Origin of the sequence: Paracoccus sanguinis, assembly GCF_012689545.1 — a bacterium.
Classification (GTDB): domain Bacteria; phylum Pseudomonadota; class Alphaproteobacteria; order Rhodobacterales; family Rhodobacteraceae; genus Paracoccus; species Paracoccus panacisoli.
This window is the reverse complement of the sequence record NZ_CP051542.1, coordinates 2740601-2795740: the sequence shown is the minus strand read 5'-3', so window position 1 is coordinate 2795740 and position 55140 is coordinate 2740601. Positions and strand designations below refer to the sequence as shown.

Here is a 55140-nt window from a genome sequence, read left to right as displayed (position 1 = left end):
GCCTGCGACGGCGCCTACCTGCCCTATGCGGGGGTGCTCGCCGCCCAACTCGCGGCGGTCGCAGGGCGGGGGTTCGACGTGCTGATCGGCTCGCCCGAGCCGCTCGCCCTGCCGCCTACGCTTGCCGCGGCAGGGATCGGCCATGTCGCGGCGCAGGACGCGGGGCTCGCGCAGTCGCTGCCGCTCGACGCCCGCCGCTCGCTCGCCACCTATATGGAGATCTTCCTCGCCCGCGCGCTGGCCGGACGCTGGCGGCGCATCCTCGTGCTGGACGCCGACATCCTGCTCGAGCGCGGCGACCCGACGCCGCTGCTCACAGGCGACCTGCGCGGGCGCGCGGTGGCGGCGGTGCGCGACAACCGCCAGTGGCGCAATCCCGGCAAGCGGACCCCGGACCAGAAACAGCTCGGCCGCCCCGCCGCGCCCTATTTCAACGCGGGCGTCGTGATGATCGACACCGACGCCTGGGCCGCGGCCGATCTGTCAGCGCGCTGCGCCGCCTTTGCCCGCAGCCGCCTCGTGGGGATCGGCCGCGACCAGGCGCTGCTGAACGGGGTGCTGAACGGTGACTGGACCGAGATGAGCCCGCTCTGGAACTGGCAGTTCACCTGGGCCTCGGCGCATCTGACCGCGATGGCGGACCCCTGCCTCGTCCATTTCATCGGCCCGGCGAAGCCGTGGCTCGCCGCCGCGGCCGGCATCGTGCCGATGCGCTACCGCGCCGCCTATGCCGGGCTGCCGCCGGGGCTGGCCGCCCCCGACCTCACCCGCCGCGCCTGGCCCGACCGCCGGGCGCTCGGCCGCGCGCTCTTGCGCCAGTGGCGCGCGGCGGGGCCGATGCTCGACTATCTCGCGGCGTTCCCCGACCCTTACGCGCTCATCGACCCACGCTGAGCGGTCAGCGCCCGCACCTGCGCCGCCAGCGCCGCGATGTCGTCGTCGGGGATGCCCAGCTCGTCCAGATGCGCGGCGGTGTTGAACAGATACTCGGCGTTCGGCCCCCGCCCGCCGTGGGCCGAGGCGATGATCCGCGCCTGTTCGTCGATCCCGAGCCCGCCGCAATACTGCCAGTGCTCGGGGCGCATGACATAGGTCAGCGCCTCGACCCGCCGCCCGTCGGCCAGCGCCAGCGGCACCAGCGCCTCGCGGTAGGCCTCGGTCACCAGCTCGCGGGCGCGCAGCGCGGCGTGGACCTCGGGCCAGAGCGGCGCCTCGACCCTGAGGGCGAGGCCGGTGCAGAGATGCCCCGGCTGCGCCTCGAGCCCGAGGACCAGCCCCGGCGCCTCCGCGGTGCCGCGATGCTGGATCGAGCGCAGGCAGAAGCTGCGCCGCCAGCCGTCGGCCTGCGCGATCACCTGCTCGGCGACGGGGAACTCGGGCGCCCACATCAACGAACCATATCCGAACACCCAGCCGCCGTGATGCATCCCTTGCCCTTTCGCTTGCCGGCAGGTTAGGCCGGGCGGGCAAAGTTGCAAGCGCGCCCCCACGGCACGGGCGACAGGCGGGCGATAGAGGCGGGCGGGGACCGAATGCGCAGGCTGATCCTTCTGGTTCTGGTCGTCGCGGCGGCGCTGGCCGCAGCGTGGCTGGGCGGCGAGACCTGGCTCGCGCGCGAAGCGGCGCGGCGCATCGCCGACGACCCGCAGATCGAGGCCGCCGCTGTCACCCCCCTGCGCCGGATCGACCGCATCGGGCTGCATCTCGCGGACCTCAAGTTCGCAACCGAGGCCGGGCCGGCGACGCTGCCGGCGCTCGACCTCTGGGCCGCGCCGACGGCGCCGACGACGTTCCACGCCACCCTGCCGCCCGCATTGACCCTGCCCGGCGACCGCGCGCTCGCGCTGACGGGGGGCGGGATGAGCCTGCGCGTCTCGCCCGGCAACGGCATGGCGATAGGCGCGGCGGGGGCCAAGGCGAGCGCCGTCACCCTCGACGGGACGCCGCTGGCCGAGGGGGTGGACGTCACCGCCACGCTGACGCCGATGGGCGGCCACGCGCCCAAGGCGGCGCGCGCGAGCTATCGCGTCGCGGGCACGCTCACGCAGCTTGTCCCCGCGGCGCTCGGCCCGGTGCCGCCGGCGCTGGCCGAGGCGGGGCCGATCGGGATCGACGGGGCGGCGCAGCTCTACCTCACCGGGGCGCTGAAACCGGGCGAGGAGACACCGCCCCGCCTCGTCGGCGTGAACTCGGACGGGGTCACGCTTCAGGTGGGCGCGCACCACGCGCGGATCAGCGGCCACGTCACCGCCGATGCCGAGGGGCGCGCCGCGGGCGCAGCCTTCGTCGACACGCCCGACCCGCGCGGCTGGCTCGACCTCGCCGCGGCACTGGGGGCCATCCCGGCGCAGGTGGTGCCGCTCGCCACCACCGCGCTGCGCACGGCCTCGGGCGCCGAGGTCACGCTGCCCGCAGGCATCGTTGAACCGCCCCCGCCGCCCGAGGGCACGCTGCGCATCACCCTGATCTTCCGCGACGGGCGCAGCTTCCTCGGGCCTATGCCCATCGGCCCGGCGCCGCTCTTCGCCCCCTGAGGCCGCGCCTCAACCCGGCCCCGCCCCGCGGCCGAAGTCGGGCGCGGCCGTGTCCTGGCCGGCCTCGATGATCCCGCGGCGGATGTTGCGGGTGCGGGTGAAATAGTCGTGCAGATGCTGCCCGTCGCCCATGCGGATCGCGCGCTGCAGCACGAACAGCTCTTCGGCGAAGCGGCCGAGAATATCCAGCGTCGCCTCGCGGTTGTGCAGGAACACGTCGCGCCACATCGTCGGGTCCGACGCGGCGATCCGGGTGAAGTCGCGGAAACCGGCGGCCGAATAGCGGATCACCTCGGATTCCGTCACCCGCCGCAGGTGGTCCGCGACGCCGACCATCGTATAGGCGATCAGGTGAGGCGCGTGGCTCGTCACCGCCAGCACGAGGTCGTGGTGCGGCGCCTCCATCACCTCGACATTCGCGCCCATCGCCCGGATCAGCGCCTCGAGCCGGGAAAGCGCGTCCGGGTCGGTCCCTTCCAGCGGGGTCAGCAGCCACCAGCGGTTGCGAAAGAGCGAGGCGAACCCCGCCCGCGGGCCGGAGTGCTCGGTCCCCGCCAGCGGGTGGCCGGGGATGAAATGCACCCCCTCGGGCAGGTGCGGGCCGACCGCGTCGATCACCGCCTGCTTGACCGACCCCACGTCGGTCACGATGGCCCCCGGCGCCAGATGCGGGGCGATCTCGGCCGCGACGTCGGCCATCGCCCCCACCGGCACGGCGAGGACCACGAGATCGGCGCCCGCGACGGCCTCGGCGGCGGTCTCGAACACCTCGTCCACCAGCCCGATCTCGGCCGCGGTGGCGCGGGTCTCGGCCGAACGCGCGTGGCCGGTGATCCGCCCGGCGAGCCCCCCCGCCCGCATCGCGTGCGCCATCGAGCCGGCGATCAGCCCCAGCCCGATCAGCGCCACCCGCTCGAACCGGGCGCTCATGGCGCGGTCTCCGCGTTACGGGTGGCCATGAACTGGCCGATGACATGGGCGACGCGGCGGCAGGACGCCTCGTCGCCGACGGTGATCCTGAGGCAGGCGGGCAGGCCGTAGCTGGCCACGCGGCGGACGATGATCCCCTCGTCCCGCAGGCTGGCGTCGCAGGCCTCGGCGGTGGCGGCGTCGGCGAAGCGGGCGAGGATGAAGTTGGCGTGCGAGGGGTCCGAGGGCACCCCCCGCTCGGTCAGCGCCGAGGCGAGCCAGCCGCGCAGCCGGGCGTTCTCGGCCCGCGCGTGCTCGGCGTGGGCGCGGTCGCGCACCGCGGCCTCGGCCCCGTCCAGCGCCACGTTCGACAGGTTGAACGGCCCGCGGATGCGGTTGAGGACGTCGATCACCGCGCGCGGCCCGTAGCCCCAGCCGACCCGCAGCCCGCCCAGGCCGTAGAGCTTCGAGAAGGTGCGCGTCATCACCACGTTGGGCAGCCGCGAGGCGAGCTCGGCCCCGCCGTCATAATCGCCGCCCACATACTCGGCATAGGCCGCGTCGATGACGAGGATCGCCTGCGGCACGGCCGCGGCCAGCCGCTCGAGTTCGGCCAGCTCGATCATCGTGCCGGTCGGGTTGTTGGGGTTGGCGACGAAGATCAGCCGCGTGGCAGGCGTCGCCGCGGCGATCAGCGCGTCGATGTCGGTGACGCGCTCACGCTCGGGCGCGGCCACCGGCGTGGCGCCCGCCGCCATGGCGCTGATGCGGTACATCAGGAACCCGTGCTCGGTGAACAGCACCTCGGTCCCCGGACCGGCATAGGCCTGGCAGAGGAAGTGGATGATCTCGTCCGAGCCCACGCCGCAGATGATCCGGTCGGGGTCGAGCCCATGCACCTCGGCGATGGCGGCGCGCAGCCGGGCGTGGTCGGTCGAGGGGTAGCGGTGCATCTGGTGCGCCGCCCGCGCCACCGCCTCGCGCGCCTTTTCGGACGGGCCGAAGGGGTTTTCGTTCGAGCTGAGCTTCAGCACGTCGCTGCGCCCCGAGAGGGTGGCGGTCCCGGCCTCGTAAAGCGCGATCTCCATGATCCCCGGCTGCGGTTCGATCGCGGCGCCGATCTGCGGTTCGACCGGGGGCGGAAGCGGCTGGCTCATCGGAGGTCCTCTGGCTCGGGTGAGCCGTCTTTAGACAGGCGGCGCGCGGTTGGGAAGGGCGCGGGGTGTGCGGGGGGTGGGCGGCGTGTGTGCGGGAGTCGTCACGCGGTCACGGGCGCGGCGCTGGGGATGCGCATCAGTCCCCGGCACCGCGCGCCGAAGCGGTACGGGCCCCTCGCCCGCCCCGGCCCACGGCGCGAAGCACCGCCCGCCCCCGCCGAAACCGTCCGCCGTCTGACGTTCCCGCGACCCCGCCCTGCCCCCGCTTGACCCGGGGCGGCGGCGGGCCGACAAGACCGCCATGCAGCCCGCCGATCCGCCCCCTCTCCGCCTGTCGGACTTCGACTTCGATCTGCCCGAGGGGCTGATCGCCACACGCCCCGCGCGCCCGCGCAGCGCCGCCCGTCTGCTGGTTGCGCAGGGCGACCGGATCACCGATGCGACGGTCGCGGACCTGCCCGGGTTCCTGCGCCCCGGCGATCTGCTGGTCCTGAACGACACCAAGGTGATCCCGGCGCGGCTGAGCGGCACCCGCACCCGCCCGACGCCCCAGGGCGACGCCGTGGCCCGGATCGAGGTCACGCTGACCGAGCCCACCCCCGAGGGCGGCTGGAAGGCGCTGGTCAAGCCGCTGCGCAAGCTCAAGCCCGGCGAAGTGATCCGCTTCGGCGACCACCTCTCGGCCCGCGTCGCCGCCATCGCCGAGGGCGAGGCGACGCTCGCCTTCGACGCCACGGGCGCGGCCTTCGACGCGGCGCTGGCCGAGGTCGGCGCGATGCCCCTGCCCCCCTACATCGCGGCGCTCAGGGCGCCCGACGCGCAGGACCGCACCGACTATCAGACCGTCTGGGCCCGCGCCGCGGGCGCCGTCGCCGCCCCGACCGCGAGCCTGCACTTCGACGCCCCCCTGCTCGCGCAGCTCGCCCGGGAGGGGGTCGAGTTCGTCCACGTCACGCTGCACGTCGGCGCCGGCACCTTCCTGCCGGTCAAGACCGACGACGTCTCGCAGCACCGGATGCACGCCGAGCGCGGCATCGTCACGCCCGAGGCCGCCGCCGCCATCGCCCGCGCCCGGGCCGAGGGGCGGCGCGTGATCGCCGTCGGCACCACTGCCCTGCGCCTGATCGAGAGCGCTGCGGACGCCGACGGCACCATCCGGCCCTTCGACGGCGCGACCGACATCTTCATCCGCCCCGGCTACCGCTTCCGCGTCACGGACGGGCTGATGACCAACTTCCACCTGCCGAAGTCGACGCTGCTCATGCTCGTCTCGGCGCTGATGGGGCAGGACCGCATCCGCGCGATCTACGCCCACGCCATCGCGGCGCGCTATCGCTTCTTCAGCTATGGTGACGCCTCGCTGCTTCTGCCCGAGGCGTCATGCTGAGCGTCCTGCGATCCACCTGGCCGCTGCTGGCCGGGGTCATGCTGCTCATGGTCGGCAACGGGATGCAGGGCACGCTGCTCGGCATCCGCGGCGCGCACGAGGGCATCCCCACCAACCTCATGTCGGTGGTCATGTCGGCCTATTTCGGCGGCTTCGTGCTGGGCAGCCTGATCGTGCCGGGGATGATCCAGCGGGTCGGCCACGTCCGGGTGTTCGCCGCCCTCGGCTCGCTCATCTCGGCGGTGCTGATCCTCTATGCGGTCGACACCAACTGGATCGCCTGGGTGCTCTTGCGGCTGGTGATCGGGTTCAGCTTCTGCGGCGTCTACATCACCGCCGAAAGCTGGATGAACGCCAGCGCCGGCAACGAGACGCGCGGCCGGGCGATGTCGGTCTATTTCATCGTCCAGATGTTCGGCCTCGTCATCAGCCAGATCCTGATGAACGTCCCCGACCCGGGCGGCTGGCTGCTCTTCGTCATCCCCTCGGTGCTGGTGTCGCTGGCCTTCACCCCGATCCTGCTGTCGCAGGTCGAGGCGCCGCGGTTCGAGAGCATCGCGCCGATGAGCATCGCCCGGCTGTACCGCACCTCGCCCCTGGGCTGCGTCGGCATCTTTCTCGTCGGCGGGGTGTTCTCGGCGCTGCTGGGGATGGGCGCGGTCTGGGGCGCGGTCGCGGGGCTGAAGGTGCGCGAGATCTCGGCCTTCGTGGCGGCGATCTGGGTCGGCGGGCTGCTGGCCCAGTATCCGGTCGGCTGGCTTTCGGACCGGATGGACCGGCGGGTGCTGATCGCGGGCCTCGCCATCCTCGGGACGCTCGCCACCGCGGCGGTGGTACTGTCCGAGCCGTCGATCTGGGGCTACCTCGCGGCCTCGGCGCTCTTGGGCGGGGTGGCCAACCCGATCTATGCGCTGCTCATCGCCTATACCAACGACTCGCTCGACAGCCGCGACATGGCGGCGGCCTCGGCGGGGCTGTTGCTCATCAACGGCGGCGGGTCGGTGTTCGGGCCGATCGTCACCGGCTGGCTGATGTCGGCGATCGGGCCGGTCGGGTTCTGGGTCTATATCCTGGTGCTGCTGGCGATCCTGTCGGGCTATGCCGGCTGGCGGATGACGCGCCGCGCGACGCCCGCGCAGGATCAGGCCTTCGCCATCCTCTCGCCCGCGGCGACCCCCTTCGGGGTCGAGACCGCGCTGGCCGAGGCCGGCGATTCCACCGGGCCGCTGCCCACCCAGCCGCCCGCCGACTCGGCGGCCGCGCGGCCCCACCCGCTCGACGAGGACTGACCCGCCATGCTCGACCCCCGGCCCGACTCCCGACCCGAGCCGCCCGCCCCTGACGTGTCGCCCGCCGAGGTGGTCGGCTTCTGGGTCGACGAGGTCGGCGCCGACGGCTGGTATGCGCGCAGCACCTCGCTGGACCAGACGATCCGCGACCGCTTCCGCCCCGCGTGGGAGGCCGCGGCGACCCTCGCCCCCGACTGGGCCGCCCGCGGCCCCGAGGGCGCGCTCGCCGCGCTAATCCTGACCGACCAGTTCCCGCGCAACATGTTCCGCGGCGACCCGCGCGCCTTCGCCACCGACGCGCTGGCGCTGCGTCTCGCCGATGCGGCGATCGCCGCCGGTCACGACATGGCCACGCCCGAGCCGGCGCGGCAGTTCTTCTACCTGCCCTTCGAGCACAGCGAGTCGCTGGCCGATCAGGACCGCGCCATCGCGCTGTTCGCCGAACGGATGCCGGGCGAGAACCTGCGCCACGCGCGGCTGCACCGCGACGCCATCGCGGCCTTCGGGCGCTTCCCGTGGCGGAACGCGGCGCTCGGCCGCACCTCGACCGCTGCCGAGAAGGCGCTTCTCGACGCGGGCGGATACGGGGCGCTCGTCTCGGGCAAGGTGGTCCTTGCCGACCTCGGGTGAGCCTGCGATTGTGACCCGACGTCACACGGTTACGGCCACAGGTTAACGGGGGACATGGGATGGCGCAGCAATTCGACGTGGTGGTGATCGGCGCCGGACCCGGCGGCTATGTGGCGGCAATCCGCGCCGCGCAGCTCGGGCTGTCGGTCGCCTGCGTCGAACGCGAGCATCTGGGCGGCATCTGCCTCAACTGGGGCTGCATCCCGACCAAGGCACTGCTGCGCTCGGCCGAAGTGTTCCACATGATGGAACGCGCCAAGGACTACGGGCTGAAGGCCGGCGACGTGGGCTTCGACCTCGACGCGGTGGTGGCGCGCTCGCGCGGGGTGGCCAAGCAGCTTTCGGGCGGCGTGGGCCACCTGCTCAAGAAGAACAAGGTCACCGTGATCATGGGCGAGGCGACGCTGACCGCCCCCGGCAAGCTCAGCGTCAAGACCGAGAAGGGCACGGACGAGATCACCGGCAAGGCGATCATCCTCGCCACCGGGGCGCGGGCGCGCGAGCTGCCCGGGCTCGAGGCGGACGGCGATCTGGTCTGGACCTACAAGCACGCGCTGGTGCCGAAGCGGATGCCCAGGAAGCTGCTGGTCATCGGCTCGGGCGCGATCGGGATCGAGTTCGCGTCGTTCTTCAACACGCTCGGGGCCGAGACCACGGTGGTCGAGGTGATGGACCGCGTCCTGCCGGTCGAGGACGCCGAGATCAGCGGCATCGCCAAAAAGCAGTTCGTCAAACAGGGCATGACGATCCTGGAGAAGGCGACGGTCAAGAAGCTCGACCGCAAGGGCGGGACCGTCACCGCCCACATCGAGACCGGCGGCAAGACCGAGACGCGGGACTTCGACACAGTCATTTCGGCCGTGGGGATCGTCGGCAACGTCGAGGGGCTGGGGCTGGAAAAGCTGGGCGTCAAGATCGACCGCACCCATGTCGTGACCGACGACTACTGCCGCACGGGGGTCGAGGGGCTTTACGCCATCGGCGACGTGGCGGGCGCGCCGTGGCTCGCCCACAAGGCCAGCCACGAGGGCGTGATGGTCGCCGAACTCATCGCCGGCCAGCACGCCCACCCGTGCAAGGCCACGAACATTCCCGGCTGCACCTATTGCCAGCCGCAGGTCGCCTCGGTCGGCCTGACCGAGGAAAAGGCCAAGGCCGCCGGGCACGAGGTCAAGGTCGGCCGCTTCCCCTTCATCGGCAACGGCAAGGCCATCGCGCTGGGTGAGCCCGAGGGGCTGGTCAAGACGGTCTTCGACGCCAAGACCGGCGAGCTTCTGGGCGCCCACATGGTCGGCGCCGAGGTCACCGAGCTGATCCAGGGCTACGTCATCGGCAAGACCGCCGAACTGACCGAAGAGGACTTCATGCACACCGTCTTCGCCCATCCGACGCTGAGCGAGATGATGCACGAGTCGGTGCTGAGCGCCTACGGCCGGGCGATCCATTTCTGAGGGAGCGGCGCCGGGGGGGCTCGGACGCCCCGCCTCGGCGGGCCGGGTGGGGAAGGCCGGGGGCCTCAAGGCGCGTGCCCTACGGCTGCGGCCATCACTGGTCGTCGTGCCAACCGTGCCTGATCGTCAGCGCTGACGGAATGGAGGGCACTCTCGGCGCGGACCCTACCTCCCGGCGCCGGAGCCGCGTCCTACCAGAGCGCCGGATCGGCCAGCGGCGCGGCGCAGCGGCTGGTGCCCCGCAAGGGCGGGAGCGCGCCCGACGCCTCGCCCCCGGGCAGGCGACCGAGCCACCCCTGCGGCATCGACAAGGGAAACGGCGGGGCCGTCTCGCGCGGGTCGAGCGGCCGAAACCCCAGCCGGCCGTAGAACGCCGGATCGCCATAGGTCAGCACCGCGTCGACGCCCTCGGCGTCCAGCGAGGCCAGCGCTGCGCCGAGCAGCCGCTGGCCGATCCCTTCGCCCTGCCGCCCCGTCGCCACCGCCATCGGCGACAGCAGCAGGACCCGCCGCGGGTCGTCCGAAAACGCGAGCGGCGAGAACAGCACGGCCCCCACCAGCGCGTCGCCCTCGCGGGCGAGGAACGCCTCGGCCGCGGGTGCCGGTTCCGCCAGAAGCGCGGCGGCAAGCCGGCCGACGCGCGCGCCCTCGGCGGGGCCTTCGGACGCCGCGAAGCTGTCGTGGATCAGCGACGCGATCTCGCCCGCCGGGTCAGCCGCCTGCCGCGTGACCCGCAGCACCGCTACCGCCCCACCACCATGTCATCCCGGTGCACCAGCGCGGTGCGCGGCGCGTAGCCCAGCAGCGCCTCGATTTCGTCGCTGCGGCGCCCGGCGATCAGCGCCGCGTCGGCGGAATCGTAGCGCACGAGACCCTGCGCGAGCGCCGCGCCCTCGGGGCCGCGGATCACCACCGGGTCGCCGCGGTGAAAGGCGCCGCTGACCGCCCGCACCCCGGCCGGCAGAAGCGAGCGCCCCTGCCCCAGCGCCCGCGCGGCACCTTCGTCCACGACCAGCTCGCCCCGCGGCTTCATCGCCGCGATCCAGCGCTTGCGCGCGGCCTGCGGGTCGCCCTCGGGCAGGAACCACGTCACCCGCGCGCCCGAGGCGACCGCCGACAGCGGCCGCAGGACCGAGCCCTCGGCAATCGCCATCGCGCAGCCGCCCGCGACCGCGGTGCGCGCGGCCATCAGCTTGGTCTTCATCCCGCCCTTCGACAGCCCCGAGACGGGATCGCCGCCCATCGCCTCGATCTCGGCCGTCAGATGGGCGACCACCGGCAGGTGCCGCGCCGCCGGGTCGGTCTTGGGGTTGGCGGTGTAGAGCCCGTCGACGTCCGACAGCAGCAGCAACTGGTCCGCCCCGCAGGTCACGGCGATCTGCGCCGCCAGCCGGTCGTTGTCGCCGTAGCGGATCTCGTCGGTCGCCACGGTGTCGTTCTCGTTCACGATCGGCACCACGCCGAGGCTCAAGAGCGTCTGCATCGTCGCCCGGCTGTTGAGATAGCGGCGGCGGTTCTCGGTATCCTCGAGTGTCACAAGCACCTGCGCCGTGGTAACGCCGTGCGGGGCCAGCATCTCCTCGTAGGCGCGGGCAAGGCGGATCTGCCCCACCGCCGCCGAGGCCTGCGCCTGCTCGAGCGTCAGCGCGCCCGCGGGCAGGCCCAGCACCCGGCGGCCGAGTGCGATCGAGCCCGACGAGACCAACACCACGTCCGCGCCGCGCCGCCGCCAGTCGGCCACGTCGTCACAGAGCCCGCGCAGCCAGTCCGTCCGCAGCCCCTCGGCCCCGACCAGCAGCGCCGAGCCGATCTTGACCACCAGCCGCCGCGCGGCGGCGATGTCCGGGGTGGCGGGCATAGGCGAAGCTGGCATCGCAGGCGCGGCCCTCACGGCTGCCACGTCGTCCGCGGGGCGGCGACCGGGGCGCGGGTCGGCTCGATCGCGGTCCAGAGCGCGCGCAGCACCTCGGTCACGCCCTGGCGCGAGACGCCGGACATGACCATGACCGGCCCGCCGATCTCGGCCTCGAGCGCGGCGCGGCGCTCGGCCAGCGTGTCCGCGTCCAAGGCATCGGCCTTGTTCAGCACGGTGATGCGGGGCTTGGCCGCCAGCACCTCGGAATAGGCCTCGAGCTCGGTCAGGATCGTGCGCGCGTCCCCCGCCACGTCCTCGGCGGTGCCGTCGACAAGATGCAGCAGTACCGCGCAGCGCTCGACATGGCCGAGGAACTGGTCGCCCAAGCCCCGGCCCTCGCTCGCGCCCTCGATCAGGCCCGGAATGTCGGCCATGACGAACTCGTGCCCGTCCACGCCGACCACGCCCAGGTTCGGGACCAGCGTCGTGAAGGGATAGTCGGCGATCTTCGGCCGGGCGTTCGACACCGCGGCGAGGAAGGTCGACTTGCCCGCGTTGGGCAGCCCCACCAGCCCCGCGTCGGCGATCAGCTTGAGGCGCAGCCACAGCGTCCGCTCAACCCCCGGCAGGCCGGGGTTGGCGTGCCGCGGCGCGCGGTTGGTCGAGGATTTGAAGTGCAGGTTGCCGAAGCCCCCGTTGCCGCCCTTGGCCAGCAGCACCCGCTGGCCCGGCTCGGTCAGGTCGGCGACCACCGTCTCCTGGTCCTCGTCCAGGATCTCGGTCCCGGCCGGGACCTTCAGCACGATGTCGTCGCCCGAGGCGCCGGTCATCTGGCTGCCCATGCCGTGCTGGCCCGAGCGGGCGAAGAAATGCTGCTGATAGCGGAAGTCGATCAGCGTGTTCAGCCCCTCGACCGCCTCGGCCCAGACATCCCCGCCGCGGCCGCCGTCGCCGCCGTCCGGGCCACCGTATTCGATGAACTTCTCGCGCCGAAACGAGACGCAGCCCGAACCGCCGCCGCCCGAGCGGATATAGACCTTGGCGAGATCGAGGAACTTCATGGCGCGGTCTTTCCTGCGGGCGGATGGGGCGGGTCGAGGGGGCGGGGCAAGCCGCAGGGATACGCCGCCCCGCCCCGCGCCGCAAGCGCGGCGCCCGCCGGCCCGCCGCGCGCCGTCGGCCACGGACCCCGCGCCACCGCGCGGCGCGGCCTTTCAATTCCCGCGGCCCGTGCCCACATCCGCTCCATGAGCACCCCATCCGCACCCCAGTTCGACAACTCCTACGCCCGCCTCGGGCCGGGGTTCTTCAGCCGCACGCCGCCGACGCCGGTGCGCGGCCCCGGGCTCGTCGCCGTCAACCGGCCGCTCGCGGCGCGGATGGGCCTCGACCCCGACTGGCTCGAGAGCGAGGCGGGGCTTGCCATGCTCGCCGGCAACGCCGTCCCGCCGGGGGCCGAGCCGATTGCTCAGGCCTACGCCGGGCACCAGTTCGGCGGCCTCTCACCGCAGCTCGGCGACGGGCGCGCGGTGCTGATGGGCGAGGTCGTGGCCCCCGACGGGCTGCGCTTCGACCTGCAGCTCAAGGGCTCGGGCCCGACGCCCTTCTCGCGCCGCGGCGACGGGCGGGCGTGGCTCGGCCCGGTCCTGCGCGAGTTCCTGCTGTCCGAGTTCATGGCCGCCGTGGGCGTGCCCACCACCCGCGCGCTGGCCGCCGTCACCACCGGCGAGACGGTCTGGCGCGAAAGCCCCCTGCCCGGCGCGGTCCTGACCCGGGTCGCGCAAAGCCACATCCGCGTCGGCACCTTCGAGTTCTTCGCCATCCGCGGCGACCTCGATCGCCTGCGCGCGCTGACCGAGCACGCGATCGCCCGCCATTACCCCGACGCGGGCGACGCGGCGGGGCTGTTGCGCGCCGTGGTCGCGGCGCAGGCCGAGACGGTCGCGCAGTGGATGGCGCTCGGGTTCGTGCACGGGGTGATGAACACCGACAACATGGCCGTCTCGGGCGAGACCATCGACTATGGCCCGGCGGCCTTCCTCGACGGCTATCACCCGGACACGAAGTTCTCGGCCATCGACCGGGGCGGCCGCTATGCCTACGCCGAACAGCCCCATGTCGCGGTCTGGAACCTCGCGCAGCTGGCCAGCTGCCTGATCCCGCTGATGGGCGCGGACACCGACGCGGCCGTGGCCGAGGCGACCGCGATCGTCCACGGCTTCCCGCCGCTCTACGACGCCGCCTGGCTGCGCCGATTCGGCGCCAAGCTCGGCCTCGCCGAAGCGGATGAGGCCGCGCGCCCGCTGATCGAGCGGCTGCTGGGGCTGATGGCGACCAACCGGGCGGATTTCACCCGCGTTTTCCGCGGCCTCGTGGACGGCACAGCGGCCGACGAGTTCCTCGACCCCGCGCCGTTCCGGGACTGGCAGCGCGACTGGCAGGCGCTAAGCCCCGACCTGTCGCTGGCCGCCGCCGCGAACCCGGTCCGCATCCCCCGCAACCACCGGGTCCAGCAGGTGATCGACGCGGGCGTGACGGGTGACTTCGGCCCCTTCCACCGGCTCTGGGCGGCGCTCGACGCGCCGTTCGAGGCGCGGGCCGATTGGGACGACCTGAGCCGTGCCCCGCTCGAGACCGAGGCGGTGCGGACGACCTATTGCGGCACCTGATCCCCCCCGACCTCGCGGGCCCTGGCTCGCGCGAGGCGCCCGGCGCCCCGGCTGCGCGCGGCCTCTGGAACTCTGGCGCGCGGCGTGACACTCAGGCGCCCATGACCCGGACCCTGCGCGTCGCCAGCTACAACCTGCACAAGGGCCGCGGCATGGTCGGGCCGCACGCGCCCGAGCGCAATCTGCAGGTCATCGCCGACCTCGATGCCGACATCGTGGCCCTGCAAGAGGTGGACTTCCGCTTCGGCGGCCGCCCCGAGGCGCTGCCGCGCGGGATGATCCGAGAGGCGACGGGCATGGTCCCCGCCCCCCACGTCGCCACCAGCGGCCAGTCGCTCGGCTGGCACGGCCAGACCATCCTGATGCGCCCCGAACTGGCCGCGGGCGCCAACGTCCGCCGCCTGCCTCTGCCGGGGATCGAGCCGCGCGGCGCGCTGGCCCTGCGGCTGGCGGCGCCGGACGCGCGCGGGCTGACGGTGATCGTGATGCACCTCGGCCTCGCGCGCTCGTCGCGCCGCGCGCAGCTCGCGCGGCTGATCGCCAAGGCGGTGCGGATCAGCGGGCAGGATTTCGTCATGACCGGCGACTTCAACGAATGGCACGACGACCGCGGCCTCGAATCGCTCGCCGGGCTGCAGGTGGTGGCGCCGGGGCCAAGCTGGCCCGCGCCCTGGCCGATGCTGCGTTATGACCGGCTGGCGCTCTCGGCCGGGCTGACGCTGCACGCGAGCGGGGTCCACGACAGCCCGCTGGCGCGGCGTGCCTCGGACCACCTGCCGATCTGGGCGGATATAGCGCTATCAGCGCCCTGACCGGGTTTCCCCGCCCCGCGCCCGGCGCTATGAGACCCGCGACCCAGCACCGGAGCGCGCCATGACCGCCATCATCGACATTTTCGCCCGCGAGATCCTCGACAGCCGCGGCAACCCGACCGTCGAGGTCGACGTGACCCTCGAGGACGGCACCATGGGCCGCGCGGCGGTGCCCTCGGGCGCCTCGACCGGGGCGCATGAGGCGGTCGAAAAGCGCGACGGCGACAAGAGTCGCTATCTCGGCAAGGGCGTGCTCGAGGCGGTGGCCGCCGTCAACGGCGAGCTCAGCGAGGCGCTGATCGGCGAGGACGCGACCGAGCAGCTGGCCATCGACGCGCTGATGATCGAGCTGGACGGCACCCCGAACAAGTCCCGCCTCGGCGCCAACGCCATCCTCGGCGTGTCGCTCGCGGTCGCCAAGGCGGCGGCCGAGGCCTCGGCCCTGCCGCTCTACCGCTATGTCGGCGGCGCGGGGGCGCGGCTGCTGCCGGTGCCGATGATGAACATCATCAACGGCGGCGAGCACGCCGACAACCCGATCGACATCCAGGAATTCATGATCATGCCGGTCAGCGCGGACTCGATCCGCGACGCGATCCGCATGGGCTCGGAAGTGTTCCACACGCTGAAGAAGGAACTCTCGGCGGCGGGCCTCGCCACCGGCGTCGGCGACGAGGGCGGCTTCGCGCCGAACCTCTCCTCGACCCGCGACGCGCTCGACTTCATCCTGCGCTCGGTCGAGAAGGCGGGCTACCAGCCCGGCGAAGACATCATGCTGGCGCTCGACTGCGCCTCGACCGAGTACTTCAAGGGCGGCAAGTACGAGATCAGCGGCGAGGGGCTATCGCTGACCCCGGCCGAGAACGTCGAGTATCTGGCGAAGCTCTGCGCCGACTACCCGATCCTGTCGATCGAGGACGGCTGTTCCGAGGACGACTGGGACGGCTGGAAGCTTCTGACCGAGCGGCTCGGCGGGACGGTGCAGCTGGTTGGCGACGACCTGTTCGTGACCAATCCGGCGCGCCTGGCTGAGGGGATCGCGCGCGGCTGCGGCAACTCGCTGCTCGTCAAGGTGAACCAGATCGGCACGCTCAGCGAGACGCTGGACGCGGTGCGGATGGCCGACCGCGCCGGCTTCACCTCGGTGATGAGCCACCGCTCGGGCGAGACCGAGGATTCGACCATCGCGGACCTCGCCGTGGCGACCAACTGCGGCCAGATCAAGACCGGCAGCCTCGCGCGGTCGGACCGGCTGGCGAAGTACAACCAGCTGATCCGCATCGAGGAAATGCTGGGCGCGACGGCCGAATACGCGGGCCGCTCGATCCTGCGCAGCTGATCGCCCCCCGCGGGGGGCCCGCTGCCCCCCGCGCCACGCCCACGAGAACGGCCGACCGGGCGGCTCGGTCACTCAGCCCGCCTCGGGCTGGACAAAAATATCCCGCGGGGGTGCGGGGGCGCGAAGCCCCCGCGAGCCGCGCGCCGCCACGCGGCACCGCACCCGTCCGCATATTTGTCCCGCCCCCCGGTGGCGCCCGCCGGCGCGAGTGCCTATCTTGGCAGCAACCTCATAGCTGCGAAGGGCACCTGCCGTGACCCAATCCATTGCCACCACCTCCGCCCTCCCCAACCCGCCCCGCTCGGTCGGCGAGGCGATGAAGCGCGGCGCGCTCGGGCGCTGCCCGGCCTGCGGCGAGGCGCGGATGATGCAGGGCTACCTCACGGTCCGCGACACCTGCCCGAACTGCGGCGAGGTCCTGCACCATCACCGCGCCGACGACGGGCCGGCCTATTTCACCATCCTCGTCGTCTCGCATCTGGCGGCGCCCCTGCTGCTGCTGATCTATACCCTCTACCGCCCCTCGACCGAGGTGCTGATCGCGGCCTTCCTCGGCGGCGCGGCGCTGCTGTCGCTGTTGCTGCTGCCGGTGTTCAAGGGCGCCTTCGTCGGGCTGCAATGGGCCAAGCGGATGCACGGCTTCGGCGGCGACGACCCGCATCTCGCCCCCGACCCGCACCACCTGCCCGCGGCGGATGAGGCCGCGCGGTGAGCCTTGCCGACGGCGCGGCACCGGCCGCCGACCTGCCCAAGGACCGGATCCGCGACGCGGCGACGATCATCCTGATCGACCGCGACCGCGCCGATGGACCGGCCGTCCTGATGGGAATGCGCGGATCGGCCGCAGCCTTCATGCCGTCCAAATACGTCTTCCCCGGCGGCGCCGTGGACCCTGAGGATGCCGCCGCCCCCTGCCCCGACGCGCTGTCCGACACCTGCCGCGCCCGGCTTGCCGTCGAGCCGCTGACCGGCGTCGGCGCCGACGCGCTGGCCCGCGCCGCGCTGCGCGAAATGGTCGAGGAGACCGGGCTCAGGGTCTCACCCAGCGCCGACGACCCGCTGCTCTTCGTGTTTCGCGCCATCACCCCGCCGGGCCGCCCGCGACGCTTCGACGCGCGGTTCTTCCTGATCGACGCGCGCAACATCACCGGCGACCCGAACGACTTCTCGGCCGCCTGCGACGAGCTGAGCCACCTGCACTGGGTGCCCCTCGCCCAGGCGCGCGAGCTGGACCTGCCCTTCATCACCGAGGTGGTGCTGGCCGAAGTCGCGGCGCTGGTCGCGCGCACCCAGGGGCCGCTCGCCCAGCCCGAGACGGTGCCGTTCTTCGACAACCGCGGCGACGAGCCGCGCTTCGTTCAGCTGTCCTGATCCCTGAGCAGCCGGTCGAGCTGCGCCCGCTCGTCGGCCGACAGCGCCGGGGGCGGCGCCGCCTCGGTCTGCCGCCGGCGCAGGAACAGCCACGCCCCGAGCGCCGCCAGCAGCGCCATGACCGGCCCCGCCCAGTAGAGCAGCAGGTTCGCCCCCTCGGGCTTCGGCTCGAACAGCACGTATTCGCCGAACCGCTGGGTGACGGCCGCGATCACCTCGGCGTCGCTGTCGCCCTCGGTCAGCCGCTCGCGGACATAGAGCCGCAGGTCGCGGCTGATCGGCGCGTTCGATTCGTCGATGTTCTCGCCCTGGCAGACCGGGCAGCGCAGCACCTGCCCGATCTGGCGGGCGCGATGCTCGAGCGCGGGGTCGGCCAGCACCTCGTCGGGCTGGACCGCCCAGGCGGCCTGCGCCAGCACCACGGCCAGCATGGCGAGCGTGGCCCTCGCCCCCATCCGCACCCCCGTCCGCGCCCTCATTCCGCGGCCACCGCGTTGCGCGGCGCGCGCCGGGCCGCCGCCGCGATCCGCCAGCGGCGGTCGGACAGGCTGACCAGCCCACCCAGCGCCATCAGCCCCGAGCCGAGCCAGATCCAGAAGGCGAAGGGTTTGAGATAGGTTCGCACCGCCCAGCCGCCGCCCTGCTGCGGGTCGCCGATCACCAGGTAGATGTCGCCGGTGAAGGCGCTGCGGATCGCTGCCTCGGTCGTCGGCATCGCCTGCACCGGGTACACGCGCTTCTCGGGCGACAGCACCGCGATCTCGCGCCCGTCGCGGACCACGCGCATGTCGGCCATGGTCGAGACGTAGTTCGGCCCCTGCACCTCGCGCACGTCGATGAGGGTGATGTCGTAGGCGCCGACGCGGAACGTCTCGCCCTCGCGGGCCACGCGGATGTCCTCGACCTGCCAGGCCATGAGCAGGCTGATGCCGACGAAGACGACGCCCAGCCCCGCATGGGCGATGACGCGGCCCCAGTCGGCACGCGGCAGGCGCGTCAGCCGGATCGCCTCGCGCCCGGCGCGTTGCCAGATGTCGATCGCGGCCCCGCCGATCAGCCAGGCGCCGAGCGCCGCGCCGATGACCGCCAGCGCCGAGTGTCCCGTAGAGACCGCAAAGACCAGCCCCGCCACCGCCACGGCGAGGATCGCCGCCGGCGCCATCGTCGCCATCGCCCGGCCCAGACGGCCGCGCTTCCACGGCAGGATCGCCCCGATCGGCAGCGCGATCGCCAGCGCCACCATGAAGGGCGTGAAGGCCTGGTTGAAGAACGGCGCCCCGACCGAAAGCCTGCGGTTCCACGCCATCTCGGCGACCAGCGGCCAGATCGTCCCGATGAAGACCACGAACGCCGCCACCGCGAGCAGCAGGTTGTTCAGAAGCAGCGCCCCCTCACGCGAGACCGGGGCGAAGACGCCCCGCGCGGTCATGGCGCCCGCGCGCGCGGTGAAGAGCGTGAGCGCGCCCCCCACGAAGGCCGCGAGGATCCCGAGGATGAACACCCCCCGCGTCGGGTCGCTCGCGAAGCTGTGGACCGAGGTGATGACGCCCGAGCGGACGATGAACGTCCCGATCAGCGAGAAGCCGAAGGCGATGATGGCGAGCAGGATGGTCCAGCTTTTCAGCGTCTCGCGCTTTTCGACCACGATGGCCGAGTGCAGCAGCGCGGTGGCCAGCAGCCACGGCATGAAGCTCGCGTTCTCGACCGGGTCCCAGAACCAGAAACCGCCCCAGCCGAGCTCGTAATAGGCCCACCACGACCCCAGCGCGATGCCGATGGTCAGGAACACCCAGGCGGCCAGCGTCCACGGCCGCACCCAGCGCGCCCAGGCGGCGTCGACGCGCCCCTCGATCAGCGCGGCCACGGCGAAGCTGAACGACATCGAAAGGCCGACATAGCCGAGATAGAGGAACGGCGGGTGGAAGGCGAGGCCGGGGTCCTGCAGCAGCGGGTTGAGGTCGCGGCCGTCGAAGGCGGGGACCTCCATCCGGGTGAAGGGGTTCGAGGTGAAGATGATGAAGGCGAGGAACGCGGCCCCGATCGCCCCCTGCACCGACAGCACGCGGGCGCGCAGCGCGGGCGGCAGATGCTCGCCGAAGGTCGCGGCCGCCGCCCCGAACAGCGACAGGATGGTGACCCAGAAGAGCATCGAGCCCTCGTGGTTCCCCCACACCCCTGTGACCTTGTAGAGCATCGGCTTGGCCGAGTGGCTGTTCTCGTAGACCAGCGCCACCGAGAAGTCCGAGGTGACGAACGCCACCGTCAGCGCCGCGAAGGCGATGCCGATCAGCCCGAACTGGGCCAGCGCGGCGGGGCGGGCGGCCTCGATCCAGGCGGGCCAGCCGCGGGTCGCCCCGACCATCGGCACGATGGTCTGGAACAGCGCCACGGCGAGCGACAGGATCAGGGCGAAATGACCCAGCTCGGCAATCATGCGAAAAGCCCCCCGGAGAGATACCGGGGGGCAGAGTAGTCCCTGCGCGCCGCGCCGACCAGCCCCGCGCGGCGCGGCGCGGGGTCACAGAGGCGTCACTGTCCGGGCCGGCCGCGCCCCCGCCGGGCCGCGGCCCAGTCCCGCAACGCGGCGTTGTCGGAAAAGTCGTCCGCCGGGGCCGTCGCCGGGCCGGATGCGGGGGCCGTCGCAGAGGTCGTCGCCGGGGCCGAGGCGACCTCGGGCGTGGCGACCGAGGGCTCGTCCAGCCGCTCCTCGATCTCGGCCTCGACCGTTGCGGCGCCCCCCGCGAGCGCGTCGAAACCCGGCAGGATCGGCGCCCGCCAGTCGTCCTCGGCCGCCTCCGTCCCCGGAATGACCGGCGCCCGCCAGTCCTCGGCCGCCGCGGCCCCCGTCACCCGGGCCCGCACCGTCGCGCGGGGCCAGACCCGGTGGCGAAAGTAATGCGCCTCGCGGGCGCCGAAGTAGAAGCTGACGATCGCCCCCATCAGCCACCAGAGCGGCTCGGGCACCAGCGCCAGCCCCTGCATCCGGGCCGAGAATCCCGCCGGCTCGACCATCGCATAGACGAAGAGCCCGATGGTCCCCAGCGTCAGCAGCGGGCGCGGCAGCCGGTTCAGCCCGTTCATCAGCGCATCGAACCAGTGCGTGCCGGCGCCCGCGAACTCGGCCTGGTGCTCGGCGATGGCGCGGGCATAGGCCTCTTCGTCCAGCTCCATCCGGCGGGTGGCGCTGGGGGTGAGGATCTGGGCCATGCCGCTCGCGGCATTGCCCACGGCGGTGACGGTGGCGCCGGCGCCGAGGAAACGGTCGATCATGCCCATCGGGCGGTCCTTTCGCGGTGCTCTGCGGCGGTGAGGTGGTAGCGCGGGGCGATGAAGGCCTCGGCGCGGGTGATCCAGCCGCCCTTGCCGCCGTCGCGGCGGCGGGCAAACTTGCGGCTGGCCGGGCGCGCGTCGGCCAGCGCGTAGTAATAGTTGCGCCGGGCGATGCCGTAGGCATCAGCCAGATGCGCCGGGGCGGCGGCGGCCGCAGCCGCGGCTGCGGCGATGGTGCGCGGCCCCACCACCCCGTCGTCGGCGCAGGCGAACCCCATCCGCGTCACCAGCCGTTGCAGCAGCCGAACCGCCTGCGCGCCCGCGTTCACCTGCATGTCGAAGACGCTCGCCTGCACCGCCGGCGGCAGCCGGTCGAGGCGCGGGGCGCGGAAATAATGCTCGACGTAGATCCGCGCCGCGTCGCGGGCCGAGAGCGCCCGCACGTCCGCCCGGTCGATCCGCCCGTCGCCGGTCAGGTCGCGCCCCAGCCTGCGCAGCGTGCCGAGCGTCACCCCGTGGTTGGTCGCGCCGCCCGGGTCGTCGGGGTCATCGACATACCCCCCCTCGCGCGCGACGATCTCTGCCGCGATCTCCTCGACCGTCTGCATCCCCGGCCCCCCTTTTCGCCCGATCCGAGGCGGAAAGGTTGCGCGGGGGCGTTAAGGGGTCGTTAACCAGCCGTGCGTTGCCAGCGGCGGATCAGCTGTTCGGCGGCTGATAGACGCCCTGCTCCTTGAGCGAATCGGCGACTTCCTTGGGCATGTAGTTCTCGTCGTGCTTGGCGAGGATCTCGCTCGCGACGAAGGTGCCGTTCTGCATCGAGCCGGTGGCGATCATCCCGGCGTTCTCGGCGAAGAGGTCGGGCAGCACCCCCTCGAACCGCACCGGCACGGTGGCGCCGCCGTCGGTCACGGCGAAGGTGATCACATGGCCGTCGCCGCGCTTCAGCGTGCCCTGCTCGACCAGCCCGCCCAGCCGGAACACCTCGTCGGGGTCGGGGTGGAACTCGGCCAGCTGGCTCGGCGAGCGGTAGAGGTTGATCCCGTCGCGGAACCCGTAGCCGATCAGCGCGACCGCCAGCACCAGCGCCACGGCGGCGGCCGCGAGGATCTGGATGCGGCGCTTTTTCTTGAGGGATTTCATGTCACTCTCCTCGCTTTCTTAGGCCGCTTCGAAGTGGATCGGATGGCGCAGGAACTGCGTCGCCTTGGCCGTCACGCGGGCCGGGTCACCGGTGGTCAGGAACCGCGACCGGGTCCCCTCGCCGCGGAACTCGGGCCTGCGGGCAAGATAATCCTCAAGGCTCTCGGCCACCAGACCGGCCTGCGAATAGACCTGCACCGACGGCCCCAGCGCGGCCTGGAACGCGTGCTCCATCAGCGGGTAGTGGGTGCAGCCGAGCACCGCGGCTTCGGGGTGCGGCATCCGGCGCTTGAGCGCCTCGACGTGGCTCGCGACCAGCGCCTCGGCCAGCATCTCGTCGCCGTCCTCGATCGCGTCGACCACGCCGCCGCAGGGCTGCGCCTCGACGTCGACGCCGATGGCGCGGAACGCCAGCTCGCGCTGAAAGGCCCGGCTCGCCACCGTGGCGGGGGTGGCGAACAGGGCCACGTGCTTGACCGCGACCTCGCGCGGGGGCGAGTTGTCGCCCCACTGCCGCTCGGTCAGCGCCTCGATCATCGGGACGAACACGCCCAGCACGCGCTTGCCGGGCGGCAGCCACGTCTCTTGCATCCGCTTGAGGGCGGCGGCGCTGGCGGTGTTGCAGGCGAGGATCACGAGGTCGCAGCCCTCGGCCCAGAGCCGCTCGACCCCCGCGCAGGTGAGCGCGAAGATGTCGTCGGGGGTGCGGGTGCCATAAGGGGTGTGGGCGTTGTCGCCCAGATAGACCAGCGGCAGGTCCGGCATCCGCCGCGCAATGGCCTGATGGACGGTCAGGCCCCCCAGCCCCGAATCGAACACGCCGACGGCCATTCCACGCTTCTCCGCTGTTGGTCCGAGGGGGTTTCTAGGCCCTGTGGCCCGCAAACGCCATGACTTCGGTCAGAGCGTGGCCGTCACGCTCGCGTGGGCGGCCGGACCGGAAAGACGCCCGCGCGCCGCGCGCGAGGCGTCTCTCCGGCCCAGAGACCCGTCGCGTGACGGCGGGCTACTCCGCCGCCATGGCGAGCGGCGGCCGCGCCGGGCGCCCGCCGGCCCGGAACTCGGCCAGCAACTCGGCCCGCCGTTCGGCGGCCTTGTCGGCGGCGGCGTCCTTGATGAAGCCGTAGCCGCGGATCTGCTGGGGCAGCGCCGCCAGCTCGCGCAGCGTCTCGAGCGTCGCGGGCGTCACCTGCGGCAGAAGCTCGCTCATGTCGCGCTCGTACTGCAGGGCCAGCGCCCGCTCGCGCCGGCGTTCCCCCTGCCAGCCGAACACGTCGAGCGGCGTGCCGCGCAGGCCCCGCATCCCGGAGAGGATGCGGAACATCGGCAGCATCCACTCGCCGAAGTCGCTCTTCTTCGGGCGGTTGTCGGGGTCCTGCCCGCCGAGGAACGGCGGCGCGAGGTGGAAGGTCAGCTTGGTGTCGCCCTCGAACACCCGCGCGACGTTCTCGGCGGTGGTCAGGTGCAGCCGCGCGACCTCGTACTCGTCCTTGATCGCGAGCAGGCGGTAGAAGCTGTCGGCCACCGTCTCGCGCAGCTCGGCAGGCGCCAGATCGACGAGCTTCAGGAAGCGCCGCTTCAGGCGCTCGCCCTGATAGCCGACCAGCCGCTGCGCGCGGTAGGCGACCGGATCGACGCGCTCGGGATGGGCGCCCATCGCCTCGGTCTGGGCGGGGTGCAGCGCGGCCCAGCGGCCGATCTGGAAGGCGCGCTTGTTCTCGTCGGCCTTGGCGCCGTTCAGCTCGATCGCCCGCAGGATCGCGGCCTCGCTGAGCGGGATCAGCCCCTGCTGCCAAGCGGCACCGGTCACCACCATGTTGGAATAGATCGAATCGCCCAGATAGCGCTCGGCGAGGCTCTGGGTGTTCAGGAACTCGACCCGCTCGCCCAGCCGCGCCTGCAGCGACAGCTTCAGCCGGTCGCCGGGGACGTGGAAGTCGCGGTTGCGGGTGAACTCGCCGGTGATGATCTCGTGATCGTTGATGACCGCGCCGGTGCGCCCCTTGGTCATCAGCCCGAGCGTCCGCGCCCCGGCCGAGACGACCAGATCGCCGCCGATCACAGCGTCCGCCTCGCCCACGGCAACGCGGATGGCGCTGATGTCCTCGGGGCGGTTGGCGAGCCGCAGGTGGATGTGGACCGCCCCGCCCTTCTGGGCGAGGCCCGCCATCTCCATCATCCCCGCCCCCTTGCCGTCGAGCTGCGCGGCCTGCGCCAGCACCGCGCCGATGGTCACGACGCCGGTGCCGCCGACGCCGGTGATGACGATGTTGTGGGTGCCCGCGATCTCGGGCAGGCGCGGCTCGGGCAGCGCCGGCAGGTCCAGCGCCTCGGCCGCCGGGCGGCGCAGCTTGCCGCCCTCGACCGAGACGAAGCTCGGGCAGAAGCCTTTGACGCAGCTATAGTCCTTGTTGCAGCTCGACTGGTCGATGGCGCGCTTGCGGCCCAGCTTGGTGTCGAACGGCACCACCGAGACGCAGTTCGACTGCACCGAGCAGTCGCCGCAGCCCTCGCAGACCTCGGGGTTGATCCAGATGCGCCGGTCCGGGTCGGGAAAGGCGCCTTTCTTCCGGCGCCGGCGCTTTTCGGCCGCGCAGGTCTGGATATAGACGATCGCCGTCACGCCCGGCACCGTCTCAAGCTCTTTCTGCACCGCCATCAGGCTCGCGCGTTCCTCGAAGCGGATGCCCGCCGGGAAGGCCGCGCGGTCCACGACCTCCTTCTCGTCGTGAACGACCACCACCGGCACGCCCAGCGCACGCAGCTCGGCCACGATCTGCGGCGCGGTCAGCTCACCCTCGTTGGGCTGGCCGCCGGTCATCGCCACCGCGTCGTTGAACAGGATCTTGTAGGTGATGTTGGTCCCCGCCGCCTTGGCGGCGCGGATCGCCAGCGACCCCGAGTGGTTGTAGGTGCCATCCCCGAGGTTCTGGAACACGTGCGGCCGGGTCGAGAACGGCGCCTCGCCGATCCAGTTGGCGCCCTCGCCGCCCATCTGGGTGAAGCCGGTCGTCTCGCGGTCCATCCACTGGACCATGTAGTGACAGCCGATCCCCGCATAGGCGCGGCTGCCCTCGGGCAGCTTGGTCGAGGAGTTGTGCGGGCAGCCCGAGCAGAACCACGGCGTCCGCACCGCGATCTCGGGGGCGTTGTCGGCGCGGCGCGACTCGACGATGCGGCTCAGCGCCGCCTCGATCCGGTCGGTGCGCCGCCCCTCTTCGATGAGGATGCCGCCCAGCTTGGCCGCGATCATCACCGGGTCGAGCGCGTAGCGGGTCGGGAACAGCTCGACCTGGCGGCCGTTCTCCCACGTGTCGCCCTTGTGCCAGCCATAGACGCGGCGGCCGCGGCGGTCGTCGAAGATCGCCTCCTTGACCTGCACCTCGATCAGCTTGCGCTTTTCCTCGACCACGATGATCAGGTCGAGACCCTCGGCCCACTCGTGGAAGCTGGTCATGTCCAGCGGCCAGGTCTGGCCGATCTTGTAGGTGGTGATCCCGAGCCGCTCGGCCTCGGCTTCGTCGATGCCCAGCAGCCCCAGCGCGTGCACCACGTCGAGCCAGTTCTTGCCCGCCGCGCAGATGCCGATCTTCGCGCCCGGCTTGCCCCACATCCGCCGATCCATGCGGTTGGCGCGGCTGAACGCCTCGGCCGCGAAGCGCTTGTAGTCGATCATCCGCGCCTCTTGCGCGACCGGCGTGTCGCCGAGGCGGATGTTCAGCCCGCCCTCGGGCATGACGAAATCCTGCGGCGTCACGAACTTGAGGCGGAAGGGGTCGCCGTCCACGACCGAGGTCGCCTCGACCGTGTCCTTCATCGTCTTGAGCCCGGTCCAGACCCCGGCAAAGCGGCTCAGCGCCCAGCCGTAGAGCCCGTAGTCGAGGATCTCCTGCACCCCCGCGGGCGAGAGCACCGGGATATAGGCGTCGATCATCGCCCAGTCGGACTGGTGCAGCACCGTCGAGCTTTCGCCGGTGTGGTCGTCGCCCATCGCCATGACCACGCCGCCGTGGGGCGAGGTGCCGGCCATGTTGGCGTGGCGCATCACGTCGCCGGTGCGGTCCACGCCGGGGCCCTTGCCGTACCAGAGCGCAAAGACGCCGTCGTACTTGCCCTCACCGCGCAGCTCGGCCTGCTGGCTGCCCCAGATCGCAGTCGCGGCCAGATCCTCGTTCAGCCCCGGCTGGAAGCGGACGTTGGCGGGCCCCAGCAGCTTGCCCGACTTCATCATCTGCAGGTCGACGCCGCCGAGGGGCGAGCCGCGATAGCCGGTGACCAGCCCTGCGGTGTTGAGCCCCGCCGCCTTGTCGCGCGCCGACTGCATCAGCATCAGCCGCACCAGCGCCTGGGTGCCGTTCAAGAGCACGTGGCGGCGGGCCACGTCGAATCGGTCGGCCAGCGAAATATCCTGAACGCTCATCTTGGCTCCTCCCCAGCTCGGACGGCAGGTGGGATTATAGGTCAGAAAAACTGACCGATAAAGTCCTTTGTGCCCGGCGAGCAAAACGATAAGGGTTGCGGAAAATACATGACTGCCATGCGGCCGTGGGCGAGGGATGCAGCGATGATGGATTGGGACAAGCTGCGAATCTTCCACGCCGTCGCCGATGCCGGCAGCCTGACCCACGCCGGCGACACGCTGCATCTGTCGCAATCCGCCGTCAGCCGGCAGGTCCGCGCGCTCGAGGAATCGCTCGGCACCACGCTCTTTCACCGCCACGCCCGTGGCCTCATTCTGACCGAGCAGGGCGAGATGCTGTTCGACGCCACCAAGGCGATGAACCGCAAGCTCGACACCACCGCCGCCCGCATCCGCGACAGCGAGGAGCACGTCTTCGGCGAGCTGAAGGTCACCACCACCGTAGGGTTCGGCACGCTGTGGCTGGTGCCGCGCTTCTCCAAGCTCTACGCGCGCTATCCCGAGCTGAAGATCGACCTGATGCTCGAAGAACGGGTGCTCGACCTGCCGATGCGCGAGGCCGACGTGGCGATCCGCATGAAAGAGCCGAGCCAGGCCGACCTGATCCGCCGCCGGCTTCTGAACATCAAGATGCAGCTTTATGCGACTCGCGCCTATCTCGACCGGGTCGGGACGCCGGCGACGCTGGCCGACCTCGCCCCGCACCGGCTGATCTGCCAGAACCCGCAGACCCCGCAGGTGTCCTCGGGGGCGGCGCTGACGCAGATGCTGCTGCCGCACACGTCCAGCTCGACGCTGATGGTCAACAACTACTTCGGCGTCCTGCAGGGGGTGCTGAACGATGTCGGCATCGGGGTTCTGCCCGACTACCTGACCACGGATTTCCCCCATCTTCTGCGGGTGTTGCCGGACGTCGAGTCAACCGAGGTGCCGGTGTTCCTCGCCTTCCCCGAAGAGCTGCGCAGTTCTCGCCGCGTCGCAGCATTCCGCGATTTCGTTCTGGAGGAAATTCAGGCCATGCGACGCCCGTCAGGCGAGTGACGGCGGCCACCCGCGCCCTGCGCGGCCTGTGGCCATGCAGCACCAGCATGGCGGTCATGCTGCAACGGCAGCAAAACCATGCTTGTCAATCAGGCGGTGCGACCCTTATTTGGGCAGTGAAGCGATGGCCAGCCCATCTCTTCACCTCCCTGTTGGACTTAGGCCGGGCGAAAGCCCGGCTCTTTTTTTGTCCCGCGCCCTGCGTCCTTCCCGCCAACTCGTGCGTTCAGTCTCGCGCGGCAGGCACGCAGACGTGTGCGCCCGGGTGGTTGAGCGCCCCCCGCCCCACGGGTCAGAAGGTCGCGGCTGTTATATGATAACAAGCGATATACCCGAGAACCACCGCACAATCCTTGCCGGCCTCGCCTTCGGCCTGCTCGCCAGCCCGGCGCTCGCCGCCCAGTGCGGGGGCACCGTCAGCTTTCCCGCCGGCGCGACCGGCACCGTCGTCAAGGGCAGCGTCTTTGGGCTCGAGACCTGCGATTACACCCTGTCCGCCCGCAAGGGTCAGACGCTGCGCGCCTCGCTGGGCGATTCGCGGCTGGACCTGATCGCGGTCGAGCCGGTCGAGCATGATTTCGTCTCGGGCGACGCGCTGGTCCTCGACCGCACGGGTCCGGTGACGCTGCGCGTCCTGCAGACCCGCGCCGCCGCCCGCCAGTCGCGGGCCGCCCGTCCCTTCAAGCTGAGCGTCAGCATCGACGGCCCGCTGCCGAAGTCGAAGGCCGCAGCCCAGTCGGCCGGCACCGCCGCGGCCCCGGCCGTCAAGACGGCCGGCAAGCCGGCGGCGAAGGCCGCGGGCAACCAGTGCGAGGGCAGCGGCGCGCTGACCGGCGATACCGCCAACAGGCGGGCGCGCTCGCGGGCGACGCGGTCTGCCGCTAAACCCTCTCGGGCAAGGCCAGCCAGTCGGTCTCGCTGCTGCTCGACGCCCCGGCCGGGGTCGAGGTCTGGCTGCGCGCCCCGGGCGCCGACACCGCCATGCCGCTCGACCCGTCGTCGGCGGTGACGCTCGAGGCGTCGGGCGACTATGCCGTCACCATCGGCCGCACCCGCAACGACGCCCGCAAGGGCGGCACCCGCAACTTCTCGGCGGTGCTGAACGTCGAGTGACCGACCGGGTCGACCGGGGGGGGCCTTTGCGCCCCCCCGGTCACGCATCAACCCGCGGGCACGCGGGCCCCTCCTGCCCTTCCCTCGCGCCGCGCCAGCCCCTAAAAGGCGCCGCAACACGGGTGCGATGCCGAAGGCGATCATGGGGGCGATCATGCAGGAACCGACCATCACCGACGAGCTGATCGCCGCGCACGGGCTCAAGCCCGACGAATACCAGCGCATCCTCGACCTGCTCGGCCGCGAACCCAGCTACACCGAGCTCGGCATCTTCTCGGCGATGTGGAACGAGCACTGCTCGTACAAATCCTCGAAGAAATGGCTGCGCACCCTGCCCACCACCGGCCCGCAGGTCATCTGCGGCCCCGGCGAGAACGCGGGCGTGGTCGACATCGGCGACGGCCAGGCGGTCGTCTTCAAGATGGAGAGCCACAACCACCCCTCCTACATCGAGCCGCATCAGGGCGCCGCGACCGGCGTCGGCGGCATCCTGCGCGACGTGTTCACCATGGGCGCGCGGCCGATCGCGGCGATGGACAGCCTGTCCTTCGGCCGCCCCGAGCACCCGCGCACCGCGCATCTGGTCAAGGGCGTGGTCGAGGGGATCGGCGCCTACGGCAACGCCTTCGGCGTGCCGAACGTGGGTGGCGAGGTGCGTTTCCACCGCGCCTATGACGGCAACTGCCTCGTCAACGCCTTTGCCGCGGGGCTCGCGGACGCCGACCGCATCTTCTACTCGGCCGCCTCGGGCGTGGGCATGCCGGTCGTCTATCTCGGCGCCAAGACCGGCCGCGACGGGGTCGGCGGGGCGACCATGGCCTCGGCCGAGTTCGACGAGTCGATCGAGGACAAGCGCCCGACCGTGCAGGCCGGCGATCCCTTCACCGAGAAATGCCTGCTCGAGGCCTGCCTCGAGCTGATGCAGACCGACGCGGTGATCTCGATCCAGGACATGGGCGCCGCAGGCCTTACCTGCTCGGCGGTCGAGATGGGCGACAAGGGCGGGCTCGGGATCAAGCTCACCCTCGACCACGTCCCGCAGCGCGAAACCGCCATGACCGCCTATGAGATGATGCTGTCGGAAAGCCAGGAGCGGATGCTCATGGTCCTGCGCCCCGAGAAAGAGGCCGAGGCGCGGGCGATCTTCGAGAAATGGGATCTCGACTTCGCGGTGATCGGCGAGACCATCGCCGAGGACCGCTTCCTCATCCTTCACGGCAACGAGGTGATGGCCGACCTGCCACTGTCGAAGCTGTCGTCGAGCGCGCCGGAATACGACCGCTCGTGGGTGGCGACGCCCGCCGCCGCCGCGCTGACCGAGCTGCCCGAGATTGCCCCGATCGCGGCCCTCAAGGCGCTGATCGGTTCGCCGAGCTACGCCCACAAGGGCTGGGTCTGGGAACAGTACGACACCCAGGTCGGCGCCGACACGATCCGCAAACCGGGCTTGGGCGCGGGCGTGGTGCGCGTCCACGGCACCGGCAAGGCGCTGGCCTTCACCAGCGACGTGACCCCGCGCTACGTCAAGGCAAACCCGGTCGAGGGCGGCAGGCAGGCCGTGGCCGAGGCGTGGCGCAACCTCGTCGCGGCCGGCGCCACGCCGCTTGCCGCGACCGACAACCTCAACTTCGGCAACCCCGAGAAGCCCGAGATCATGGGCCAGTTCGTCGGCGCCATCCAGGGCATCGGCGAGGCCTGCCGGGCGCTCGACTTCCCGATCGTGTCGGGCAACGTCTCGCTTTACAACGAGACCGACGGCCAGGCGATCCTGCCCACCCCCACCATCGGCGGCGTCGGGCTGATCGCCCAGAGCGGCGACCTGATCGCGGGCCTGCCGCGGCAGGGCGACGTGGCACTGGTGATCGGCGCGACGCGCGGCCACCTCGGCCAGTCGGCGCTCGCCGCCGAGGCCTTCGGGATCGAGACCGGCGACGCGCCATCCGTGGACCTCTCGGCCGAGCGCGCGCACGGCACGTTCCTGCTCGCCCACCGGGCCCATGTCGGCGCGGCGGCGGACCTTTCGGACGGCGGGCTCGCGCTCGCGGCGTTCGAGATGGCCGAGGCGGCCGGCATCGGCGTCACGCTCGAGGCCGCCGACATTCCGACCCTCTTCGGCGAGGACCAGGCCCGCTACCTCATCGCCGCGCCCGCCGCCGAGGCCGAGACCCTGCTCGAGGCCGCCCGCGCCGCCGGCATCCCCGCCGCCCTCGTCGGCCGGTTCGAGGGCGACCGCGTCACCCTCGGCACCGACAGCGCGCCGCTGGCCGAGCTGTCGCGGCTCTACCGCAGCGCCTTCGCCGCCGCGATCCACGGCGAACTGCCCGACCACGCCTGACTGCCACGGCTTCTTTCTTGCAAAAATATCCCGGGGGGAGGCCGCAGGCCGGGGGGCAGCGCCCCCCTTCGGCGGCCCCCCTCAGCGCGCCCCCGCCCACTCCGGCAGGATGATCGTGAAGCGGCTGCCCGCGCCGCGGGTGCTCTCGATCTTCAGCCGCCCGCGGTGGCGCGCGACGATGTGCTTGACGATGGCGAGCCCCAGCCCGGTCCCGCCCTTCTCGCGCGAGCGGTGGTTGTCCACGCGGTAGAACCGCTCGGTGAGCCTCGGCAGGTGCACCTCGTCGATCCCCTCGCCGTCGTCGGCGACCTCGACCGCCCAGCCGGGGCCGCGCAGCACCGGCTCGTGCGGGACATGGGTCAAGGTCACGCGAACCTCTCCGCCCGAGGCCCCGCCCTGCCGCGCGCCGTACTTGATCGCGTTCTCGATCAGGTTGTGCAGCACCTGCTGGATCTGGTCGGCGTCGCCCGCCACCTCGGCGGTCACCCCGGTCCCGATCTTGACCAGCGCCGTCCCCGCCGCCTGCGCCGTCGGCGCCAACGTCGCGCAGGCCGAGCGGATGAGCCCGGCAAGGTCCACCCGCTCCGAGGGCCGCCGCCGCTCTTCCTGCTCGACCCGGCTCAGCGATAGCAGGTCGCCGATCAGCCGGTTCATCCGCCCCGCCTCGCGGTCCATGATGGCGAGGAACCGCTCGCGCGCGGCGGCGTCGTTCCGGGCCGGGCCGCGCAGCGTCTCGATGAACCCCATCAGCGCGGTCAGCGGGGTCTTCAGCTCGTGGCTGACGTTGGCGACGAAATCGCGGCGCATCTGCTCGGCGTGCTCGACGCCCGAGGTGTCCTCGATCACCACCCCCGCGCCCGGCCGCCCGTTCAGCGTGAGCGGCGTCACCGTCACCACGCAGTTGCGGTCATGCCCGCGGGCCGAGATCGTCACCGACAGCCGCTGCGCCGCCCCCGCCCGGTCGAGCGCCTGCTCGAGCGCGCGGTTCACGAGGCTCTGGCGCAGCACGGTCACGAAGGGGCGGTCGGTGATCCCCTCGCCCAGCATCGCGGTCGCGGCGCGGTTCCCGATCACCACCCGCGCGGCGGCATCCACCACCAGCATCGGCACCGGCACCGCCTCGGCCAATTGCTGGAGCGCGTCGCCCTGCATCGCGCTCAGTCGATCCGCCGCAGCCCGGCGCGGAAGCGGGCCGCGTTCTCGCGGTAGCGGGCGGCCGAGCCGCGCAGCCCGTCGATCGCGGGGGCGTCGAGCATCCGCACCACTTTGCCGGGCGCGCCCATGACCAGCGCGCCGGGCGGGATCTCTTTCCCCTCCGGGATCAGCGCACCGGCGCCGATCAGCGCCCCCGCCCCGATCACCGCGCCGTTCAGCACCGTGGCTCCCATCCCGATCAGCGCGCCGTCATGAACCGTGCAGCCGTGCAGGATCGCCTTGTGGCCGACCGTGACATCGGGGCCGAGAGTCAGCGGATAGCCCATGTCGGTGTGAAAGACGCAGCCGTCCTGCACGTTCGACCCGGCGCCGACACGGATCTCCTCGTTGTCGCCGCGCAGCACCGCGCCCCACCAGACGCTTGCGCCCGCTTCCAGCACGACGCGCCCCATCAACTGCGCGTCCGGCGCCACCCAGGCGTCCGGCGCGATCTCGGGGGCGATCCCGTCCAGTTCCCAGATCATCGCGGCTCCTCCATCAGCTTGCGCACGAACGGCCCCAGCGCCGGGCGGCGCTCGCGGCGCAGCCGCTCGGCGCTCAGGATGGCGCGCAGGTCGCTTTCGGTCGCGTCGAGGTCGTCGTTGACCAGCACATAGTCATACTCGGCCCAGTGGCTGATCTCGTCGCGGCTTTTCTGCATCCGCCCCGCGATCACCTCCTCGCTGTCCTGGTCGCGGTCGCGCAGGCGACGCTCCAGCTCGCTCAGGCTCGGCGGCAGGATGAAGATCGAGACCACGTGCGGGGCGAGTGACGAGGCGCGGATCTGCTGCCCCCCCTGCCAGTCCACGTCGAACAGCGTGTCGCGCCCCTCGGCCATCGCCAGCTCGACCGGGCTGCGCGGGGTGCCGTAGCAATTGCCGAACACCTCGGCGTGTTCCAGCATCTCGCCCGCCTCGACCATCGCCTGGAACCCGGCGTGGTCGGTGAAGTAATAGTGCTGGCGGTCGATCTCGCCCGGGCGCGGCTTGCGGGTGGTGGCCGAGACCGAGAACTTGAGCGAGGGGTCCCAGTCCATCAGCCGCCGCGCCAGCGTGGACTTGCCCGCGCCCGAGGGCGACGAGAGGATGATCAGCAATCCGGATCGCGTGGTCTGCGGCATCCCTTGTCCCGGCGTCGTGGCGCGCTTGCGCGTGTGACGCCAGATGCCGCGGCGCGGCGGGAAACGTCAAGGGCGGGGCGGCGCCGGGCCGCCCGCGGCATGGACAGCACGCCCCCTGCGGGCTAGGGATCGCCCCATGAGCACCACCCCGCCCCTCGACACGCAGGCCAAGCCGCCGCTGACGCTCTACCTCGCCGCGCCGCGCGGGTTCTGCGCGGGCGTGGACCGGGCCGTGCAGATCGTGGAACTCGCGCTCGAGAAATGGGGCGCGCCGGTCTTCGTGCGCCACGAGATCGTCCACAATCGCTTCGTCGTGGACGGGCTGCGCGCCAAGGGCGCGGTCTTCGTCGAGGAGCTGGACGAGGTGCCCGACGACCGCCCGGTGATCTTCTCGGCCCACGGCGTGCCGAAATCCGTCCCCGCCGAGGCGCGGCGGCGCGAGATGATCTATGTCGACGCCACCTGCCCGCTGGTCAGCAAGGTCCACGTCGAGGCCGAACGCCACCACGAGGCGGGGTTGCAGATGGTGATGATCGGCCACGCCGGCCACCCCGAGGTGCTGGGCACGATGGGCCAACTGCCGCCGGGCGAGGTGATCCTGGTCGAGACGGTCGAGGACGTGGCCACCGTCGTCCCCCGCGACCCCGCGCGGCTCGCGTGGGTGACGCAGACCACGCTGTCGGTCGATGACACCGCGCAGGTGGTCGAGGCGCTGAAGGCCCGCTTCCCGGCCATCGTCGGCCCGGCCAAGGACGACATCTGCTATGCGACCACCAACCGCCAGGCGGCGGTCAAGGCCATTGCCGGGCAGATCGACGCGCTGCTGGTGATCGGGGCGCCGAACTCGTCGAACTCGCGCCGTCTGGTCGAGGTCGGGCGCGCCGCCGGCTGCGACTATGCGCAGCTGGTGATGCGCGCCGCGGACATCGACTGGCGCGCGCTCGACGGCATCCGCACGGTCGGCGTGACCGCCGGGGCGAGCGCGCCGGAGGTGCTCGTGGACGAGGTCATCGCCGCCTTCCGCGACCGCTACGACGTGACGCTCGAGCTGGTCGAGACGGCCCGCGAGCGGGTGGAGTTCAAGGTGCCGCGCGTCCTGCGCGAGCCGGGCTGAAAGGTCGGTCCTGATGCGGCTCTATTCGATGCCCTCGTCGGGCAATTCCTATAAGGTCCGGCTCTTGCTGGCCCTTCTTGGCCGCGACTGCGAGATCGTCGACTGCGAGCACGGCTCGGTCGCCAAGGAGGATGCCCGCACGACCGGCGCGCTGCCGTTCGGCAAACTGCCGACACTGCATCTTAACGACGGGCGCCGGATCGCGGAATCCAACGCCATCCTCTGCTTTCTGGGCGAGGGCTCGCGTTTCTGGCCCGCCGACCCCGTGACCCGCGCGCAGATGCTCGCCTGGCTCTTCTGGGAGCAGTATAACCACGAGCCGGCCATCGCGGTGCGCGCGGCGCTGCGCAACTATCCGCATCGCGCCGCCGACGCCACGCCCGCGCGCCTCGCGGACCTGCTCGACCGGGGGCACACCCATCTGCAGACGATGGAGGATCGTCTCGCCGCGCACGACTGGCTGGCGGGCGAGGCGATCAGCCTCGCGGACCTCTGCCTTTATGCCTACACCCATTCGGCCGGCGTACTGGGCGGGTTCGAGATGGCGCGGTTTCCCGCAATCAACGACTGGCTCGCGCGGGTTGCCGCCCAGCCCGGCTACAAGGGCCTGAATGACTGACCTTCACGCCTGGACCGACGGCGCATGCAGCGGCAACCCCGGGCCCGGCGGGTGGGGGGTGCTGATGCGGGCGCTGGACGGCGAAACCGTTGTCAAGGAACGGGAATTGTCGGGCGGCGAGGCCGCCACGACGAACAACCGGATGGAGCTGATGGCGGCGATCTCGGCGCTCGAGGCGCTGACGCGGCCCAGCGCGATCACCATCACCACCGACAGCGCCTATGTGAAGAACGGCGTCACCGGCTGGATTCACGGCTGGAAGAAGAACGGCTGGAAGACCGCCGACCGCAAGCCGGTCAAGAACGCCGACCTCTGGCAGCGGCTCGACGCCGCGCGCGACCGCCATCAGGTGACCTGGGCGTGGATCAAGGGCCACGCCGGGCACCCCGAGAACGAGCGCGCCGACGCCCTCGCCCGCGCCGGCATGGCGCCTTTCAAGTGAGCGAAAGATGAGCGGGATCAGTGGCTTGATCTGGGCGCTCGACTATCTCTCGGCGGTCGTGTTCGCGATCACCGGGGCGCTGGTGGCGAGCCGCCGGCAGCTCGACCTGACCGGGTTCATCTTCATGGCGGCAATGACCGCGGTGGGGGGCGGGACGCTGCGCGACCTCGTGCTTGGGCGCGACCCGGTGTTCTGGGTGGCGCGGCCGGGGTTGGTGGTGGCGGCCGCGGCGGCGGCGTTCGCGGTGTTCTGGACCGCGCATCGGCTGGAGAGCCGCTACAGCTGGATTCTGTGGCTCGACGCGGTGGCGCTGGCGATCGCGGTGCCGGCGGGGGTCGGCGTGGCGCTCGCGGGCGGGTTCGGGCCGGTGATCGTGCTGATCGCGGGCGTCGTAACCGGTTGTTTCGGCGGGCTTATGCGCGACGTGGTCGGCAACGAGGTGCCGCTCGTGCTCAAGCAGGGCGAGCTCTACCTCACCGCCGCCTTCGGGGGGGCGCTGGTGGCGCTGGCGGTGGTCTGGCTGGGGTTGCCACGCGAGGTCGCGCTGGTCGGCTGCGGGGCGGCGACGTTCCTGCTGCGCGCGGGGTCGCTGCGCTGGGGGTGGGCGCTGCCCGTCTATCGGCCGCGCCCGCCGCGGGTCTGACCGGACCCCGCCGGGCACCCGAAACGCGCTGCACAGCCCGTGCGACGTTCATGCAGCGTTCGTGCGATGTTCATGCACAGTTCATGCGAACGCCGTACCCTCCGACGGGCCGCACCCGTCACAGCGGCGGGATGTCGCCCTCGGCGCGTTCGGCATGGAAGCGCGCCACCCAGGCATCGAGGCTGCCGGTGTCGATGGCCGCCCGCATCTCGCCCATGATCTGCTGGTAGTAGTGCAGGTTGTGCCAGGTCAGCAGCATCCCCGAGATCATCTCGCCGGCCCGGAACACGTGGTGCAGATAGGCGCGCGAATAGCTGCGGCAGGCCGGGCAGGTGCAGGCCTCGTCCAGCGGCCGCGGGTCGTCGGCGTGGCGGGCGTTCTTGATGTTGACCACCCCGTGCCGCGTCCACGCCTGCCCCGTCCGCCCCGAGCGCGAGGGCAGCACGCAGTCCATCATGTCCACCCCGCGCAGCACCGCCCCCACGATGTCGTCGGGCTTGCCGACCCCCATCAGGTAGCGCGGCTGGTCCGCCGGCAGCAGGGCGGTCGCATAGTCGAGCACGCCGAACATCGCCTCTTGCCCCTCGCCCACCGCGAGGCCGCCGATGGCGTAGCCGTCGAAGCCGATGCTGCGAAGCGCGGCGGCGGATTCCTCGCGCAGGTCGCGTTCCACGCCGCCCTGCATGATCCCGAAGAGCGCGTGCCCGGGCCGGTCGCCGAAGGCGTCGCGCGAGCGTTGCGCCCAGCGCATCGACAGGCGCATCGCCTCGGCCTGACGCTCGTGCGAGGCGGGCAGCGCCGGGCATTCGTCGAAGGCCATGACGATGTCCGAGCCGAGCAGGCGCTGGATCTCCATGCTCGTCTCGGGCGAGAGCATATGGCGCGAGCCATCGATGTGGCTGGCGAAGGTCACGCCGTCCTCGGTCAGCTTGCGCAGTTCGGCGAGGCTCATCACCTGGAAGCCGCCCGAGTCGGTGAGGATCGGCCCCTCCCAGTTCATGAAATGGTGGAGGCCGCCGAGCCGTGCCACCCGCTCGGCCCCGGGGCGCAGCATCAGGTGATAGGTGTTGCCCAAGAGGATGTCGGCGCCGGTGGCGCGGACGCTTTCGGGCAGCATCGCCTTGACCGTGCCGGCGGTGCCCACGGGCATGAAGGCCGGGGTGCGGATCTCGCCGCGCGGGGTGGTGATGATCCCGCGCCGGGCCGCGCCGTCGGTCGCGCGGAGGGTGAAGGAAAAGCCGCTCATCTGGGCCTCGGGGCTGGAAAGCGCGACCTGTAGCCGAGGCCCCGCCCCGGCGCAACCGACGCCATGCCGCGCGGGCGGTTTGTTCTTGTGATGTTCTCGCCCCGGCCCTATCTTCGGGGGATGAAACCCGACCTTGCCCGCAAGCTCGCCATCCTGTCGGACGCGGCCAAATACGACGCCTCCTGCGCCTCGAGCGGGACGTCGAAGCGCGATTCGCGCAAGGGCGGGCTGGGGTCGACCGAGGGCGCGGGCATCTGCCACGCCTATACGCCGGACGGGCGCTGCATCAGCCTGCTCAAGATCCTGATGACCAATTTCTGCATCTTCGACTGCGCCTATTGCGTGAACCGGGTCAGCTCGAACGTCGAGCGGGCGCGGTTCTCGGTCGAGGAGGTCGTCTCGCTCACGCTCGAGTTCTATCGCCGCAACTATATCGAGGGGCTGTTTCTCAGCTCGGGCATCATCCGTTCGCCCGACCAGACGATGGCCGACATGGTGCGGATCGCGCGGACGCTGCGGCAGGATCACGGGTTCAAGGGCTACATCCACCTCAAGACGATCCCCGACGCGAGCCCGGAGCTGATCGACGAGGCGGGGCTTTATGCCGACCGGCTGTCGATCAACATCGAGCTGCCGCAGGACGAGTCGGTGCGCCGGCTGGCGCCGGAGAAGCGGCCCGAGACGATCCGCACCGCGATGGCGCGGGTCAAGGGCGCGCGCGAGGCGAGCCGGGACCGCAGCCACACCGGCAAGCGCCCGGCGCGGTTTGCCCCCGCCGGGCAGTCCACCCAGATGATCGTGGGGGCCGACAGCGCCAGTGATGCGGCGATCCTGACCACCTCGGCGCGGCTTTACGCGGGCTATGGGCTGAAGCGGGTCTATTACTCGGCCTTCTCGCCTATCCCCGACAGCTCGTCGGTGCTGCCGCTGGTGAAGCCGCCCCTGATGCGCGAGCACCGGCTTTATCAGGCCGACTGGCTGATGCGGTTCTACGGCTTCGAAGCCGACGAGATCGCGGCGGCGACGCCCGAGGGGATGCTCGACCTCGCCGTGGACCCGAAGCTCGGCTGGGCGCTGGCGCACCGCGACCAGTTCCCGGTCGATGTGAACCGCGCGCCGCGCGAGATGCTGCTGCGGGTGCCGGGCTTCGGCACCCGGACGGTGCAGCGGGTGCTGGCCGCGCGGCGGCAGCGGACGCTCGGCTGGGACGATCTGGTGCGGATCGGGGCGCTGATGGGCAAGGCGCAGCCCTTCGTCACCCTGCCCGGCTGGTCGCCCGGCGGGCTCACCGACAGCGAGGGGCTGAAGGCGCGGTTCGCCCCGCCGGCCGAGCAGCTGAGTCTGTTCTGATGCACCGGGTGGTGCTGCCCGAGACCGGCAGCTTCGCGGCCTGGCGGGACGCGGCGCGGCCGCTCGCGGCGCACGGGGTGCCGGCGGGCGCGGTCGAGTGGGTGGTGGGCGAGGCCGCCGCGCCGTCCCTCTTTGCGCCCGAGCCGCTGCCCGCGGGCGAGGGCCGGGCGCTGACGGTGCCCAAGGGCTTCGTGGAGCTTGCCGAGCGGGTGATCCTGCACCGCGACCCGGCCGCACCCGGGCTGCTCTATGAGGCGCTGCTGCGGCTTCAGGCCCGGCGCGGGCTGCTGGCCGACGCGGGCGATCCACTGGTCCGGCGGCTCGGGATGCTCGACAAGGCGGTGCGGCGCGACATCCACAAGATGCGCGCCTTCGTCCGCTTCCGCGAGCTGCCCGCGGACGGTCCCCGGCGGCGTTTCGCGGCGTGGTTCGAGCCCGAGCACCGGATCGTCGAGGCCAACGCCGGGTTCTTCTGCCGCCGCTTCGCCGACATGGACTGGGCGATCCACACCCCCGACCTGTCGGCGATCTGGCAGGACGGGGCGCTGTCCTTCGCCCCCGGCGCGCCGCGCCCGGACCTGCCCGACGACGCGGCCGAGGCGCTGTGGGCCACGTATTTCGCCAATATCTTCAACCCCGCGCGCATCAAGCTCGGCTCGATGCGGCAGCATATGCCGCTGAAATACTGGAAGAACATGCCCGAGACGGGGCAGATCCCGGCGATGCTCGCGGCCGCCGAGGGGCGCGTGCGCGCGATGCAGGCGGCGCAGGCGACCGCCGCCCCGGCGCGGGCGGCCGCGATCATCCAGCGCACCCGGGCGGCGATGCCGCAGCCGCCCGCGCGGATCGAGACGCTGGCCGATGCGCGGGCAGCCTGCGCCGCCTGCACGCGCTGCGATCTCTGCCACGCCGCGACCCAGAGCGTCTTCGGCGAGGGACCCGAGGATGCCGCCCTGATGCTGGTCGGCGAGCAGCCGGGCGATCAGGAGGATCTGGCCGGCCGCCCCTTCGTCGGGCCGGCGGGGCAGGTGCTTGACCGGGCGATGGCGGCGGCGGGGGTGGAGCGCGAGGGGGCGTGGCTGACCAATGCGGTCAAGCACTTCAAGTTCGTGCCGCGCGGCAAGCGCCGGCTGCACCAGCGCCCGAACGCGGGCGAGGTGCAGGCCTGCCGCTGGTGGCTGGGGCTCGAACGCCAGCACGTCGCGCCGCGGCTGACCGTGGCGTTGGGGGCCACGGCGGCGCTGGCGCTCACCGGGCGCGGCGACGCGATGACTCGGCGCCGCGGCTCGGTCGAGGCGACGCCGGACGGGCCGGTGCTCTTGACCTGGCACCCCTCGCTTATCCTGCGCCGCCCGGACGCGGCCGAGGCCGAGGCGGCGATGGCCGAGTTGACCGCCGATCTGGCCCGCGCGCGCGAGCTGCTCGCGGAGTGAGCTAGCGGATCAGGATCGCCCTGAAATCATTGACATTCGTGCCGGTCGGGCCGGTGACGAACAGATCGCCCAGCGCCTCGAACCCGTGGTAGGCGTCGTGGGCGGCAAGCAAGGCGCCCGCGTCCAGCCCCAGTGCCCTGAGCCGGGCGGCGGTGGTGCCGTCGGCGAAGGCGCCGGCATTCGCCTCGGACCCGTCGATGCCGTCGGTGTCGGCGGCGAGCGCGGCGAAGGACGTGCCCTCGGCGGCCTGGGCGAGGGCGAGCAGGAACTCGGTGTTGCGACCGCCGCGGCCCGGGGCGCCGCGCAGCGTGACGGTGGTCTCGCCGCCCGACAGCAGCACCACGGGGCGGGGGAAGGGGCGGTCGCGCAGCGCGATCTCGCGGGCGATGGCGGCGTGGACGCGGCCGACCTCGCGCGCCTCGCCCTCGATGGCGTCCGAGAGGATCACGGCGGGCAGGCCCTCGGCCGCGGCACGCGCCGCCGCGGCCTCGAGCGAGAGCCGGGCCGAGGCGATGACGCGGACGTCGTTTGCCGCGAAGACCGGGTCCGCGGGGTCGGGCGCGGCGCCCGCGTCGCCCTCAAGCCAGGCGGCCACGGCGGGCGGCAGGTCGATCCGCCAGTCGCGGGTGAGCCGGCGGGCGTCGGCGCGGCTGGTCCGATCGGGCACCGTCGGCCCCGAGGCGACCTGCGCCGGATCGTCGCCGGGCACGTCCGAGACGATAAGCGAAACGACCCGCGCCGGATGCGCCGCCGCGGCGAGGCGCCCGCCCTTGATCCCCGAGACCTGCTTGCGGATCGCGTTCATGACCGAGATCGGCGCACCGCTCGCCAGCAGCGCGCGGTTCAGCGCCGCCTCGTCCTCGAGCGTGAGCGCCCCCGGCGGCATCGGCAGCAACGCCGACCCGCCGCCGCAGATAAGCGCGACCACCAGATCGTCCGCGGTGAGGCCTTCGACCGCCTCGAACAGCGCCGCGGAGGCTGCGCGACCAGCCGGGTCTGGCACCGGATGGGCAGCCTCGAGCACACGGATCGCCCGGGTCGGGGCGCCGTAGCCGTAGCGCGTCACCACCACCCCGCTCAGCGGCCCGTCCCAGACCGCCTCAAACGCCTGCGCCAGCTGCGCCGCGCCCTTCCCCGCCCCAATGACGACCGTCCGCCCGCGCGGCCGCTCGGGCAGGTAGCCCGCCAGCGCCTGCCGCGGATCGGCCGCGGCCACGGCGACGTCGAAAAGGGTGGTGAGGAGGTCTCGGTCGGCTGGGGTCATGGCGGGGGCTTTCGGGTCCGGGGGAGGCTAGCGCGGTTCGGTGGGCTCGGGAAGCTGTGGTGGGCGAGTGAGGGGAACTGTGAGAGCGGTAGTGGGGGCGAGGAAACGCGCGGATTTGTGGCGACGGGGTACCTGCTGCCAGATATTCGAAGCGGGTGTGGGAGTGCGCGGGATTGGCGGGGTACAAGGTTAGCGAGGCAACCAGAGGCGTTCTCGCCCGTCGGGTCATGAGAACGGGTGAGGTTAGTGGTGCAAGCTCGGGGCGCCCGCGCGACCGATAGGGACAGAGGTGGTCGCCCCGTTGGCGCGAGGAGGTGAAGCGAGCCGTGGCGGACGGCGACCGCAAGCACGGGCGGATTGAGGCGGCGGCTTGGTTCGATGTTTTGTTCGCGGACTGCGGCGCGCTCTGGCGCAATCAGCGCGGTCGCGGTCCGGCGCTTACCTCTGCGGCAAGATGTTGCGGGAATGTCCCTCGTTACGAGGCCGGTACGGCGGAAGTAGGAACTGCTGACTAGCCGGCAGCCAGCCAGCCAGGTTCGGAACGCGGTTAGCTGCGTTTCAACCGCGCACGAATGAAAGTATACCCCCCGCCGTTTGTCGGTTTGACGCGCGATACAGGCACCCTACACACCGACATCGGGTCCTGCAGCCGCAGGCATCCGAAGCGACTGCGGCCAGAACCATCACAAACCTTTTTTGCCCTTCGCTTCGGTGCGCGCTTCAGTCGCGCTTCGGTTTGCCGCCGCTTCAGGAAGCGGGTGGTTCGTCGGTACCGAGCGCCGCAGGAGCGCCTAGAGCAGACGAGCAGGCTTAGCTTGGATCTTGCCATCCCCCATCCCCTATCCCCCAACCGCTTTGGGGTTGCGAGGCGGGAAGGGTTGCACTAGATGCCTCATCAGGCACCCGTAGCTCAGCTGGATAGAGCGCCACCCTCCGAAGGTGGAGGCCACACGTTCGAATCGTGTCGGGTGCGCCACCCTCCCCCTGTCATACCCCTGTTTCTCGAGAAGCGCTGACAGCCAAATCCCTTAACACTTGAGTACCTGCTGACAGCTACGCGACTTCGAACCGACGTTCACAGGATGTGTTCTTGCGATTGTCCGGCTAGGGGCGCCGAGAGCTACCCTGGACGCGGAGTGCCTCTCCCTCACACCTCTGTCCCCAAGGCCGCGCAACGGCAGGGCAATCACTCTTCCGCCCAACCACTCAATTCTCCACCCCCACGAGCCTGCCTAACCAAGCCGCCACGTCAGCCCAGCCTCTCCCTTAGCCGCTCCGCCACCGACCGCAGCGGCACGCTCTCCAGCGCCGCCTTCGCAGACACCGCCCCGTCCGTGGCAACCTCGGCGGCAAATGCCGAGAGCGCTCCGGCCGTCTGCGCCATCCGGTCGAGATCCTGCAGCGCCACCATCGCGGCGAGCAGGGCCTCGCCGCTCAGCGGCGCTCCGTCAGCCGCAGCGATCAGCGGCACGTCCTGAAGGCGCAGCAGACCCTCGGTCAGCAGCGCGAGTTCGTCGGCGAGGGCCGACAGGATTTGCCCGGGCTCCATCAGAACCGCCCGATCACCGCCTCGAGGCAGGCCTTGAGGTCGGCCGGCGTGAAGGGCTTCTTGATGAAGTTGTTCATTCCCATGGACTTGCCGCGGTCGATGATATCCTTGTCGGCGCGGCCGGTGATGAGGATGAACCCAACCCCGCGCGTTGGCGCCTGGCTGCGCAGGCTCCGCAACAGCGTCAGCCCGTCCATCCCCGGCATGTTGAAGTCCGACAGCACCAGATGCACCGGACGCTTGGCGATCTTGGTCAGCGCCTCCTGCCCGTCGGCGGCGTGGTGGACGTTGCGGATGCCCATCGCTTCGAGCGCCTGCACGATCAGGCAGCGACTGGTGGACATGTCGTCCACGACCATGATGTGAAGCTGGTCCCTGATGCTCATGTCTCGCCCCTTCCCGGGTCGTACTGATAGACGGTATGCCCGACCGGCCGCAGCCGCGTGCGCAGGTGGTCGGGGATGCGCTCGGAGTGGCCGATCAGCAGCCACCCGCCCGGGCGCAGCTGCCGGCAGAACTTGTCCCACAGCCGCAACTGGGCGGCGGCGTCGAAGTAGATGATCACGTTGCGGCAGAAGATCACGTCGAAGGGCCCGTCGAAGGTCCAGGCGCCGTGCAGGTTCATGTGCTCGAACCGGACCATGTCGCGGACCGGCTGGCGCAGCACCCACTCGTCACCTTCGGGGGCGAAGAACTGCTGGCGGGACTGAGGAGGGATGCCGGTCAGCTCGCCGTCGCGGTAGCGGGCGCTGCGGGCGCGCTCGAGGATGGCGTGGTCGATGTCGGTGGCGACGATGGTCGCGCGGCGCCCCGCCTCGCGTGCGGCGATGGCGATGGAATAGGGCTCCTGCCCCGACGAGCAGCCGGCCGACCAGATCCGCAGCGCGCGGGGGTCGCCGGGGGTCGACGGAAACACCGTCTCGCGCAGGAAGTCGAAGTGATGCGCCTCGCGGAAGAAATGGGTGAAGTTGGTGGTCAGCGCCGAGACGAGGTGGTCGCGCTCGCCCGCGAGCGCGCCGTTGTCGAGCCGCTGGACGTAGTCGGCGAGGCTCGTGCAGTTGTTCGCGGCGATCCGCCGGTGCAGGCGCGAATCCATCATACCGCGCTTCTCCGGGCCGAGGACGATGCCGGCCTCGCGGTAGATCAGGTCGGCGATCCGCGCGTAAAGCGGGTCCGCGAAGCCGGCGGGCGGGGCGTGAAGGTCGGGGGGGGACATGGTCACGCCGCGCTGTCGGTCTGGTGGGCGGGCAGCACCGATTGCAGTTCGAGCATCCGGATGAGCCGGTTCTCGACCAGCGTCAGGGCGCTGATGCAGGCGTTGTCCTTGTCGGCGGCCAGATCGGGGGGCGGCTGCAGGTCGCTGGTGGCGACGGCGAGGATGTCGGAGACCGCGTCGACGAGCAGCCCGGCGGTCTGGCCATTGATCGAGACGACCATGATCACGTTGCGCTCGTCGCCCTCGATCGGCGGCATCCCCAGCCGCACGGCGAGGTCGATCACCGGCAGCACGGTGCCGCGCAGGTTGATCACCCCCTTGACGTGCGGCGGCGAGAAGGGAAGCGGCGTGGCGCGCGACCAGCCCCGGATCTCGCGCACGGACATGATGTCCACGCAGTATTCCTGTTCGCCCACGCGGAAGGCCAGCAGCTCGATTTCGGCTGCGGCGCCGGGGGTGGCCGAGGACGGGGGCGGGTTGGGGTGAAGGTCGGTCATGGCGTCATCCTGCAAGCGCTTGGTCCGGCTCGGCCGCGGGCCGGGCGGGACGGGTGAGGTCCGAGGGGTCGAGGATCAGCGCCACCTGGCCATCCCCGAGGATGGTCGCGGCGGCCACGCCGGGGACGGGGCCGAAGTTGCGGTTCAGTCCCTTGATGACCACCTGGCGCTGCTCCATGATCTGGTCGACGATCAGCGCGGCGCGGCTGCCGTCCTCTTGCGTGGTGAGGATCACGATCGACTCACGTGCCGTGCGCGGGCCACGGCGGAAGCCGAGCTGCACCCCGAGGTCGAAGAGCGGCACGAGGTCGCCGCGGATGTGCAGCAGCTCGGTGCGGCGCCCGACGCGGCGGACGTTCTCGGCCGAAAAGGTCGCCGTCTCGACGATGGCCGAGAGCGGCACGACCAGCGTCTGGTCGGCGACCCGCACCACCATCCCGTCCAGCACCGCGAGCGTCAGCGGCAGCGAGATCGAGAACTTCGTCCCCACCCCCGCCTCGCTGGTGATTGTGACGCGACCGCCAAGCGCGGTGATGGCGCTTTTCACCACGTCCATGCCGACCCCGCGACCAGAGAGCGCCGAGACCTGGCTCGCGGTGGAAAATCCGGGCAGGAACAGCAGGTTGTCGATCTCGCTGTCGGTGAGCTGGGCGTCGGCGGCGATCAGCCCCTTGGCGACGGCGATCTCGCGTACGCGGGGGCGGTTGATGCCGGCGCCGTCGTCGGCGACCTCGATCAGCACCCGGCCGGCGCGGTGCGAGGCCGAGAGGGTGATGATCCCCTCGGCCGGCTTGCCGGCGGCGCGGCGCCTCTCGGGAAGTTCGATGCCGTGATCGACCGAGTTGCGGATCATGTGGGTCAGCGGATCGGCGAGGCGCTCGATCACGGTCTTGTCCACCTCGGTCGCCTCGCCCTCGGTACGCAGCCGCACCTCCTTGCCGACGGCGGCGGCGGCCTCGCGGATGATGCGGGCCATGCGCTGGAAGAGCGGCTTCACCGGCTGGGCGCGGATCATCATGACCCCGTCCTGGATGTCGCGGGTCAGCATCATGAACTCTTCGAGGCCGTTCATCACCGAGCTGTTCTCGGCCATGCCCGCCTCGGAGACGCTTTGCGCCAGCATCGCCTGGTTGATGACCAGCTCGCCCACGAGGTTCACCAGCCGGTCCACCCGGTCGAGATCGACGCGGACGGTCGCGGACGGCGGCTCGGCCTCGGGGCGGGTCGAGCGCGCCCGCGGGGCGGCGCCGGGGGTGGGCTCGTCGGCGTTGGCCGCCGCGACGATGGTGTCGGCGTCAAGCCGCAGCGGCGGGGCTTCGCCGGCGGTCGCGGTGATGTCGGCGTGCAGCGGAAGCTCGGACTGCGGAGTTTCGGGCAGCGGCGGTTCGGACATGGCGCTCTCGACAGGATCATCGGCAAGGAAGGGGTCCGTCCCGCCTTCGGGCCCACCCGGCGGCAGCGGGGTCGCGGCGGGCGCGATGGTGAGGTCGCAGACGTCGGTCACGAAATCGAAGACCTCGCGGATCTCGGGCTCGGTCACGTCGCCCTGCAGCAGAATCGTCCAGCCGAGACGGGGCGCCTCGGCCGCCTCGGGCGCCGACGACAGGTCATCGGGGACGTGGCAGCGCATCTCGGCGTCGCCCAGCGCTGCAAGCGCGCGCAGGATCAGCAGCGGCTCGTTGCCGCTGGTGAAAAGGTCGGCGTGGGGCGTGAAGTCGATCCGCCACGCCGGCAGGTCTGATGGGGCGCCGTCCTTGGTGGCGTCAGCCGCAGCCGGCTCGTCGCCCTCAGCGTCGAGCGGCCCGAAGCCCTCGAACCCCGGCAGGTCGAGCGAGAACCCGAGCCCGCTGGGAGTGAAGTCCACCGGCTCGTCCTCGACCGGGGCGGCGTCGCCCATCAATGCCTCGAGCGCCGCGAGCATCGGCTCGGCGCCCGCGGGGGGCGGCTCGTCATACTGGGCGGCGCGGATGTGGTCGTGGAGCAGGTCGGCGCCCTGGATGAAGAGCCGCGTCGCCTCGGGCGTCAGCGCGAGCTTGCCGGCGCGGAGCTGGTCGAGCACCGTCTCGAACCTGTGCGCAAAGCCCACCAGCGCGTCGAAGCCGAAGGCCCCCGCGCCCCCCTTGATCGAGTGGACGGCGCGGAAGACGACGTTGATCGTCTCGGCGTCGCCGCCGTCCTCGTCGAGGATCACGAGCGCGTCCTGCAGACTCTCCATCAGCTCTTCGCACTCGACGAAGAACGAGGCGCGGATCTCGGCCATCGGGTCGGTGGACATCGCCGCGCCTCCTCAGCCCGTGACCATCTGGACGGTCTTGACCAGCTTGCCCGGATCGAAGGGCTTGACGATCCAGCCGGTCGCTCCGGCCTCGCGCGCCCGCGCCTTGAGCTCGGGCGCGCTCTCGGTGGTCAGCACCAGGATCGGCACGCCGCGCATCCGCTCGATCGCGCGCACCGCGCGGATGAAGCCGAAGCCGTCGAGCCGCGGCATGTTGATGTCCGAGATGATCGCGTCGGGCGCCATCCCCTCGAGCACCTCAAGCCCGTGCACGCCGTCGTCGGCGGTGGTGACGGTCATGCCGGCGGCGCCGAGCGCGAGGCGCACCATGTCGCGCATGGTCCGGCTGTCGTCCACGGCCAGGATGTTGAGGCTCATCGCGCGTCCTCCGCCTCGAACCAGGGGCCGAGCCCCATGACCGTCACCGCATCGTCGAAGGCAGGCGAGCGCGGGCCGACCTCGAGCCGCAGCCCGGCCGCCGCCCAGCGCTGGCGCGCCGCCACGAGCAACTGCGCGGCCAGCGCGCCGAGATGGGTCACCCCGGCCGCGTCGAGGCTGAGGTCGGCGCCGTCGCAGGCCCCGAGCCGCTGCGCGAGCGGCCGCACGGCGCCCAGATCGAGCCGTGCATCGAGCGTCAGCACCGCCGTCATCGCCTGCACCCCTGTCCCGTCCCCGTCGCCATGTCCGTCCCTTCCCAAACCGATTCCCGCTTTGCGCCGTTATGGGCAACGATCGCTTAAGGTTCGGTTGATGGGGCCCCGCCGCGGGACCGCAGTCAGGCGAAAAATCGCTAAAATACCGACGAACGGCGCCGGGATGCGGACGCTGCGCCTTGCAACTGCGGCCGATTGGCCCTATCTCGCGCGCACTTCACAGGCGGGGGCGGGCCTCCGGCGGGAGACATCCGCCAAGGTCCACCGGTTGGGGCAGGCCACGCGGCCGCGTCCTGAAACCCCTGCCCCAGGCGCAAACCGGAAAGGACATGGACATGGCGCTTCCCGAATACTCCATGCGTCAGCTGCTCGAGGCTGGCGTTCACTACGGCCACCAGACCCAGCGCTGGAACCCGCGGATGGCGGAATACATCTACGGCGACCGCAACGGCATCCACATCATCGACCTGACCCAGACGGTCCCGATGCTGGACCAGGCGCTGACCGTGATCCGCGACACCGTGGCCAAGGGCGGCCGGGTGCTGTTCGTCGGCACCAAGCGGCAGGCGCAGAAGGCCGTGGCCGAAGCGGCAGAAAAATCCGCGCAATTCTACATGAACCACCGCTGGCTCGGCGGCACGCTGACCAACTGGAAGACCGTGTCGCAGTCGATCCAGCGCCTCAAGCAGATCGATGAGGCGATGTCGGGCGGCGCCGAGGGGCTGACCAAGAAGGAACGCCTCGGGATGGAGCGCGAGCAGGCCAAGCTGCAGGCGAGCCTCGGCGGCATCCGCGAGATGGGCGGCCTGCCGGACCTGCTGTTCGTGATCGACGTGAACAAGGAAGACCTCGCCGTGCAGGAAGCCAACAAGCTTGGCATCCCGGTCGTCGCGGTGGTTGACACCAACTGCTCGCCCAAGGGCGTGACCCACGTCATTCCGGGCAACGACGACGCGGCCCGCGCCATCGCGCTCTACTGCGACCTGGTCGCGCGCGCGGCGCTGGACGGGATGTCGGCGCAGATGGGCGCCGCGGGCGTCGATCTCGGCGCGCTGTCGGACGCCCCGGCCGAGGACATCGACGACCTCGAAGCCGCGGACGCCGAGGCCGAGACCGCCGGCGCCTGAGCCGCGCCGTCACGGGACTTTCATCAGGCGGGGCCAGACCCCGCCTGACGCATTGACCAACAAGGAGAAGACCATGGCTATCACGGCCGCGATGGTGAAAGAGCTGCGCGAATCGACCGGCGCGGGGATGATGGACGCCAAGAAGGCGCTCGAGGAGACCTCGGGCGACATGGAGGCCGCGGTCGACTGGCTCAGGACCAAGGGTCTGGCCAAGGCCGCCAAGAAATCCGGCCGCGTGGCCGCCGAAGGGCTGGTCGCGGTCGCCGTCAAGGACGGCAAGGGCGTGGCGGTCGAGGTGAACTCGGAAACCGACTTCGTCGGCAAGAACGAAGAGTTCCAGTCGATGGTCCGCGGCATCGCGGAAACCGCGCTCGGCACCGCTTCGGTCGAAGAACTGGCCGCGGCGCCCCTGAACGGCAAGCCGGTGAGCGAAGTGCTGACCGACGCGATCGCCAAGATCGGCGAGAACATGACCCTGCGCCGGATGGTGACGGTCGAGGGCGACACCGTCGTCTCGTACGTCCACAACGCCGCGGCGCCGAACATGGGCAAGATCGGCGTGCTGGTCGCGCTCAAGGGCGACGCCGCGAAGGCGGCCGAGCTGGGCAAGCAGATCGCCATGCACATCGCGGCGACCTCGCCCGCGTCGCTCTCTGAGGCGGACCTCGACCCGGCGCTGGTCGAGCGCGAGAAGGCCGTGCTGACCGAGCAGGCCCGCGAATCGGGCAAGCCGGATTCGGTGATCGAGAAGATGATCGTCGGCCGGATGGCCAAGTTCTTCGAGGAGGTGACGCTGCTCGGGCAGAAGTTCGTCATCAACCCGGACGTGACCGTGGCCCAGGCGGCCAAGGACGCGGGCGTCGAGGTGACGGGCTACGCCCGCGTCGCCGTCGGCGAGGGGATCGAGAAGAAAGAGGAAGACTTCGCCGCCGAGGTCGCCAAGACGCTGAAAGGCGCCTGATCCTCAAGGCCGCGGCGTGACGCACGGCATCAGGCCGGTCCCTGCGGGGGCCGGCTTTTTTGTTTCGTGGGGGTGGGGCGGCGGGCGGCTCGGTGCTGGGTTGGAGACGGGCGGCAGGGGGCGGGGCGCCGCGCGAGTGGCTAACGCCGAAGCCCGCGGCTTACGCGGGAGGACGGGCAGCGGGGGGAGGCGCGAAGGTAACGCAGTGAGGGCGCCCCGCGCTTGCCTTGCCGTGCAGAGGCGCCCATGCGGCGAACAATAGGCAGCCGGGAGACTGGCGGTGTTGGAGGTGCTCGGAATGGGTGATCAGTCGCCGGGTTGTTCACGTGCTCGCGCGAGGCCCTGAGGACGGGCTGGTGCGGCGACGAGAGGGCGACGCTCTGGCTATCTTCAACGGGTAAACGCCGAGATCGTGAAGGGATGGGGGAGGCCACGCGTACGCGGGGCGTCGCCAGCCTGAGAGCGTCGGCGGCTGGAGGGTCAGCCAACCCCCACGCAAGGACGACAGAACCAAAGAAAGCCGCGCGACGATGGCCGGCGCCGGGACCGTGGGGATGCGGTACAGCGGTCCTCGAGCACACCTAACCCCCCGGCTCAGCCCGGGCGCGGGCCGCCGGGGGCGGTGGGGGCGGGCTCGGCGAGGCCGGCGGCGGCGGGGTCGTCGTTCACCGGGACCGAGACCGTGGGGTTGACCTCGACCGCCTCGGCAGGGGCGGGGGTGCCGCGCTCGGCGGGGGGCGCTGCGGCCGCCTCGGCGCCGGGTCGCAGGGCGGCGGGTGCGGCGGGAACCGTCGTCCCGGTCCCCGGCAGCGGGGTGTCCGAGGGGCTCGCCACGCAGGGCAGCTCGGGGTCGGGCAGCGCGTTCAGCGCCTCGGCCAGCGACTGCCCCCAGCGCGAGGAGATCATGCTGTAATACGGGTCCGCCTCGCCCATCCGCAGGCGCGTGGTGGCGAAGCTGTCGCGGGCCATCAGCGTCACGTCCACTGGCAGCCCCACCGAGAGGTTCGCCTTGATCGTCGAATCGAAGCTGACCGTCAGCAGTTTGACCGCCTCGCGGAAACTCATGTCGGGGCGATAGGCGCGCACGATGATCGGGCGGCCGTATTTCGTCTCGCCGATCTGGAAGAACGGCGTGTCGGGCGTGGCCTCGATGAAGTTGCCCTCGGGGTAGATCAGGAACAGCCGCGGCGGCGCGCCGGCGATCTGCCCACCGAGGATCATGCTGGCCGAGAACTTCGAGGCCGCGGTCTGCCCGGCGGCATCCTCGCGCCGCTTGATCTCGTCGCGCAAGAGGTCGCCCAGCATCTGCGCGGTGGCGAACATCGACGGCTGCGACAGCAGCGACATCCCGCGCTCGTCGGGCGCCGCGGTGCGGTCCTCGAGCCGGCCCACGACGGCCTGGGTGGTGGCGAGGTTGCCGGCGGTCATCAGGACCAGCGTCCGCTCTCCCGGCTGGGTCCAGACGCGGGTCTTGCAGAACACCGACACGTTGTCGACGCCCGCGTTGGTGCGGGTGTCGGACATGAACACCAACCCGCGGTCGAGCATCACGCCCACGCAATAGGTCATCGCCGGCGTCTCCTTCTGGCGCCCCGCGCGTGTGCGGGCGGCGGTCGTCTTATGGTCATTGCTCGCCGACGTGCAAGTGGACGTGCAGGTCTTCGGCGTGGGCGCCGTAGCGGACCCCGCCCATCGGCGCGGCCTCGTCATAATCGCGCCCGACGGCGAGGCGGACGTAGCGGTCGTCCGGGCTGATCCGGTTCGAGGGGTCGAAGCCGACCCAGCCCAGCCCCTCGAGATGCAGCTCGACCCAGGCGTGGGTCGCGGTCTGGTCCTCACGATCGTCGAGCCTGAGGTAGCCCGAGACGTAGCGCGCCGGGATGCCGAAGCGGCGGGCGACGGCGGCCATGACATGGGCGTGGTCCTGGCAGACCCCGGCGCCGCGGGCCAGCGCCTCCTCGGCGGTCGTGGCGGGGTGGGTGTCGTCCACGTCATAGGCGACGGCGTCGGCGACCGCGGCCATCATCCGGTGCGCGAGGCCGAGGCCCACCTGCCCCGCCACCACCGGCGCCACCGCCGCCCCCCCCGCATCGGGCCCGCCGAGGTCCGCGACCAGCCGCGCCACCCCCTCGCCCGGCATGGTCAGCGCCGTCGGGCGGGTGAAGAGCCACAGCGGCGCCAGCGCCCGGTGCGGGCCGAAGACGCCCGCGGTCTCGCGCGTCTCGACCACCCCCTCGGCGGTCACGGCGACCCGGTCGCAGCCCTGCGCCATCGACACCAGCCAGACCTCGTTGCCCAGGTGGTCGCGGAAGGCCACCTGCCGCTCGACCCCCTCGAGGCCGATGCGCCAGTCGATCACCCGCTGCGGCCCGAGGCTGCGGGGTGTGACGCGCAGCCGCATCACCCCGTAGTTCGGCGCCGCCTCGTAGCGATATTCGGTGCGGTGGCGGATCGAGAGCAGCATCGGGTCACTCCGTGAAGCGGTAGTCGCGGGCGATCGCCGCGGCGAGGCGCGCGTTGTCGGCCAGGAAGGCCTGCAGGAACTCGTGCAGCCCCTCCTCGAACACCTCGTCGATGTCGCGCTCGGAGAGCATCCGGTTCAGCGCCTCGGCCTCGGCGTGGCAGGGCTGGCGGGTGCCATAGTCCCGCGCCAGATCGGCCAGCGCGGCCGAGATCTCGGCGTGGCAGAACGCCAGCGAACGCGGCATCCGCCGGTTCAGGATGAGGAAATCGGCGGTGTTGGCGGCCGAGATGTCGGCGTCATAGAGCCATTTGTAGGCCTTGTGCGCCGAGACCGAGCGCAGGATCGAATCCCATTGCGTTTGGTCGAGCGCCGAGCCGACCCAGGCGGTCGAGGGCAGCAGGTGGTAATACTTGACGTTGAGGATGCGCGCCGTGGTGTCGGCGCGTTCCAGATGCAGCCCGAGGCGGATGAACTGATAGCCCGGGGTGCGCAGGATGGTGTTGACCGTCATCCCGCGGATGAGCGCCGTGGCCTGCTTGATGCGGCCCAGCACGGCGGGCAGGTCGGCCTCGCGCACCGGCCGGGCGAGCTCGTCGGCGACCATGCGCCAGGCTTCGTTCACGGCCTCCCACGCGTCGCGGGTCAGGGCGGTGCGGACCATGCGGGCGTTGGTGCGGCCCTGCAGCAGGCAGTTGCGGACGCTCGAGGGGTTCTCGGGCGCGCGCAGCAGGAAGTCGATGGCGGTGTCGGGGTCGGGCTGGTCGTCCAGCGCCCCGTGCGTGGCGGTGAAGGCATCGAGCACGCCGGCGCTTTCGAGGACCGAGCGCCAGTCGGCCTCGGCGGTGCCGCGGGTCAGGGCCATGTGCAGGCCGGCGTCGACCAGCCGGGCCATCGCCTCGCCCCGCTCGATCTGGCGGGCCATCCAGAACAGCCCGTCGGCGGTGCGGCCAAGCAGGATGGTGCGGGAATGGGCGGTCATTGCTGCCCCTCCGTCGCGGTGGGTTGGTCAGGGGTGGGCTGGGTGTCGGGCGGGGTGGAGGGGGTTGGGCGCTGCGACTGCGACTGCCTTTGCCCCTGTGCCTCTCCCTGCGACTGACCTTGGGCCTGTGACTGTCCCTGCGACTGACCCTGCGATTGCCCCTGCCCCTGCCGCATCGGCACGCGGGCACCAAACGCGCCGCGCCCGGTGGTTACGGCCCCCGCCCCGTCGCGCAGCACCCAGGTGTCCTTGGTGCCCCCGCCCTGCGACGAGTTGACGACCAGCGAGCCCTCTTTCAGCGCCACCCGTGTAAGCCCGCCCGGGACGATCCGCACCCCGTCACCGACCAGCGCGAAGGGCCGCAGATCGACGTGGCGCGGCGCCAGCCCCGCCTTGGTCAGCACCGGACAGGTCGAGAGCGCCAGCGTCGGCTGGGCGATATAGTTCGCGGGCCGGGCCTTCAGCTTTTCGGCGAAGGCCTCGCGTTCGGCGCGGCTGGCGGCGGGGCCGACCAGCATCCCGTAGCCGCCCGAACCATGCACCTCCTTCACCACCAGCTCGTCCAGCCGGTCGAGGACATGGGCGAGGTTCTCGGGCTCGGAGCAGCGCAGCGTCGGGATGTTCGACAGGATCGGTTCTTCGCCGGTGTAGAAGCGGATGATCTCGGGCATGTAGGAATAGACCGCCTTGTCGTCGGCCACCCCGGTCCCCGGCGCGTTGGCGATGGTGATGTTGCCGGCGCGGTAGACATCCATGATCCCCGGCACCCCCAGCACGCTGTCGGGGCGGAAGCTCAGCGGGTCGAGGTAGTCGTCGTCGATCCGGCGATAGAGCACGTCGATGCGGCGATAGCCCTCGGTCGTGCGCATGGCGACGTGGCCGTCGACCACCCGCAGGTCGGCGCCCTCGACCAGCTGCACCCCCATCTGGTCGGCGAGGAAGGCGTGCTCGTAATAGGCCGAGTTGTTCACCCCCGGCGTCATCACCGCGACCGCGGGCTGCGCGGGCGCGCGGGCCGGGCGCGCCGCCGACAGCGAGCGGCGCAGGAGCTTGGGATAGTCCTCGATCGGCTCGACCCGGTTCTGCATGAACAGCTCGGGGAAGAGCTGCATCATCGTCTCGCGGTTCTCGAGCATGTAGCTGACCCCCGAGGGGGTGCGGCAGTTGTCCTCGAGCACCTGGAACTCGTTCTCGGCGGTGCGGACGATGTCGGTGCCGACGATGTGGGTGTAGATGCCGCCGGGCGGCGTCATGCCGATCATCTGCGGCAGGAAGGCGTCGTTGGTGGCGATCAGCTCGAGCGGGACGATGCCGGCGCGGATCACCTCCTGCCGGTGATAGATGTCGTGCAGGAACGAGTTGATGGCGCGGACCCGCTGCTCGATCCCGCGGGCGAGCCGCGCCCATTCGGCGGCCGAGAGGATGCGCGGCACGATGTCGAAGGGGATCAGCCGCTCGGTGGCCTGTTCCTCGCCATAGACGGCGAAGGTGATGCCGGTGCGGCGGAACACCTCTTCGGCGTCGGCGGCCTTGCGGGCCATCAGGTCGTCGGGCTGGCTGGCGAGCCAGCGGGAGAACTCGGCATAGGGGGCCCGCACCCCCTGCCCCTCGGTCATTTCGTCGAACGCAGTCATGGTCACCTCTCGGGGACCACTGTGGCGCGGCGCGGGCGGCGGGGGCAAGGACGCGGGCCGCGCGCCCCCTGCCCCGGACAGCGCGCTGCCCAAGGCTTGGGCAGTTGCGCCGGGGCGCCCCCGCGGCTCAGCCGAGCGAGTACCCGGTGCCGCGGACCGTGCGCACCGGGTTGTCGCCGCCATGCGCCATCAGCGCCTTGCGCAGCCGGCCGACGTGGACGTCGATGGTGCGGGTGTCCACGTAGATGTCGCGGCCCCACACCCGGTCGAGCAGCTGCTCGCGGGTCCAGACCCGGCCCGGACGCTCCATCAGCGTCGAGAGCAGCCGGAACTCGGTCGGGCCGAGATGCAGCGTCTTGCCCGAGCGGAAGACGCGATGCTCGCCCGCGTCCAGCAGGATGTCCTGAAAGCTCAGCCGCTCGCCCATCGTGGCGGGGCGGGTGCGGCGCAGCTGGGTGCGCAGCCGGGCCATCAGCTCGACCACCGAATAGGGCTTCACCACGTAGTCGTCGGCCCCGGTCTCGAGGCCGCGCACCCGGTCGCCCTCGTCCGATCGGGCCGAGAGCATGACGATCGGGATGTGGCGGGTGTCGGGGTCGGCCTTGACGCGGCGGCAGATCTCGATGCCCGAGACG

At 71.6% G+C, this 55140-nt stretch carries 52 protein-coding genes, 1 tRNA gene and 1 pseudogene (2 of these 54 only partly in view); 24 read left to right on the top strand and 30 right to left on the bottom strand.

All coding sequences use genetic code 11. The features are described from left to right. On the top strand, positions 1 to 894 hold the 3' portion of the coding sequence (locus tag HGN31_RS13375) for a glycosyltransferase family 8 protein (protein WP_168783513.1). The gene continues 81 nt to the left of window position 1, outside the view; 894 of the gene's 975 nt are visible here — the last part of the coding sequence; its start codon lies off the left edge, out of view; it ends in the stop codon at positions 892 to 894. On the opposite strand, the gene HGN31_RS13370 is transcribed toward HGN31_RS13375, so the two are convergent. Next, positions 870 to 1388, bottom strand: coding sequence for a gamma-glutamylcyclotransferase (locus HGN31_RS13370; RefSeq protein ID WP_244961027.1), 519 nt, complete (start codon positions 1386 to 1388; stop codon positions 870 to 872). The two genes, HGN31_RS13375 and HGN31_RS13370, sit on opposite strands and share 25 nt — an antisense overlap. A gap of 144 nt (positions 1389 to 1532) precedes the next feature. On the opposite strand from HGN31_RS13370, the gene HGN31_RS13365 reads away from it, so the two are divergent. Beyond that, positions 1533 to 2534, top strand: a complete 1002-nt coding sequence (locus HGN31_RS13365) for a DUF2125 domain-containing protein (protein ID WP_168783511.1) — start codon at positions 1533 to 1535, stop codon at positions 2532 to 2534. Between the two features lie 9 nt (positions 2535 to 2543). Here the strand turns inward: HGN31_RS13365 and HGN31_RS13360 are convergent, their stop codons facing one another. Continuing rightward, positions 2544 to 3464, bottom strand: coding sequence for a prephenate/arogenate dehydrogenase family protein (locus HGN31_RS13360; protein WP_168783510.1), 921 nt, complete (start codon positions 3462 to 3464; stop codon positions 2544 to 2546). Continuing rightward, the gene (gene hisC, locus HGN31_RS13355; RefSeq protein WP_211096383.1) at positions 3461 to 4564 is read right to left on the bottom strand and encodes a histidinol-phosphate transaminase; all 1104 of its coding nucleotides are present in this window, start codon (positions 4562 to 4564) and stop codon (positions 3461 to 3463) included. The genes HGN31_RS13360 and hisC overlap by 4 nt, the downstream gene beginning before the upstream one ends. A 337-nt stretch (positions 4565 to 4901) precedes the next feature. Here hisC and queA point away from each other — a divergent pair, with 337 nt between their 5' ends. The 4 genes from queA to lpdA are packed head-to-tail and all read left to right on the top strand — an operon-like array spanning position 4902 to position 9357. Continuing rightward, on the top strand, positions 4902 to 5987 hold the full coding sequence (queA, locus tag HGN31_RS13350) for a tRNA preQ1(34) S-adenosylmethionine ribosyltransferase-isomerase QueA (protein WP_168783508.1): 1086 nt from the start codon (positions 4902 to 4904) through the stop codon (positions 5985 to 5987). Beyond that, positions 5981 to 7276, top strand: a complete 1296-nt coding sequence (locus HGN31_RS13345; RefSeq protein ID WP_168783507.1) for an MFS transporter — start codon at positions 5981 to 5983, stop codon at positions 7274 to 7276. The genes queA and HGN31_RS13345 overlap by 7 nt, the downstream gene beginning before the upstream one ends. A 6-nt stretch (positions 7277 to 7282) precedes the next feature. Beyond that, on the top strand, positions 7283 to 7906 hold the full coding sequence (locus tag HGN31_RS13340; protein ID WP_168783506.1) for a DUF924 family protein: 624 nt from the start codon (positions 7283 to 7285) through the stop codon (positions 7904 to 7906). Positions 7907 to 7965: 59 nt separating this feature from the next. After that, positions 7966 to 9357, top strand: a complete 1392-nt coding sequence (gene lpdA / locus HGN31_RS13335; protein ID WP_168783505.1) for a dihydrolipoyl dehydrogenase — start codon at positions 7966 to 7968, stop codon at positions 9355 to 9357. A 191-nt stretch (positions 9358 to 9548) separates the two neighbouring features. On the opposite strand, the gene HGN31_RS13330 is transcribed toward lpdA, so the two are convergent. The 3 genes from HGN31_RS13330 to obgE are packed head-to-tail and all read right to left on the bottom strand — an operon-like array spanning position 9549 to position 12273. Beyond that, positions 9549 to 10097 carry a GNAT family N-acetyltransferase gene (locus HGN31_RS13330; protein ID WP_244961025.1) on the bottom strand — a complete coding sequence of 183 codons (549 nt, stop codon included), beginning with the start codon at positions 10095 to 10097 and terminating at the stop codon, positions 9549 to 9551. A gap of 2 nt (positions 10098 to 10099) precedes the next feature. Then, positions 10100 to 11215 carry a glutamate 5-kinase gene (proB, locus tag HGN31_RS13325; RefSeq protein WP_168783948.1) on the bottom strand — a complete coding sequence of 372 codons (1116 nt, stop codon included), beginning with the start codon at positions 11213 to 11215 and terminating at the stop codon, positions 10100 to 10102. Between the two features lie 29 nt (positions 11216 to 11244). Beyond that, positions 11245 to 12273 (bottom strand): GTPase ObgE, encoded by a 1029-nt coding sequence (obgE, locus tag HGN31_RS13320; protein WP_036702974.1) that lies wholly within the window; start codon positions 12271 to 12273, stop codon positions 11245 to 11247. A gap of 186 nt (positions 12274 to 12459) precedes the next feature. Here obgE and HGN31_RS13315 point away from each other — a divergent pair, with 186 nt between their 5' ends. The 5 genes from HGN31_RS13315 (at position 12460) to HGN31_RS13295 (ending at position 17403) form a co-directional block, all read left to right on the top strand. Next, a complete protein-coding gene (locus HGN31_RS13315; protein WP_168783504.1) occupies positions 12460 to 13881 on the top strand; it encodes a protein adenylyltransferase SelO in 1422 nt (473 codons plus the stop codon). A 101-nt stretch (positions 13882 to 13982) separates the two neighbouring features. Then, entirely contained in the window at positions 13983 to 14693 is a 711-nt protein-coding gene (locus HGN31_RS13310) for an endonuclease/exonuclease/phosphatase family protein (RefSeq protein WP_036702969.1), read from the top strand. Between the two features lie 61 nt (positions 14694 to 14754). Further along, positions 14755 to 16032: a phosphopyruvate hydratase gene (gene eno, locus HGN31_RS13305; protein WP_168783503.1), complete on the top strand. Its 1278-nt coding sequence runs from the start codon at positions 14755 to 14757 to the stop codon at positions 16030 to 16032. Positions 16033 to 16348: 316 nt separating this feature from the next. Then, complete coding sequence (locus HGN31_RS13300; protein WP_081969137.1) at positions 16349 to 16744, top strand: DUF983 domain-containing protein; 396 nt, start codon at positions 16349 to 16351, stop codon at positions 16742 to 16744. Continuing rightward, on the top strand, positions 16741 to 17403 hold the full coding sequence (locus tag HGN31_RS13295; RefSeq protein WP_168783502.1) for an NUDIX hydrolase: 663 nt from the start codon (positions 16741 to 16743) through the stop codon (positions 17401 to 17403). The genes HGN31_RS13300 and HGN31_RS13295 overlap by 4 nt, the downstream gene beginning before the upstream one ends. Here HGN31_RS13295 and HGN31_RS13290 read toward each other — a convergent pair. From HGN31_RS13290 to HGN31_RS13260, 7 genes are all read right to left on the bottom strand, one after another. Continuing rightward, complete coding sequence (locus HGN31_RS13290) at positions 17391 to 17882, bottom strand: cytochrome c-type biogenesis protein (protein ID WP_244961023.1); 492 nt, start codon at positions 17880 to 17882, stop codon at positions 17391 to 17393. The genes HGN31_RS13295 and HGN31_RS13290 overlap by 13 nt on opposite strands. Beyond that, positions 17879 to 19837, bottom strand: a complete 1959-nt coding sequence (locus tag HGN31_RS13285; RefSeq protein WP_168783501.1) for a heme lyase CcmF/NrfE family subunit — start codon at positions 19835 to 19837, stop codon at positions 17879 to 17881. Before HGN31_RS13285 ends, HGN31_RS13290 begins: the two co-directional genes overlap by 4 nt. 95 nt (positions 19838 to 19932) lie before the next feature. Further along, the gene (locus HGN31_RS16805; protein WP_168783500.1) at positions 19933 to 20679 is read right to left on the bottom strand and encodes a holin family protein; all 747 of its coding nucleotides are present in this window, start codon (positions 20677 to 20679) and stop codon (positions 19933 to 19935) included. Beyond that, positions 20670 to 21281: a holin-associated N-acetylmuramidase gene (locus HGN31_RS13275; protein WP_168783499.1), complete on the bottom strand. Its 612-nt coding sequence runs from the start codon at positions 21279 to 21281 to the stop codon at positions 20670 to 20672. Before HGN31_RS13275 ends, HGN31_RS16805 begins: the two co-directional genes overlap by 10 nt. 91 nt (positions 21282 to 21372) lie before the next feature. Next, complete coding sequence (gene ccmE, locus HGN31_RS13270) at positions 21373 to 21816, bottom strand: cytochrome c maturation protein CcmE (protein ID WP_036702959.1); 444 nt, start codon at positions 21814 to 21816, stop codon at positions 21373 to 21375. A gap of 18 nt (positions 21817 to 21834) precedes the next feature. Further along, positions 21835 to 22647, bottom strand: coding sequence for a glutamate racemase (locus HGN31_RS13265; protein ID WP_036709251.1), 813 nt, complete (start codon positions 22645 to 22647; stop codon positions 21835 to 21837). 175 nt (positions 22648 to 22822) lie between these two features. Next, positions 22823 to 26236 carry an indolepyruvate ferredoxin oxidoreductase family protein gene (locus HGN31_RS13260; protein WP_168783498.1) on the bottom strand — a complete coding sequence of 1138 codons (3414 nt, stop codon included), beginning with the start codon at positions 26234 to 26236 and terminating at the stop codon, positions 22823 to 22825. 147 nt (positions 26237 to 26383) lie between these two features. On the opposite strand from HGN31_RS13260, the gene HGN31_RS13255 reads away from it, so the two are divergent. The 4 genes from HGN31_RS13255 to purL all read left to right on the top strand — a co-directional run bounded on the left by HGN31_RS13255 (position 26384) and on the right by purL (position 30725). Further along, positions 26384 to 27277, top strand: a complete 894-nt coding sequence (locus HGN31_RS13255; protein ID WP_168783947.1) for a LysR family transcriptional regulator — start codon at positions 26384 to 26386, stop codon at positions 27275 to 27277. A gap of 313 nt (positions 27278 to 27590) precedes the next feature. Further along, the gene (locus HGN31_RS13250; RefSeq protein WP_168783497.1) at positions 27591 to 28286 is read left to right on the top strand and encodes a hypothetical protein; all 696 of its coding nucleotides are present in this window, start codon (positions 27591 to 27593) and stop codon (positions 28284 to 28286) included. Then, entirely contained in the window at positions 28259 to 28390 is a 132-nt protein-coding gene (locus HGN31_RS16680) for a hypothetical protein (protein WP_269429080.1), read from the top strand. Before HGN31_RS13250 ends, HGN31_RS16680 begins: the two co-directional genes overlap by 28 nt. Positions 28391 to 28544: 154 nt before the next feature. Beyond that, entirely contained in the window at positions 28545 to 30725 is a 2181-nt protein-coding gene (gene purL, locus HGN31_RS13245; protein WP_168783946.1) for a phosphoribosylformylglycinamidine synthase subunit PurL, read from the top strand. Positions 30726 to 30806: 81 nt separating this feature from the next. Here the strand turns inward: purL and HGN31_RS13240 are convergent, their stop codons facing one another. Genes HGN31_RS13240 through gmk form a run of 3 tightly spaced genes read right to left on the bottom strand, consistent with a single transcriptional unit; the run spans position 30807 to position 33039 of the window. Then, positions 30807 to 31877 (bottom strand): sensor histidine kinase, encoded by a 1071-nt coding sequence (locus tag HGN31_RS13240; protein WP_036709242.1) that lies wholly within the window; start codon positions 31875 to 31877, stop codon positions 30807 to 30809. Positions 31878 to 31882: 5 nt separating this feature from the next. After that, the gene (locus HGN31_RS13235) at positions 31883 to 32404 is read right to left on the bottom strand and encodes a gamma carbonic anhydrase family protein (RefSeq protein ID WP_168783496.1); all 522 of its coding nucleotides are present in this window, start codon (positions 32402 to 32404) and stop codon (positions 31883 to 31885) included. After that, positions 32401 to 33039: a guanylate kinase gene (gene gmk, locus HGN31_RS13230; RefSeq protein ID WP_168783495.1), complete on the bottom strand. Its 639-nt coding sequence runs from the start codon at positions 33037 to 33039 to the stop codon at positions 32401 to 32403. Before gmk ends, HGN31_RS13235 begins: the two co-directional genes overlap by 4 nt. A 136-nt stretch (positions 33040 to 33175) precedes the next feature. Here gmk and ispH point away from each other — a divergent pair, with 136 nt between their 5' ends. Genes ispH through HGN31_RS13210 form a run of 4 tightly spaced genes read left to right on the top strand, consistent with a single transcriptional unit; the run spans position 33176 to position 35857 of the window. Next, positions 33176 to 34153: a 4-hydroxy-3-methylbut-2-enyl diphosphate reductase gene (ispH, locus tag HGN31_RS13225; protein ID WP_168783494.1), complete on the top strand. Its 978-nt coding sequence runs from the start codon at positions 33176 to 33178 to the stop codon at positions 34151 to 34153. Positions 34154 to 34166: 13 nt separating this feature from the next. Further along, positions 34167 to 34772 (top strand): glutathione S-transferase family protein, encoded by a 606-nt coding sequence (locus tag HGN31_RS13220; RefSeq protein ID WP_211096301.1) that lies wholly within the window; start codon positions 34167 to 34169, stop codon positions 34770 to 34772. After that, on the top strand, positions 34765 to 35214 hold the full coding sequence (gene rnhA, locus HGN31_RS13215) for a ribonuclease HI (RefSeq protein ID WP_036709231.1): 450 nt from the start codon (positions 34765 to 34767) through the stop codon (positions 35212 to 35214). The genes HGN31_RS13220 and rnhA overlap by 8 nt, the downstream gene beginning before the upstream one ends. Positions 35215 to 35221: 7 nt before the next feature. Continuing rightward, on the top strand, positions 35222 to 35857 hold the full coding sequence (locus HGN31_RS13210; protein ID WP_036703532.1) for a trimeric intracellular cation channel family protein: 636 nt from the start codon (positions 35222 to 35224) through the stop codon (positions 35855 to 35857). A gap of 118 nt (positions 35858 to 35975) precedes the next feature. Here HGN31_RS13210 and tgt read toward each other — a convergent pair whose 3' ends face one another. Next, the gene (tgt, locus tag HGN31_RS13205) at positions 35976 to 37103 is read right to left on the bottom strand and encodes a tRNA guanosine(34) transglycosylase Tgt (protein ID WP_168783493.1); all 1128 of its coding nucleotides are present in this window, start codon (positions 37101 to 37103) and stop codon (positions 35976 to 35978) included. 120 nt (positions 37104 to 37223) lie between these two features. Between tgt and HGN31_RS13200 the strand changes: the two genes are divergently transcribed. Continuing rightward, positions 37224 to 38453, top strand: a complete 1230-nt coding sequence (locus tag HGN31_RS13200; RefSeq protein WP_168783492.1) for a putative DNA modification/repair radical SAM protein — start codon at positions 37224 to 37226, stop codon at positions 38451 to 38453. Beyond that, on the top strand, positions 38453 to 39886 hold the full coding sequence (locus HGN31_RS13195) for a UdgX family uracil-DNA binding protein (RefSeq protein ID WP_168783491.1): 1434 nt from the start codon (positions 38453 to 38455) through the stop codon (positions 39884 to 39886). Before HGN31_RS13200 ends, HGN31_RS13195 begins: the two co-directional genes overlap by 1 nt. 1 nt (position 39887) lies before the next feature. Here HGN31_RS13195 and HGN31_RS13190 read toward each other — a convergent pair whose 3' ends face one another. After that, on the bottom strand, positions 39888 to 41150 hold the full coding sequence (locus HGN31_RS13190; RefSeq protein WP_168783490.1) for a glycerate kinase type-2 family protein: 1263 nt from the start codon (positions 41148 to 41150) through the stop codon (positions 39888 to 39890). Positions 41151 to 42049: 899 nt separating this feature from the next. Between HGN31_RS13190 and HGN31_RS13185 the strand changes: the two genes are divergently transcribed. Continuing rightward, positions 42050 to 42126 (top strand) — tRNA-Arg (locus tag HGN31_RS13185). A gap of 273 nt (positions 42127 to 42399) precedes the next feature. Here the strand turns inward: HGN31_RS13185 and HGN31_RS13180 are convergent. The 7 genes from HGN31_RS13180 to HGN31_RS13150 are packed head-to-tail and all read right to left on the bottom strand — an operon-like array spanning position 42400 to position 47337. Next, positions 42400 to 42699, bottom strand: a complete 300-nt coding sequence (locus HGN31_RS13180) for a hypothetical protein (RefSeq protein ID WP_168783489.1) — start codon at positions 42697 to 42699, stop codon at positions 42400 to 42402. Continuing rightward, complete coding sequence (locus HGN31_RS13175; protein WP_168783488.1) at positions 42699 to 43085, bottom strand: response regulator; 387 nt, start codon at positions 43083 to 43085, stop codon at positions 42699 to 42701. The genes HGN31_RS13180 and HGN31_RS13175 overlap by 1 nt, the downstream gene beginning before the upstream one ends. Further along, positions 43082 to 43915, bottom strand: a complete 834-nt coding sequence (locus tag HGN31_RS13170; protein WP_168783487.1) for a CheR family methyltransferase — start codon at positions 43913 to 43915, stop codon at positions 43082 to 43084. Before HGN31_RS13170 ends, HGN31_RS13175 begins: the two co-directional genes overlap by 4 nt. A gap of 2 nt (positions 43916 to 43917) precedes the next feature. Continuing rightward, complete coding sequence (locus tag HGN31_RS13165; protein WP_168783486.1) at positions 43918 to 44412, bottom strand: chemotaxis protein CheW; 495 nt, start codon at positions 44410 to 44412, stop codon at positions 43918 to 43920. 4 nt (positions 44413 to 44416) lie between these two features. Beyond that, entirely contained in the window at positions 44417 to 46687 is a 2271-nt protein-coding gene (locus HGN31_RS13160; protein WP_168783485.1) for a chemotaxis protein CheA, read from the bottom strand. Between the two features lie 12 nt (positions 46688 to 46699). Further along, on the bottom strand, positions 46700 to 47065 hold the full coding sequence (locus HGN31_RS13155; protein ID WP_036703542.1) for a response regulator: 366 nt from the start codon (positions 47063 to 47065) through the stop codon (positions 46700 to 46702). Continuing rightward, positions 47062 to 47337: an STAS domain-containing protein gene (locus HGN31_RS13150; RefSeq protein ID WP_342355809.1), complete on the bottom strand. Its 276-nt coding sequence runs from the start codon at positions 47335 to 47337 to the stop codon at positions 47062 to 47064. Before HGN31_RS13150 ends, HGN31_RS13155 begins: the two co-directional genes overlap by 4 nt. Before the next feature lie 332 nt (positions 47338 to 47669). On the opposite strand from HGN31_RS13150, the gene rpsB reads away from it, so the two are divergent. After that, positions 47670 to 48467: a 30S ribosomal protein S2 gene (gene rpsB, locus HGN31_RS13145; protein WP_139305886.1), complete on the top strand. Its 798-nt coding sequence runs from the start codon at positions 47670 to 47672 to the stop codon at positions 48465 to 48467. 73 nt (positions 48468 to 48540) lie between these two features. Next, a complete protein-coding gene (gene tsf, locus HGN31_RS13140; RefSeq protein ID WP_168783483.1) occupies positions 48541 to 49428 on the top strand; it encodes a translation elongation factor Ts in 888 nt (295 codons plus the stop codon). 594 nt (positions 49429 to 50022) lie between these two features. On the opposite strand, the gene HGN31_RS13135 is transcribed toward tsf, so the two are convergent. The 5 genes and pseudogenes from HGN31_RS13135 to phoB all read right to left on the bottom strand — a co-directional run. Continuing rightward, positions 50023 to 50997, bottom strand: coding sequence for a proteasome-type protease (locus HGN31_RS13135; protein ID WP_342355773.1), 975 nt, complete (start codon positions 50995 to 50997; stop codon positions 50023 to 50025). Positions 50998 to 51052: 55 nt separating this feature from the next. Continuing rightward, positions 51053 to 51892 carry a transglutaminase family protein gene (locus tag HGN31_RS13130; RefSeq protein ID WP_168783482.1) on the bottom strand — a complete coding sequence of 280 codons (840 nt, stop codon included), beginning with the start codon at positions 51890 to 51892 and terminating at the stop codon, positions 51053 to 51055. Between the two features lie 4 nt (positions 51893 to 51896). Then, positions 51897 to 52871 (bottom strand): alpha-E domain-containing protein, encoded by a 975-nt coding sequence (locus tag HGN31_RS13125; RefSeq protein WP_244961022.1) that lies wholly within the window; start codon positions 52869 to 52871, stop codon positions 51897 to 51899. A gap of 227 nt (positions 52872 to 53098) precedes the next feature. Beyond that, positions 53099 to 54505, bottom strand: a pseudogene (locus HGN31_RS13120) (circularly permuted type 2 ATP-grasp protein); the annotation flags it as partial. 127 nt (positions 54506 to 54632) lie between these two features. Beyond that, on the bottom strand, positions 54633 to 55140 hold the 3' portion of the coding sequence (phoB, locus tag HGN31_RS13115) for a phosphate regulon transcriptional regulator PhoB (RefSeq protein WP_036710320.1). 182 nt of this gene lie beyond the right edge of the window; only the last 508 of its 690 coding nucleotides appear in the window; the start codon falls outside the window, past its right edge; it ends in the stop codon at positions 54633 to 54635.

Coding starts and splice junctions, on each gene's coding strand:
- rpsB (WP_139305886.1), top strand. CDS start 47,670: ATGGACATGGCGCTTCCCGAATACTCCATGCGTCAGCTGCTCGAGGCT.
- HGN31_RS13160 (WP_168783485.1), bottom strand. CDS start 46,687: ATGTCCACCGACCCGATGGCCGAGATCCGCGCCTCGTTCTTCGTCGAG.
- HGN31_RS13370 (WP_244961027.1), bottom strand. CDS start 1,388: ATGTGGGCGCCCGAGTTCCCCGTCGCCGAGCAGGTGATCGCGCAGGCC.
- HGN31_RS13220 (WP_211096301.1), top strand. CDS start 34,167: ATGCGGCTCTATTCGATGCCCTCGTCGGGCAATTCCTATAAGGTCCGG.
- HGN31_RS13170 (WP_168783487.1), bottom strand. CDS start 43,915: ATGTCCCCCCCCGACCTTCACGCCCCGCCCGCCGGCTTCGCGGACCCG.
- HGN31_RS13165 (WP_168783486.1), bottom strand. CDS start 44,412: ATGACCGACCTTCACCCCAACCCGCCCCCGTCCTCGGCCACCCCCGGC.
- HGN31_RS13255 (WP_168783947.1), top strand. CDS start 26,384: ATGGATTGGGACAAGCTGCGAATCTTCCACGCCGTCGCCGATGCCGGC.
- HGN31_RS13130 (WP_168783482.1), bottom strand. CDS start 51,892: ATGCTGCTCTCGATCCGCCACCGCACCGAATATCGCTACGAGGCGGCG.
- HGN31_RS13175 (WP_168783488.1), bottom strand. CDS start 43,085: ATGAGCATCAGGGACCAGCTTCACATCATGGTCGTGGACGACATGTCC.
- purL (WP_168783946.1), top strand. CDS start 28,545: ATGCAGGAACCGACCATCACCGACGAGCTGATCGCCGCGCACGGGCTC.
- ccmE (WP_036702959.1), bottom strand. CDS start 21,816: ATGAAATCCCTCAAGAAAAAGCGCCGCATCCAGATCCTCGCGGCCGCC.
- HGN31_RS16805 (WP_168783500.1), bottom strand. CDS start 20,679: ATGGGCATGATCGACCGTTTCCTCGGCGCCGGCGCCACCGTCACCGCC.
- rnhA (WP_036709231.1), top strand. CDS start 34,765: ATGACTGACCTTCACGCCTGGACCGACGGCGCATGCAGCGGCAACCCC.
- HGN31_RS13180 (WP_168783489.1), bottom strand. CDS start 42,699: ATGGAGCCCGGGCAAATCCTGTCGGCCCTCGCCGACGAACTCGCGCTG.
- HGN31_RS13125 (WP_244961022.1), bottom strand. CDS start 52,871: ATGACCGCCCATTCCCGCACCATCCTGCTTGGCCGCACCGCCGACGGG.
- ispH (WP_168783494.1), top strand. CDS start 33,176: ATGAGCACCACCCCGCCCCTCGACACGCAGGCCAAGCCGCCGCTGACG.
- HGN31_RS13310 (WP_036702969.1), top strand. CDS start 13,983: ATGACCCGGACCCTGCGCGTCGCCAGCTACAACCTGCACAAGGGCCGC.
- eno (WP_168783503.1), top strand. CDS start 14,755: ATGACCGCCATCATCGACATTTTCGCCCGCGAGATCCTCGACAGCCGC.
- HGN31_RS13285 (WP_168783501.1), bottom strand. CDS start 19,837: ATGATTGCCGAGCTGGGTCATTTCGCCCTGATCCTGTCGCTCGCCGTG.
- HGN31_RS13200 (WP_168783492.1), top strand. CDS start 37,224: ATGAAACCCGACCTTGCCCGCAAGCTCGCCATCCTGTCGGACGCGGCC.
- HGN31_RS13250 (WP_168783497.1), top strand. CDS start 27,591: ATGATAACAAGCGATATACCCGAGAACCACCGCACAATCCTTGCCGGC.
- lpdA (WP_168783505.1), top strand. CDS start 7,966: ATGGCGCAGCAATTCGACGTGGTGGTGATCGGCGCCGGACCCGGCGGC.
- HGN31_RS16680 (WP_269429080.1), top strand. CDS start 28,259: ATGCCGCTCGACCCGTCGTCGGCGGTGACGCTCGAGGCGTCGGGCGAC.
- HGN31_RS13345 (WP_168783507.1), top strand. CDS start 5,981: ATGCTGAGCGTCCTGCGATCCACCTGGCCGCTGCTGGCCGGGGTCATG.
- HGN31_RS13235 (WP_168783496.1), bottom strand. CDS start 32,404: ATGATCTGGGAACTGGACGGGATCGCCCCCGAGATCGCGCCGGACGCC.
- HGN31_RS13275 (WP_168783499.1), bottom strand. CDS start 21,281: ATGCAGACGGTCGAGGAGATCGCGGCAGAGATCGTCGCGCGCGAGGGG.
- obgE (WP_036702974.1), bottom strand. CDS start 12,273: ATGAAGTTCCTCGATCTCGCCAAGGTCTATATCCGCTCGGGCGGCGGC.
- HGN31_RS13240 (WP_036709242.1), bottom strand. CDS start 31,877: ATGCAGGGCGACGCGCTCCAGCAATTGGCCGAGGCGGTGCCGGTGCCG.
- queA (WP_168783508.1), top strand. CDS start 4,902: ATGCAGCCCGCCGATCCGCCCCCTCTCCGCCTGTCGGACTTCGACTTC.
- HGN31_RS13150 (WP_342355809.1), bottom strand. CDS start 47,337: ATGACGGCGGTGCTGACGCTCGATGCACGGCTCGATCTGGGCGCCGTG.
- HGN31_RS13135 (WP_342355773.1), bottom strand. CDS start 50,997: ATGACCTATTGCGTGGGCGTGATGCTCGACCGCGGGTTGGTGTTCATG.
- HGN31_RS13265 (WP_036709251.1), bottom strand. CDS start 22,647: ATGGCCGTCGGCGTGTTCGATTCGGGGCTGGGGGGCCTGACCGTCCAT.
- HGN31_RS13260 (WP_168783498.1), bottom strand. CDS start 26,236: ATGAGCGTTCAGGATATTTCGCTGGCCGACCGATTCGACGTGGCCCGC.
- HGN31_RS13195 (WP_168783491.1), top strand. CDS start 38,453: ATGCACCGGGTGGTGCTGCCCGAGACCGGCAGCTTCGCGGCCTGGCGG.
- HGN31_RS13300 (WP_081969137.1), top strand. CDS start 16,349: ATGAAGCGCGGCGCGCTCGGGCGCTGCCCGGCCTGCGGCGAGGCGCGG.
- HGN31_RS13315 (WP_168783504.1), top strand. CDS start 12,460: ATGAGCACCCCATCCGCACCCCAGTTCGACAACTCCTACGCCCGCCTC.
- HGN31_RS13190 (WP_168783490.1), bottom strand. CDS start 41,150: ATGACCCCAGCCGACCGAGACCTCCTCACCACCCTTTTCGACGTCGCC.
- HGN31_RS13155 (WP_036703542.1), bottom strand. CDS start 47,065: ATGAGCCTCAACATCCTGGCCGTGGACGACAGCCGGACCATGCGCGAC.
- HGN31_RS13360 (WP_168783510.1), bottom strand. CDS start 3,464: ATGAGCGCCCGGTTCGAGCGGGTGGCGCTGATCGGGCTGGGGCTGATC.
- tgt (WP_168783493.1), bottom strand. CDS start 37,103: ATGAGCGGCTTTTCCTTCACCCTCCGCGCGACCGACGGCGCGGCCCGG.
- proB (WP_168783948.1), bottom strand. CDS start 11,215: ATGCCCGCCACCCCGGACATCGCCGCCGCGCGGCGGCTGGTGGTCAAG.
- HGN31_RS13210 (WP_036703532.1), top strand. CDS start 35,222: ATGAGCGGGATCAGTGGCTTGATCTGGGCGCTCGACTATCTCTCGGCG.
- tsf (WP_168783483.1), top strand. CDS start 48,541: ATGGCTATCACGGCCGCGATGGTGAAAGAGCTGCGCGAATCGACCGGC.
- HGN31_RS13290 (WP_244961023.1), bottom strand. CDS start 17,882: ATGAGGGCGCGGACGGGGGTGCGGATGGGGGCGAGGGCCACGCTCGCC.
- gmk (WP_168783495.1), bottom strand. CDS start 33,039: ATGCCGCAGACCACGCGATCCGGATTGCTGATCATCCTCTCGTCGCCC.
- HGN31_RS13365 (WP_168783511.1), top strand. CDS start 1,533: ATGCGCAGGCTGATCCTTCTGGTTCTGGTCGTCGCGGCGGCGCTGGCC.
- HGN31_RS13340 (WP_168783506.1), top strand. CDS start 7,283: ATGCTCGACCCCCGGCCCGACTCCCGACCCGAGCCGCCCGCCCCTGAC.